Source organism: Povalibacter sp. (assembly GCF_036520495.1).
Lineage (GTDB): Bacteria > Pseudomonadota > Gammaproteobacteria > Steroidobacterales > Steroidobacteraceae > Steroidobacter.
This window is the reverse complement of the sequence record NZ_DATDJO010000022.1, coordinates 54,889-109,906: the sequence shown is the minus strand read 5'-3', so window position 1 is coordinate 109,906 and position 55,018 is coordinate 54,889. Positions and strand designations below refer to the sequence as shown.

Here is a 55,018-nt window from a genome sequence, read left to right as displayed (position 1 = left end):
CCCGTGCTCATGTCGCAGAAGCGCGTCGCCTCGCTCGAGAAGCGAATGGACTCCTTCGTCCCCAGGCAGAGAAAACCTCGCGGGCAGAGCGCTTCGGCGAACAGCCCAAGGGCGCGATCCTGCAGCTCGCGATCGAAATAGATGAGCACGTTGCGACACGAGACCAACTGGACCTCGGAGAAAATGCTGTCGGTCGCCAGGCTGTGATCCGCAAAGGTGATGCGGCGACGCAGCTGCGGCGCCATCACCGCGTGGACGGCATCCGTGTGGTAGAAATCGTTGAGCGAGCCGCGTCCGCCTGCCGCCCGGTAGTTCAGGATGAATTGCTGCAGGCGATCCAGCGAGTAGACGCCCGCCTGCGCGCGTCGCAGACTGTCATCGTTGATGTCGGTCGCATAGATCAGCGTGCGCTCCAGCAAGCCCTCCTCCGCCAGCATGATGGCGTAGGAATAGGCTTCTTCTCCGGTGCTGCAGCCGGCGATCCACAGTTTGAGTGACGGATAGGTCGCAAGAATCGGCACCACATGCTGTCGCAGGGCGAGGAAGAACTCGGGATCGCGAAACAGATCGGTGACCTGGATCGTGAGATACGCGAGCAGCTGCGGAAAGACATGCTTGTCGTGCAGGATGCGTTCCTGCAAACCCGAAATGCTGTCGCACTGCAAGCCGCTCAGCGCCTGCAGCAGGCGCCGGCGCACGGAGGCGATCGCATACTGGCGGAAATCGTAGTGGTAGCGCTGGTAGATCGCCTCCAGCAGCAACCGTATCTCCAGATCTGTGACCTCCGGTCTCAACGCGGCGCCTCCGGCGGCATCCAGATACGCAGCAGCGACAGCAGCTTTTCGATGTTGATGGGCTTGGTGATGTAATCGTTCGCGCCGGCGTCGAGGCAGCGCAGCCGGTCGTCCGGCATCGCCTTGGCCGTCAGCGCAATGATCGGCAGGTTACGCAGGGCCGCATTGCTGCGGATGTGGCGCATCGCTTCGAGTCCATCCATCTCGGGCATCATGATGTCCATCAACACCAGATCGATGTCCTTGCGGCGTTCGAGCGTGGTCAGCGCTTCATGGCCGTTGCGCGCGATTTCCAGCAACACGCCGTGCGGCTCGAGCACGCGGCTGATGGCGAAGACATTGCGCACATCGTCTTCCGCCAGCAGGATGCGCCGCTTGTCGAACACGGATTCGCGGCTGCGTGCCACACGCAGCATGCGCTGCTGCTCGGCGGGCAGCGACGCTTCGAGTCGGTGCAGGAACAGCGTCACTTCATCGAGCAGTCGCTCGGGCGACCGTGCGCCCTTGATGATGATGGACTTCGAGTAGCGGCGCAGCTGCTGCTCTTCATCGGTCGACAGCGAGCGTCCGGTATAGACGATGACGGGTGGGAACGAATACGACTCGTCCTCGGCCATCTTCTGCAGCAGCTCCAGTCCCGACGCGTCCGGCAGCGACAGGTCGAGCACCATGCAGTCGAACGTGACTTTGCGCAGCTGTTCCAGTGCGGCACCGGCGGTGGGAACCGCGATCGTGCGCACCAGGTCCGATTGCAGCAACCGCTCGATGCTGTCGCGTTGCAAGGTGTTGTCTTCGACGATCAGTACGGTGCGTTGCTCCTGCGTCGCCTTGCTCTCGAGGTTCGCGAGTGCAGTGATGAGCTGTTCGCGATCCACCGGCTTCATGAGCACACTGGCCGCACCCATCTCCAGCACCGTCTGCGAGTAGTCGAAACTCGAGATCACCTGGACCGGGATGTGGCGCGTGGCGGGGTTGTGCTTCAGGCGATCGAGCACCGACAGGCCGGTGTGATCAGGCAGGCGAATGTCCAGCACGATGGCGGTGGGGCGGTGACGCATCGCCAGTTCAATGCCTTCGTCCGCGGTGGCGGCCAGCAGGCATTCGAACTGAAAGCCTGCCGCCAGCGTCGCGATGATGCCGGCGAATGCGGGATCGTCCTCGATGATCAGCAGCACGCGTCCCGATCCTGTAGCGGATTGCGGCGCGGGCCCGCTGACAATGGGAGCCGGGTTCTTCGGGCGCGCCGGAGTGCGCAGCGAAGGAGCGGGATGCGATTGCCCGATCGCCGCCTGTGGTGCCGCAGGCTGCGGTCGCTCCGACTGCGGCAACGTCTGCGGGATCAGGAGTGTGAACGTGCTGCCCGAGCCCGGTGCGCTGCGCAGTTCGATGCGGCCCCCGAGCATCACGGCCAACTCTCGCGAAATCGACAGTCCGAGTCCCGTCCCGCCAAAGCGCCGATTGGTCGTGCCGTCGGCCTGCCGGAACGGCTCGAAGATGATCCCATGCTGTTCGGCGGCGATACCGATCCCCGTATCCTCCACGGCGAAGCCGAGCCAGTCCCGCTCTTGCGGCGCGGTGGGCACGAACACGCTCAGGCGCACATGTCCCTGCATGGTGAACTTGAGCGCATTCGACAGCAGGTTCTTGAGGATCTGCCGCAGGCGCTGCGAATCGGAATGCAGCGTCACTGGCGCGTCGGCTGCCACATCGATCTCGAAGCTCACGGACTTCTGGTCCGCCAGCGGCGTGAACGTCTGGATCATGTTGTCCAGCAGTTGCTGCACGCCGATCGATTCGCGCTTTACGTCGATCTGGCGTGCTTCGATCTTGGACAGGTCGAGGATGTCGTTGATCAGCTCCAGCAGGTCGTTGCCCGCAGAATGGATGTGGTTCGCGAACTTGATCTGTTCTTCGGTCAGGTTGCCCTGCGGATTGTCGGCGAGCAGTTTCGCCAGGATCAGCGAGCTGTTGAGCGGCGTGCGCAGCTCGTGCGACATGTTCGCCAGGAACTCGCTCTTGTACTGGTTGGCACGCTCCAGTTCGCCGGCCTTGTCCTGCAGTATCTGTTGCGTCTTCGCCAGATCGTCGCGCTGCTGCTCGAGCATCTGCGTGTACTCTTCGAGCTGCGTATTGTTCTGCGCGAGCTGGTGTTGCTGGGTTTCCAGATGGGCCTGCGATTCCCTGAGCGCCCTGGTCTGGACTTCCAGTTCCTCATTGCTGACGCGCAGCTCTTCCTGCTGCGTCTGCAGCTCTTCGCTCTGCCGCTGGGTTTCCTCCAGCAGGTCCTCGAGCCGCGTGCGGTCTTTGGAGGACCGCACGGCGCGGCCGAACGATTCGAAAGCCCGGGTCAGCAGTTGGCGTTGCGCTTCGCTGGTCGGTTGCAGAAAACCAAGCTCGACGACGGCTTGCACTTCATCGTCCGCGATGGCGGGGACGACGAGCAGCTCGCGCGGTTGCCCGTGGCCCAGGCTCGAGGCGATGGGCAGATAGTTCTCCGGGATATCCGTGACACGCAGCGTGCGACGGTCCTTGGCCGCCTGTCCCAGCAGGCCATCGCCCGGACGGATGGCAGTCTCCGCCGCTGCCGGCGCGAGTGCATAGGCAGCAAAGCGGCGAAAGGCGCCGCCGCCGTTGGCGATGTAGACCGCGCCGACCTGCGCGCCGAGCGACTGCGCGAGAAACGCGAGTGCAGTGTCGCCCAGGACGGCGAGTCGCTGTTCCCCCTGCGTTCGGGTGGAAAACTTCATCAGCATCCGCTGCAGCCAGGTCTCGGTCTCGCGGCTGCGATACTCGCGCGAGGCAGTGATCGCGGAAATGAGGATCAGCGCCAGCAGCAGCGAGGAGCCACCGACTGTGACGAATACGGAGAACTGGGAGGCCTTCAGCCACTCGTCCTCACGCTGATGCAGCAGGGTCTCCTCCGCCTCCACCATGGTGGCGATCTGCGTGCGGATCTGGGCCGTGGCGATGTGACCGCGGTCCGTGCGCACCACCGACATGGCTTCCTCGATCTTGCCGTCACGGCGCAGCTCGATGGTGCGATCGAGTTCGGCGAATTTGGCGTCGATCTGCGCGCCCAGCGAATCCAGACGTTCGCTCTGGCGCGGATTGTCAGAGAGGAAGTCCTTCAGCTTGCGGCGCTGGAGCGGGGTTTCGGTGGCTGCAGCCATGAAGGGCTGCAGGTACATCTCTTCGCCGGTGAGCAGGTACCCACGCTGCGCAGTCTCGGCATCGATGATCAGCGCTTGCAGCCGCTGCAAGGCGCTGACGACCTCCAGCGTATGCGAGACCCGGTCGCGGGATTCGGAGCGGCTCTGCAACGACGCCAGGGTGACGATGCCGATGAGCAGCATCGCGAGAAGCGCCAGAGCGAGGCCAACGAATGTGCCCCAGGGCAGCGGTAGTTTCGAATGAATGCGGGAGCTGTCAGCAGCGTCTTCGGTAGCCGTCGTTGCGGTGGCGGTCATTGTTGTAGCCCGATGGATAACAGCTCGAATAGTACGGGGAACCCTTGCATGAAGGCTCATGCGGATTTATGCGACCCCGGATTTTTTCGCCAAGAGGATTCTGAAGCCAATGCGTGCAGCTGCGCGACCGTCGCCGGTCGCGCAGGAATTGGTTTTCATGGCTCCAGAAGCCCAGCGCCTGCAACGCATGAGCATCGTGGAAGTTCCGCTGACACGGCGGTCAGCGTCAGGCAGCGGGATGGGGCAGCATCCCGTTGCCTGCGGTCAGTGTCAGATTCTTCCCATCAACAGCAGCACGACGAGGACGATCAGCACCACGCCCAGCAGGCCGCTCGGGCCATATCCCCAACCGCGACTGTGTGGCCAGGCGGGAACTGCGCCGATCAGCAACAGAATGAGAATGATCAACAGAATAGTGCCCATGCGCGAACTCCAAGCGAATTGTTATTACGTCCACTCAATTCCTGCGGAGCCCTACAAGTTTCACCGTCGCGCAAACATACGCCCCGGGTGGTCGCTCAGTTCGCATGCTCGCCCTTGCGCGAGTCGCCTTCCGTCTTCTGTTCGAGACGCAGATTGCCGATGCAGGCGGTGAACTCTGCCCCGAAGAGAAAAATCTGCGCCGTGTAGTACAGCCACAGCAGCATTGCTGCGAAAGATGCAGCAGCGCCGAAGGCGGACGGTTGCGTCGCACGGCCGAGATAGAAACCCACCAGCCAGCGACCCGCCTGAAACAGCATGGCCGTGAGCAGTGCACCGATCAGTGCCGATTTCCAGGGCAGCCGCCGTGCCGGCAGGTACCGGTAGATCACGCCGATCATTCCTGTAATGAGGACCGTGGAAACCAGCAGATCGACGGCCGTAACCGCGACCAGCAGTGCTTCGTACCGTTGCGCCAGCGCGCCGCGAATGCCGGCGAGCGCCGTCGTGATGCTCAGGGACACCAGCAGCAGGAAGCCGACCGCGAGTATGAAACCGAAGGACAGCAAGCGGGCGCGCAGAAAGCCGTAGATGCCGCGAGGCGCATGCGCGCGTGCGCCCCAGATTTGTTCCAGCGCCGTTTCGAGCGCTGCGAAGACGGTCGTGGCGCCGACCAGCAGGCTCACCAGGCTGATGACGGTGGCGAGCGGTCCGTCACTGTCCTGCGAACTGTGCATGGCATCGAGCAGGATCTGCGCCGTGCCGTTGCCGAACAGCGAGCGCAGCTGCACGGCCAGATTGGCGTAAGCCGCGTCGGTTCCGATGATCCATCCGGTGAGCGTCACCAGAATGATCAGTAGCGGTGCCAGCGAGAAGGCGCAATAGAACGCGAGCGCCGCTCCGAGCGTCGCAGCCTGGTCCTGCGACCAGTGCTTCGCGGCGCACGTGAGATGGCTCCAGATCTTGCGCACGTGTGACATCGAACGGCCTCGCTGATGCGCAGCAATGCGCTGCGCAGCGGCGCGGTTCCCCGGATCAGATCCCCGGTGGTGACTATCAGGTGGCGGCGTGCACAGCGTGCTTGCGGTCCCGCTGTTCGATCGCCAGCGTATAGGCGATGTAGTGCTTGTAGATATTGCTGACGTACTGGACGGTTTCGCGGCCTACTTTCTCGGCGACCACCCGTTCGACATTGTTGAACCACTTGTTCGGATCGAGTCCACGCTGTTCGGCCAGCTTGCGCAGGCTGCGGATGCGATTCGGTCCGGCGTTGTAGGACGCGAAGGCGAACAGGGCCTTGTCGATCTCGTCCATGGGCTCGTCCGCGTAATACTCGTCGATCATGAAGCGGACGTACTTGATGCCGGCATGAATGTTGGGTTCGAGCTGGCGGATGTCGCCCACCTTGAGATCCTTGCCGGTCGCGGGCATCACCTGCATGACGCCGATCGCTCCAACCCGGCTGCGCACTTTCTGGTCGAGCCCCGATTCCTGGTAACCCTGGGCCGCCATCAACACCCAGTCGACCCTGTACTCCTTGCTGTACTTGCGAAAGAGTTCGCCCAGGTGTGCGAACTTCTGCATTTCGGCTGCGGTCGTCGAGTTCTTCACCCAACGCGTGTTCTGGAGGTATTTCTGAATCACCACGTTGCCGAAGGTGGTGCCGCGCGAGGCTGTCTCCATGAAGACATCGAGTTCGGCCTTGAGCTGCGGGCTGTTCTTGCGGATCGCGAAGGCGATGTCGCCGCCGTCGTGAACGATCAGGTCCTCGCGGACCTTCATGTCCTTGAAAACCTGACTCCAGAACGTGCCGAGATAGCGGTCGACCACCGTGAACTTCACCAGCCCGGCGTTGACCATCTCGAGCACGTCTTCGTCTTCGAAGGTCGCGGGGGCCTCGCGCAGCACGATCGGCGGTTTGCCGCGCTGCTTCAAGCTCGCGTTCAGCGCATTGAGGCTCTCGTAGTAACTGGACGCCTTTCTGACGAAGACCTCCTGGCCGGAAAGCCCGTCGATCGTCGCGATGATCGGCGCATCCGCGGCAGTGACCAAGATCTCCTTGACGCCTTGCGCCAGCGGCGCCACGAAATCGACCTGCGCCTGGCGGCTCGGAGTGACCGTCAGGTTCGCCGCCACGACATCGCCGAGCCCGGCCCGCAGGGCCGGCAGTAACTGATCGCGAGAGGTGGGAAGGAAAATGGCGGTGACGCGCAGTTTCGTCAGCTTGTGATGTTCATTCACGGAGTTGCCGAACGACTCCATGATTTCGTAACTGAGTCCGCGCTGTGTGCCGGCGTCGATGAAGTAGAACATCTTGCTGTACGGGACGAGGACGCGAATCACGCGCCGCTCGATCATCTTGTCGAGATCGCCGTGCCAGGGCTGGTTGTCGAAGGCGATGTCCAGATGAGTATCGGCGGCGGATTCCGGCGCCGGCGTGGCGGGAACGTCCGGTGCGGCCGCAACAGGAGCCGACGGCAGTGCAGCGGGCTGGGCTGGACTCTCCTCGTGGCCACTGCCGCTGTCGCCACTACTGCAACCGACTGCCGTCAGTATGCAGGCCAGCATCGGCAATGCGATACGGATCATGCGGCGCCCTCGACGATTCGCAGAGTCTGCGAGTTCGGACGGATTATTCTCGCGTTACGTGCCTGACAGCATCCGTACTAGTGGCCGGTCAGTAACAACCTTCAGGAGCAGAAAAGGCACAATGTCAGTCGGCGGCTACTGGTGATAGCGCTGGTGAAGCCGGTTCATGCCGGCGATCCAGCAGATCGCGATCTGCAACCTTGCGCTGCCTGTACTCGATTACTTCGGGGTGCGGCAGGATCAGGAACTTCTCGTCGCTCAATCCCCGCACGACCACTGCTCACGACATCATGGCGAGGCATCGGGCGCTGGCGCCGTGAAGAAAGCGCATTTGTGCCTGAGTGTATATTCATACGCGTCAGTGACCCGGAGACCGACGACTCATGAATCACCCAGTTGCCGGTCGCGTGTCGACCCTTGCAGGTCTCGCCATCCTTGTGTTTCTCGATGGCTGTTCCGACCGCGCGCCGGTGTCATCCGCAGCGCCCCCGCAACTGTCGGAACGGACGGAGTCGGCGTCGTCGGTGGCGCTCGCCAATCCGGCATCGGCGAACTGTCTCCAGCAGGGTGGCCGGTTACACATCGAGAAAACTCCGCGAGGCGATGAGTACGGCGTGTGTCTCTTCGAGGACAACTATCAATGCGAGGAATGGGCACTGATGCGAGGTGAGTGCCGGGCCGGCGGGGTTCGCGTGACCGGTTACATCACCGCGGCCGGGCGTTTCTGCGCCATCACTGGCGGCAAATACACGGGGATCGCAGGCGTCGATGCATCGACCGAGCGCGGTATCTGCAAACTTCCTGGCGGCACGGAGTGCGATGCGGAGGCCTATTTCAGCGGTGACTGCCGCCCGTAGTCCCTGCCTTACGAGGGGAACGAACCGACTTGCGATGACGTTGCTATGGCAACGAACGGAGGAGTCAAGTCATGCAGGCAGAGAAGGCAGTGATCACGGCGCTGTTTCGCGATGCGGCAAGTACCGAACGTGCCTACGAGGCAACGCTTGCCCGAGGATATACGTCTGACGATATCAATCTGCTGATGTCCGAAGAGACCCGTCAACGGGCCTTCACGGGCGGCCGTGTTCATTCTGCGCTCGCCCACAAGGCGCGACAGAGCACGGAACATTCGACGCCTGACAAGCCGGGCGTACTCGATGCCGGTGATACGGGCGGTCCCATCGGCGGCACGGTAGGGACGATCGCTCCTGCCGCGGCAGCGGTGGGGACGGCGCTGTTGCTGCCCGGACTGATCTTCGCCGGGCCCATTGCCGTGGCGCTCGCGGCTGCCGGGGCGGTGGGTCTCGCGGGTGGCGTGATCGGCGCTCTGACCCATTGGGGCATCCCCAAGACCCGCGTCGAGGAATACGAGAGTCAGATTCGCGCTGGCGGCGTATTGATGGGTGTGAAGCCGAAGTCGACGGACGATGCGGCCTGGCTCAGGCAGGAGTGGTCGGCTGCTGGGGGAACACTGATAGTGGATAGTTGAAGATAGTTGATAGCGGATAGTTGAGAGTGGATAGCGCCGGAGGCGCGTGATCTGCAGCTATCCACTATCAACTCGCACTATCCACTAGTTAGCCGCGAGGCTTTCCCGCTCGATCACCTGTCCGCGCAGAATGATCTTGTCGATCTGGCTCCAGGCGCGCACCGACTCCAGCGGATTTGCTTTCAGCAACAGCAGGTTTGCGATCTTGCCGGCGGTGACGGTCCCGTAGTCTCTGTCGAGGCGGAACTGACGCGCGTTGTTGAGCGTCGCGGCGCGAAAGACCTCCGCAGCAGACAATCCCGAAGTCGCCATCAGTCGCATCTCCCGATACGTGTCGTAGCCAGGCTGGTTGCCGTACGTCGGCGCCGAGGGTGTGTCGCTGCCGAGCAGCAGTGGATGGCCGAGTTCGTGCAGATAGCGCGCGGCACGCATGCCGCGTTCGCCAGCCTGCAGTTCGAGCGAGGCGATCTTCGCATCGGGCAGGTCGCCATAATCGTGCTTCATGCTGCGTTTGAACCACTTGCCGGCATCGCTGCCGTACCAGTCCAGCAAGGCAGCAGGTACGACCTTCTTGTACGTCGGATCTTCGAGCGTGTCGGCACGGAAAAGATCGGCCGTGCCGGCCAGCACCCGCAGTGTCGGTTGATAGCCGGTGCCGCTGCGATGAATGCGCTGCAGATGCGCGGCGATGTCCGGCGGTACGCCGGTCTGATTGTTGGAACTGCCCCAGTTCCACAGGCCATGCGCCAGGACATCCACCTTGCCATCGAGTGCGATGCGCTGCATGTCGAGCGCATTGGCGTGCGCGATCAACAGCAGTCCGCGTTTCGTCGCAGCTGCACGCAGACGTTGCAGCGACTGCCGGCTCAGCATCGGCCAGTCGGACTGATCGCCGAAGCCGTCCTCGATGAAGACCTTGACGCAGCTTGCGCCGCTCACGGCGATGCGATCGACGATGGCTTCCGGCGTATGTGCCGCCGCATCGACGCCGGCGGGCAGCGGATGCTTCGCAGCGTTCGCCGGCTCGAAGATGAAGTCCGGCATCAGGCGGTAGCGCACCGACTTGTCCATGAGTACGGACGGATAGCCATCGAGTGGCAGCGTCGAGCCGCAGCGAAACAGATCTGGCCGCTGCGGTTGCGCTTCGAACGTGGTGACGGCGTCCGGAGAATTCGCCAGATCGAGCAGCTGCGTGACGCCGAAGTAGAGATAGCTGCGTGGCTGCTGGCGCATGTACGCGTCGACCAGCGGCTGCAGTTCCGGCGACGCACTGTCCCAGGGAAGTCCCGCAGGGGTGGAGATGTGGACGTGGGTATCGGTCAGTCCCGGCGCGAGGAATCGGCCTGAGCCGTCGATACGTCGCGCGCCAGGTGCGGTGATCGGCCTGCCCGAGATCCGGGCGATACGTTCGTCGCGGATCAGTACGTGCTGACGCGGCAGCGCCTGCGAACGCTCCGGCGAGACGAGCGTTACGTTCTCGATGAGCAGGTCGGCCGCCGCGCAGGAAAGCGCGGCCAGCAGGGCGCTCAGCGCGATCAGCAGGCGTCGCACGATCTGTGGGCCTTCAATTCATTGATGTCGCGAGACCGACCGGCGCTGGCTGGTTCTGCATGGAGCGCGCCACCGATTCGGCCTGTTCCAGCACGCGCAGGACGTTGCCGCCTGCCACGAGCTCCAGCTCACGATCGGTCCAGCCACGGCGGATCAGTTCGGCAAACAGGTTCGGATACATCGACACGTCCGACAGACCCTCGGGCCAGTCCGAATTGCCATCGAAGTCACCGCCGATGCCGATATGTTCGACGCCTGCGACCTTGCGGACGTGATCGAAATGATCGGCCACCTTGGCGATGCTGGTCCTGGGCAGCTGCAGCTTGCCGAAGATCTCGTCTCGCAGTTGTTGCTGTTCTTCGATCGACTTGCCCTGCGAGCGTCGTTTGAACTCGTCCATTGCGGGCTTCTGCACTGCGCCGATGGCGGGGTCGATGAAGCCTGCGACGAACGTGATCATGATGACGCCGCCGTTTTGCCTGAGCCGCACGAGAATGTCGTCCGGCACATTGCGTGGCACATCGCAGATGGCGCGCGAGGAGGAGTGCGAGAAAATCACCGGCGCCTTCGAGACACGCAGCGCGTCGTCCATCGTTTCGGTCGCGACGTGCGACAGGTCGACGAGCATCCCGAGGCGATTCATTTCCTGCACCACCTGCTCACCGAAGGGTGTGAGTCCGCCATGCACCGATGGGAACGCGGCCGAATCCGCCCAGTCGAGATGCACGTTGTGCGTGAGCGTCATGTACCGAACGCCCAGGTCGTAGTAAGTGCGCAGCGCGCCCAGCGAGTTCTCGATGGCATGCCCGCCCTCGATGCCCAGCAGCGAGGCCACCTTGCCGTTCTTGCGAGCCGCGCGAATGTCGGCCGCTGTGGTGGAAACCTGCAGCGCGTCGGGATAGCGCTCGATCATGCGCCGTGCGATATCGATCTGTTCGAGCTGTGTCCGCGCAAAGTGACCGGGAAGTTCGCCGGGAATGTATACCGACCAGAACTGAGCACCGACGCCCCCCTCGCGCAGCCGGGCGATGTCTGTCTGGCCGCTCACGGTGCCCCGCAGATCGTATTGCTCGACGCTGCCGGGCGTGGTCTTGTCAGTGCGAATCGTCCATGGCAGGTCGTTGTGGCCGTCGATCAGGATCGTGCTGCCAAGCAAGCGTCTGGCGTGCTCCAGTGCCGGATCCGCCTTGTCTGCCGCCTGCCCGGCGCCGGCGATGACCATCAAAGACAGAGCCAGCGTGATCCGGACGATGAGTGTCTGCATGTCGATGCGGCTGCCATGACGATAGAGTGAACCGAGCATAGACGGCTGCCGTCATTCGCGAAAGCTTAGCCTGCCCGATAGCGAACGAGCCGTCGCGAAGTATCCGCAGGCTGAGTGCAGCGACGGGTAGAATCCTGCGCCGCGCGTCTGCGCTCATCTATTCGCCGTACCGCCTCCCGATGCCATCGACTGCTTCGACTCCTCACCCGGCCTGGCCCGGTCTCGTGCTGGCCGGCGCCGGCGCCGTTGCGTTCTCCGGCAAGGCCATCATCGTGAAGCTGTCGTATCGCCATGGCGTCGATGCGGTCACGGTCATCACGTACCGGATGCTGTTCGCACTGCCGCTGTTCCTCGCATTGTCGTGGTATGCGAGTCGCGATCGGCCGCGGCTCGAGGCGCGCGATTGGCGCACACTGTTCGGATTGGGATTCACGGGCTACTACCTCGCAAGCTATCTGGACTTCGCCGGCCTGCAGTACATCAGCGCCAATCTCGAACGCCTGATCCTCTATCTCAATCCAACCATCGTCCTGCTCGTCGGCCTGCTGCTGTTTCGAATTCCGGTCAGCAAGCGTCAATGGACGGCGCTCGCAATCAGCTACGTCGGTGTGTTGCTGGTGTTCGGGCACGACATGACTCTGGGCAGCGGCAATGTCGCGCTCGGGGCGGCGCTCGTGTTCGGCAGTGCGATCAGTTACGCACTGTACCTGGCGTTCAGTGGCAACGCGGTGAAGCGTCTTGGTCCGCTACGTATTGTCGGAGTGGCGACGAGCATTGCCTGCGTGCTGTGCATCGTGCACTTCCTGGTCCTGCGGCCGGTCGCATCGCTGGATGTCGCGCCGCCGGTGATCTGGCTGGGCGTGCTGAACGCGACGTTGTGTACGTTCGTGCCGGTTCTGATGGTCATGCTCGCCGTCGAACGGGTCGGTGCAGGCGTCACTGCGCAGATCGGCATGGTCGGTCCCCTGTCGACGATCGTCCTGAGCGTGCTGGTGCTGGACGAGCCGCTGACGGCATGGATGATCGCCGGAACGGTGGTGGTGTTCATCGGTGTGTGGATGCTCACCGGCTCGAAGTCCAGAGGGAAATAGCCGCAAAAGGCGCAAAGGACGCAAAAAGATTCAGTATTGGAATTCCTGCTTTATCGCTTTTCCCTTTGCGTCCTTTGCGCCTTTTGTGGCCATTCTCTTCTGCCTATGTCGCCGCCCGCTGGGTTTGTAGTTGCGAGCGACTGCCGGCCAGTGACGAGCCCGCCAGGATCATGATGAGTCCGACGAGTGCGTTGATCCCGAAGTGCTCGTCGAGCACGAGTACGCCGAGCAGTGCGGCGACGGCCGGGTTCACATACGCGATCAGCGAGGCGCGTGCGGCGCCGGCCGCGTGTATCAGATAGAAGTAGAGCAGCAACGCCAGCGCCGTGCAGACAATGCCCAGCACGGCGACCGAGATCAGTGATGTGCTGGACGGCATCCGCACTGGAGCCGAGGCGATGGCAAACGGCAGCAGTGCCAGCGATGCCATCACGAGGCTGCCCGCCAGGGCGCCCAGTTCGTCCACGCCGGACAGATGGCGCTGCACGATCAGCGGCCCGATCGCATAGCCGGCGACGGCGATCATCATCGCCCCGACACCGAGCCACAGCATCGGCCCGTGACCTGTATCGAGCCCGAGCAGCACCACCACGCCGGAGAAGCCCAGCGCCAGGCCGGCCATCCGTCGCAGGCCCAGCCGTTCGTGGACACCGAACAGCGGCGCGATCAGTACGACAGTCAAAGGAACGGTGGCAATGAGGATGCCGCTGAACGAGGACGTCAGCCACTGTTCGCCGAACGCGATGAGAAAGAATGGAATCACCAGTTCCGCGATCGCAAAAGCGAATACCGCAGTCTTGTGGCGCATCGCCGGTCGCAGGACGCCGCGCTTCCAGGCAATCGGCACGAGGATGGCTGCCGCGAGCGTGATGCGTCCCCACGCAATACAGGCCGGCGACAGGTCAACGAGCGCCAGCTTGATGAGGAAATAGGGTACGCCCCAGATCACACACAGCACTGCAAACGTGACGGAAGCTCTCCAGCTCATCGGAACTCTCACGCTGACACTCGGGGAAAACAGGAGTAATCCGCAACGCCGGGCGAAACGCAAGCGCGGCAATGTATCCAATCGCAGGGCTGATCACGCGCCGCCCGCGGCCGTGGCAGACTTGGATGAACGAACGGGGGTGGATCGCTATGGCGATGATATGGTCTCGACGCGATGTGGTCGTGTCGACGGCGAGTGCGCTGGCGTTGGGCATGAGTACGCGCCCGGCACTGGCGGCCAATGCTCCCTGGCGCGCCTACGGCGCAGCGATCGTCATCGATGGACTCGGCGGACCCGGCAGTCTCACCGCCGAGCCGGGCGCACCTCTGACACCTGCGCATCTCGAGGACACCCGTAAGTCGGGGCTGACGTGCGCAGCAACGCGGGCACAGCGACGCACGCATCGAGAAGATTCTTGCGGTGAACCTGCTGCGCGCGTTCGGCGATACCTGGAAAGCGTGAGCCGACCATGACGCCGCCAAAACTCCATGCCCGCATCCGTTCCAGCCGGCGGCTGTCGGATGGATTCATCAAGCTCGATCGCATCGAGTTCGACACGGACATGCATGCCGGCGGCACACAGACGGTCGTCCGCGAAATTGCGCATAGAGGTCATGCCGTCGGCGTGCTCGGTTATGACCCGGTGCGCGATGCCGTCGTGCTGATCAACGAATTCCGTCCCGGCTGCCTGGTGGCGGGCGATCCGCCGTTTACGGATAACGTCGTCGCGGGCGGCATGAGTGAGGACGAATCGCCGTTGCAGGCGGCAGTGCGTGAAATGCTGGAAGAAACCGGGCTCGAACTGCGTGATCCGGTGTTGGTGCACCCCGGCGCCTACGTGAGTTCGGGCGGCAGCACGGAAAAGATGGCGCTGGTGGTCGGGGTCGTCGTCACCCGTCATGCGGGCGGCGTGCATGGGAACGCCGAAGAGTCCGAAGACATCCTGACCGTGGTCGTGCCGTGGCGGGATTTCATCCAGCGGGTGCGCAGCGCCCAGATCACCGATTTGAAAACACTCGTTGCCGGCTATTGGCTGGCAGAGCATCGCGAGCAATGGATGCGTCCATCGAAGTCCGCAGACACAACCGGAGAATCAGAATGAAAGATGTTTTGGCCTCTTGTCGGTCGCTCATTGCCGCAGGCGCAATTGTCGCGCTGGTGTTGCCGTTGGCCGTGTCAGCTGCACCGAGTACGGCGAAGAAGGCGGTGGTGCAGTCTGTCGACCGGCATGCCAGTGAGCTGACGGGGCTATCGGATCAGATCTGGGCGTTCGCTGAAACGGCATTGCGCGAGCATGAATCCGCGGCAGCGCTCGCGGACTATGCCGAGAAACAGGGATTCAGCGTCGAGCGCGGCTTGTCGGGCATGCCGACCGCGTTCGTCGCGTCGTACGGTTCAGGCCGGCCCATCATCGGCGTCATGGGCGAGTACGACGCACTGCCGGGAATTTCGCAGAAGGCGCTGTCGGAGAAGACTCCATTGGTGGAAGGCGGCGCGGGTCATGGCTGCGGCCACAATATGTTCGGCGCTGCGAGCCTCGGTGCGGCGCTGGCGATCAAGGAGCAGATCGCTGCAGGCAAGCTCAAGGGCACGATCCGTTTCTACGGCACGCCGGCTGAAGAGTCCGTGGGCGGCAAGACCTACATGGCGCGTGACGGAGTGTTCAATGACGTCGATGTGATGCTGGCGTGGCATCCCGGCGACGAAACGCAGGCGGATACCACGTCGAGTCAGGCGATGGTGGATGTGGTTGTCGAGTTTCATGGCAAGGCCGCACATGCCGCCGGTGATCCGTGGAACGGCCGCAGTGCCGTCGATGCGCTCGAACTGTTCACGCACGGCGTCAATCTGATGCGCGAGCACATCAAGCCCACGTCACGCATGCACTACACGATCGTGGCCGGCGGCGACGTGCCGAACGTAGTGCCTGAGTACGGCAAGGTGTGGCTGTGGCTGCGCGACTGGAAACGCTCGGAGGTCGAAGATCTGCTGACCCGCGCGCGCAAGCTCGCCGACGGCGCTGCCGTCATGACCGAAACGACATCCACGCTGACCGTCCAGAACGGCAGCTGGGAACTCCTCAACAACATGGCGGGTGCGCGGCTCATCAACGAGAACCTCACCTGGCTGGGTGCACCCGTGTACTCGAAGGAGGAACAGGATTTCGCGAAGGCGATCCAGCGCGCGACCAATGTGCCCGACATCGGCATGGACACGAAGATTCAGCCGCTGGAAGGTCAGGAGCAGGAAGGCGGTTCGACGGACGTGGGCGACGTCAGCTGGGTCGTACCGACGCTGCATTTCACGGTGGCGACCGCACCGAAGAAGGCGCCGTGGCATGCCTGGCCGGTGGTGGCGACCGGCGGCATGTCGATCGGTCACAAAGGATTGTTGCTGGCATCGAAGACGCTGGCGGCGACCATGGTCGATCTCTACGAGAAGCCAGCAGCGCTGAAAGCAGTGCGCGAGGAGTTCCTGGAGAAGAAGGGCGAGGTCGTGTTCCAGGCATACATTCCGGCGGGGGCGCCGCCGGTGCCGAAGGAATGACATGACGGCCTGCGGTCCGCGTGGGGTTCCCCTTGGTCACAAAGCGGCCTTCGGTCCGCGTGGGATTCCCGTTGGTCACAAGGGGGCCTTCGGCAGGGAAGAATGCGGAGTTCTTTTCTTCCCCGCTGACAACGTCAGCCCCTGACGAAGTCCACCCTGCCGACAGGCTTTCCTGTGACCGAAAGGGAATCCCGCGGGACCGACGCAGTTGGCCGCCATTAAAAAAAAGGCCCGACAGAGTCGGGCCTTTTCATCTCACCTGGAAGCAGGCTTTCTTACTTTTTATCCTTGCCGTTCTTCGTATCCGGCTTCGCGTCCGGATTCTCGATTTCTTCCAGCAGCTTCGTGTGCAGATCCGGCAGCACCGGCAGGTCCTTCGCGTCCTGAACCAGTGGCTTCAGCTGTTCGAAGATCTTGCTGGTCGATTCGTGCAGTTCCTTGTACGTCGTGACCAGGCGAGTGGTGCTGTCGGTCATCTTCGTCAGCTTCTGATCCTGCTCGGTCTTTTCCTTGCGCAGGGTGGTGAAGCTGGTTTCGATTTCGCGGCGGGCGTCCGCTTCTTCCTGACGCTGCTTCTTCAGCGTGTTCATTTTCTTCAGGACATTTTCCGGCGTGTCGGCCAGCGCAGTGTTGATGGCCTTCAGCTGCTTGTCCTTCTCCGCGACGCGATCCTTCAGCGTCTGGATTTCCTTCGCCGAGGAGGTACGCGTGGACGCAGCCTGCTGGATGGCGTTCTCTAGTTTGACGGTGAGATCCGCAACCTGGGTTTCGGCGGCGATCTGCGCCTTGTTGGCGGCGGCGAGTTTCTGCTCCATCCCGAGGATGGTCGACTTGGCCTGCTCGCGGGCGATGACGACACTGGTGTCGGACTCGGCGACCTTCTTCAGGGCTGCTTCAAGCGCCGTCTTCAGCTCATCCTGAGTGCAATTCGGGTCGATTTTCAAAGCTTCTGCGGCGGTCCGCATCAGCAGCTGCTTGCTGATCGCAAGCTCTTTCCACACTTTCAGCTGAAGTTCCAATTGCGCTTGTTCCACCATGTGTCCTGCTGCTACCAAAGGAAGGGAAATTTACGGGCGCGAATTGTAGTCCAGAACCAGCCATTTCGCGGCAGGTCATGGTGAAAAATCCGCCATCCCACTCCAGTGCAACCGCCTGCCCTGTCGTCAGGTGTCAGCCGAGGCGGATGCTGCAACTGGTTGTTCTCACTGGATTTCGTCACCCTGATTCTGGCCCGGGCGTGTTGCTGTCAACGCGTCCGAGACATTCCCTGTAATGGGGCTCAGATCGCGACCGACGGCCGCAATCGGGGGTGACGGGCTCTCCGGAGCGTGGGAATGACGCAAGGATGGCGACGATTTCCGCAAACCCAAGCGCTTTTCGCCGCAGGGCCAGCAGTCAATCTGCGATACGGGTTGACACCTTTTCGCCCTCGCGCGGTTGCGGATCGCGCTCGAATCCGAGCGTGCCGGGGATCGCTGCCCGATTCATTCGCGTCACGGGCAGGCGCAGTTCAGCGATGGAAAATTCCAGTCCGGTCGGTTGTCCCGAGGGCAGGGCCAGCGCGCTGGTAAGCGTGTCCTCGTCGATGGCGGCGGTACCGCCCACCATGCGGCCGAGCGCCCATTCCAGATCGCTATCGATCAGCAATCCCGCGCCGTGTTCGGTCTGGAACAGCAGCGAGCCTTCGTCGTCCAGGTACGCGTGCGACGGTCGTTCGACGGATAGCTGCGTATGCGTGACGAGTCCGCCGTCCGCTACATGCAGCACGAACGGTGTGGATTCCAGGGTCACGTAGCCACGTTGCGGTCCATTCTGAAAAAACCAGCGGCCGTATGCGTCGGCGGCATAGTTGCGGCCGATCGTGTCGATGATCTGCGGGCGGCTGATGGTCTCGCCCTTGATCAGCCAGCGACCCCGGCGATCCAGGCCAAGCCAGCCGAACAAGGCCGGTACTTCCGGCCAGCGCTGCATCGCTCGTAATGCCCAATCTTCCACTGCGCTACCCGTCAGAAAAACCAAGGAGAGGAGAAGCTCACATCGACGCCTCACAGCGACGCCGGGCGATGGGGTTCGTCGCAGAATCGGCATTCGAGCGGTGATCCCAGGGCCTCTTCACGACCCCGCTCGGTCGTAACCCATGTGCGCACGAACCAGGGCGGATTGTGCCTGACGTGCTGCGAGTGACCACACTCCAGGTCGGCGATCCAGTAACCTTCGTCGTCCTGACGGAATCCGGTGATGCGGCGTTGCATGCCCGGATTCTACGCGCGACCGCATTGGCGGCTCGCACCGCGCACGTCCTCGTCCGCAGCGGCAGGCGGGTGTAACGCTCTCCTATAATCGAAGAACGATGCGAACACACATGATCAGAACCCACCGGAGGGTGATGTGACGGCGACCAGCGATCCGATCATTTCCATCAGCAATCTCGTGAAGACCTATGCGTCCGGCTTTCAGGCGCTCAAAGGTGTGGATCTGGCGATCCGTCGCGGCGAAATCTTTGCGTTGCTCGGCCCGAACGGCGCCGGCAAATCGACGCTCATCAACATCACCTGCGGTGTCGTGAATCCCACCTCGGGCACCGTCACGGCGGATGGGCACGATGTCGTGCGCGATTATCGCGCGGCGCGCTCGAAGATCGGCCTGGTCCCGCAGGAACTGACGATGGAGTCGTTCGAAACCGTCTGGGCGACGTTGCGCTTCAGCCGCGGCCTGTTCGGCAAGGGGCCGAATGACGCGCACCTGGAGAAAGTGCTGCGTGACCTGTCGCTGTGGGACAAGAAAGACCAGAAGATCATGGCGCTGTCCGGCGGCATGAAGCGTCGCGTGATGATTGCCAAGGCACTGTCGCATGAGCCGCTGATCCTGTTTCTCGACGAGCCCACCGCGGGCGTAGACGTCGAGCTGCGGCGCGACATGTGGGAGATGGTGCGTTCGCTGCGGGCCAGTGGCGTGACGATCATTCTCACGACGCACTACATCGAGGAAGCCGAGGAGATGGCGGACCGCATCGGCGTCATCAACAAGGGCGAAATCGTGCTGGTCGAGGACAAGCACGTCCTGATGCGAAAGCTCGGCCGCAAACAACTGACGCTGCATTTGCAGGCGCCGCTGCGCGAAATCCCGCCGCAACTGGCGAACCGGCAGCTGGAACTGTCGGCCGATGGCAACGACCTGATCTACACGTTCGACACGCAAACCGATTCGACCGGCATCGCGAGCCTGCTGCGCCAGCTGAATGAGCTCGGCATCGACTTCAAGGATCTGCGTACCGAGGAAAGTTCGCTCGAGGAGATTTTCGTGAATCTGGTGAGGTCGTCCCGATGAACACGCATGCCATTCGGGCGATCTATCGTTTCGAGCTGTCGCGCTGGTTCCGTACGCTGATACAGAGCATCGCCTCGCCGGTGATTTCCACCTCGCTCTACTTCGTGGTGTTCGGCGCGGCGATCGGCTCGCGCATCGCGACGGTCGATGGCGTGAGCTACGGCGCCTTCATCGTGCCCGGCCTCATCATGCTGTCCGTGCTAACGGAGAGCATTTCGAATGCGTCGTTCGGCATCTATATGCCGCGCTATGCCGGCACCATCTACGAAATTCTCTCTGCGCCGGTGTCGTTCGTCGAAGTGGTGACGGGTTATGTCGGTGCGGCCGCCACCAAGTCGGTGTTGCTGGGACTGATCATCCTCGCGACCGCGCGGCTGTTCGTGCCCTTCCACATAGAACATCCGCTGTGGATGATCGGTTTTCTCGTGCTGACATCCATCACGTTCAGTCTGTTCGGCTTCATCATCGGTCTGTGGGCCAGTGGCTGGGAGAAGCTGCAGGTGGTGCCGATTCTCGTGATCACGCCGCTGGCCTTTCTCGGCGGCAGCTTCTATTCGATCAGCATGCTGCCGCCGCTGTGGCAGAAGATCACGCTGTTCAATCCCGTCGTATACCTGATCAGCGGTTTCCGCTGGAGCTTCTACGGCATCTCGGATGTCGGTGTCGGCATCAGTCTCACGGCCACCGTCGGTTTCATGGTGCTGTGCCTGATCGCCATCGCGTGGATATTCAAGACCGGGTATCGCCTGAAGAACTGAAGCAGGCGCGGGCGTGTACCGCCAGTCCCCATGATCGTCGTGGCCAGACCAATCTGAACGGAAATGGTATTGGCATCGCAGCAATCGGCATGACGGCTGCTGCGTATGCGGACCGAAGCCCTTAGAGCCCGTGTCGGCGGCGGTGCCCGGACTTCTCAAGGGTTACCTCGCCAGCGATGCGCAGAAGCTCGCAATGGCCCGATGCGGGCGTCGTATGCTCATCCGCACGATCGTGTGAACCGGTGGGTCGGAGGGCCGCATGAGGCATTGCCAGGCACTCGTTTTGTCATTGCTCGCCGCGGTCCTGTTCTCGCAGCCTGCAGGCGCAGTGCCATTCTGGGGTGCGAAGCAGTCGCTGCCCGCGGATACCCCTCCTGCGCAGTTGAAGCACGGCGAGTGGATCTGGCTCGGCGATGCCATTCAGACCGGACCGATGGTGATGGTCGTGGATCTCAGCGAACAGCGCGCGTACGTGTATCGCAATGGCCTTCTCATTGGCGTGACGAGCGTCAGCACCGGACGTCCAGGTCACGAAACGCCCTCAGGTGTATTCACGATCCTGCAGAAGGATAGAGACCATCGTTCGACGATCTACGACAGTGCTCCCATGCCGTATATGCAGCGGCTCACGTGGGGCGGTGTCGCCTTGCACGCCGGGGGATTGCCGGGGTACCCGGAATCCCATGGCTGCGTGCATCTGCCGAGCGAATTCGCACGCCTGTTGTTCGGCATTACCTCGACGGGCATGACGGTCGTGATCGAGAATCGGGCAGGCAAGCCGCAGGACGTGCCAAGCCCCGGATTTCTGGCACCGGTAACCGCACGGGGCGAGGCGCTCAGCGTCCAACCGCTGCGTCAGACCGAACAACTGCGCTGGAATCCGCAGGCGTCCGTCGACGGGCCCGTGAGTATCGTCATCAGCCGCGGCAGCGGCCGCGTGGTGGTGTATCGCAACGGGATCGAGATCGGTCGCGCCAGGGCTATCTTCACCGGCTCCGAACCTGTCGGCACTCACGCTCTGATTCTTGCGTCCGGCCCCGCGCAGGTGGCCCTCTACGTTCCCGATCCGGCGACGCAGCACTGGCTGCATGTCGGCCTCGCCGGTGAGAACGACGAAGGCGGCACCGAGCCCAATCCGCAGATCGCATCGAGACTCGAAATACCGCCCGAATTCGTGCGCGAGGTCTACGGCATCCTGACGATCGGCTCGACGGTACTGGTGACTGACGAGGCGATCACGCCCGCTACCACCGGCAAATCGCTCGATGTGGTGAACGCCGATCCACCGACGAACTGACGATCGCTCTGCGAGCTTCAGTCTGCGTGCGGGGCCTGCTGCGTGCCATTCACGGGCTGGATCGCGATGACGCGCGGCTCGAAGCTGCTGCATTTTTCGTCGGCGCAAATCCCATTGATCCACACCTCGCCGTTGCCGAACATGATGCCCCATTGATTGACCAGCAAGTCCGCATGCGGCGTGTTCACTACCGCGGCAGCGATGGCGGCCGTCACGATCTGATCGTAGTTCAGCGCGAAGGTCGCGGCGTCCGCGATGGTGGTCGGCTTGCCATCGACCGTAACTTTCAGGGGAAACTGCACCATGGCTGCGACAGCGGTGACGTCGTGCGCAGCAACAGCTCGCTGGAGTTCCACGATGGCGGTGGTGTAGCGGGCAGGATCGCCCAGCACCTGTTCGATCCTGCTGCTGACAGCTTCGGGGAAGGGTGCTGCTACTGTCGCTGGAGGAACCGCAATCCCCGCAACTGGTGTGCCCTCGGAAGACGGTGTGTCTTGCGCCTGTTCCCGCTGACAGCCGCAGAGACAAAGCAGAGAGATGAAGACGGTCAGGGTGCGTGCAACTCGCGGCATCGGGATTCCTGTGACGGTAAGCCGATACTGTAGCAGTGAGCCGGATTGCAGTGCCTTGCGAGTCGCTGCACGGATCCGCGATTAGTCGTGATCGATGAGGCGGGTCACTTCATCCACCAAGGTACGACCGGCGAACGGCTTGGCCAGAAAAGCCGCGGCGCCCGCGTTCTGTGCCTGGCGTCGACTGGTGGCGTCGTCATGCGCCGTAATGATGATTGTCGGCCGCACGTCGCCGGACTCGTCCAGTCGCCTCTTCAATTCGTAGCCCGTCATGTCGGGCAGATGGACATCGATCACGAGGCAATCGGCCTGCTGCGACGCATTGCTGGCAAGGGTCGAGGCGGCGGAATCGAAACTCGTGACCTGAAACCCGGCAGCCAGCAACAGGCGCGAGAGGGCCTGATTCAGGCCGATGTCATCCTCCACGAGAACAATGTTGCCCCGGTAAGTAGCCACGGCGCGCCCTGATTGCTGGCCGACACGGACACACGGTCGCGAGTCCTTGCTCTGTGCAAGCCTGACAGGCGCGCGTCTGGGGCTGTATCAGTAGTTGGGGCGAGAGGGGCTGCCCGATCGCGCTCTGAGAAGTGCCGGATTCTGTGCCCGCGGCGCAGCAACGTTTGCAGCAAGCCGTGGCGAATCGATGCCGGCGTCGTTGTCGATGCCGAGCAGCCGTGCCGCGCGCACCAATTCGGCAAGCGAGTGCAGATGCAGCTTGTCGAGCATGCGTGCCCGATGAGTCTTGATGGTTCGCTCGCAGGTATGAAGTTCGACAGCGAGCTGCTTGTTGAGTGCGCCGCGGGCGACGCCGAAGAACACGGCGCGCTCGCGATCCGACAACGACATGTAGCGTTGCTGCAGCTGTTTGATCTCGCATCGGGTTTGGCGACGTTGCGTATCGATCATGAGCGCATGGCGGACGGATTCGAGCAGCACATCGCTCCGCACGGGCTTGGTCAGAAAGCTGACGGCGCCGGATTTCATTGCGTGCACGCTGGTGGACACATCGTTGCAACCGGTGATGAAGATGACCGGCGGCGCCGATTCGCGCGCGGCCAGCGCATCGAGGAGTTCGAGGCCGCTCGGCCCGGGCATGCAGATATCCAGCACGACGCAGCCGGGCCGCGTTGCCGCATCCGACAGAAGAAACTCGCCGGCGCAGCGGTAGCCGATCGCCTGCATGCCGGCGGCGTTCAGAACGCGAGTCAGGCCTGTGCGAAAACCGTCATCGTCGTCGACGACATGAACCCGGCATCCTTCGCTCGTTTCGCTGTCCATTTCCGTCCTCTGTTGTCAGAACATCCCTGAGTCAGGCCGCCAGTGGAATGGTGAACCGGAAGCTTGCACCTGGGCCGGTCTCGTTGTTCTCGGCCCAGATCGTGCCGCCATGGGTCTGCACGATGGCTCGCGCGATCGACAAACCCAGCCCCATGCCATCGTGCTTGGTGGAGTAGAACGACTCGAAGATGCGGGTCGCGTGGCCGGACGGAATTCCCACGCCCGTGTCTCTCACCGAGACTTCCAACGAGTTCGTGCCGTGCAGGCCCGTCTGCACTTTGATGTGCCGCTCATCGAGCGGTGCATCCTTCAATGCGTCCATGGCGTTGATGATCAGATTCAGCATGACCTGTTGCAGATGGACCGGATCGCCCGCTGCGGTTGGCAGCCCATCGTCGAGCGTCGTGTGTATGACGACGCCGCGGCGCATGGCGTCGGGCCGGGATAACATCAGAGCCGTCCGGGCGATCTCGTTGATGTCGATGCGCTCCATGCGCAGCTCGCGTTTGGACAGCAGCTTGCGCAGGTTCTGCACGATCCCGTGAGCGCGCAGGTCGTCGCGGCGTATGTCTTCGAGAATGCGGCGTATCTCGTCGAGCGGCAGGGGATTTTTTTGCAACAGCATTTCTGCAGCGTCGGCATTGCTCAGAATCGCGCCCAGCGGCTGACTCACTTCATGCGCGATAGAAGCGGTCATCTCGCCTACCATCGCCAGTCGGGCAGCGTGCATGACTTCCGTCTGCTGACGCAGCGCTGCGTCCTGGGTACGCCGGCGTCGATGGTTCTGCAGCATGAGTGCAACGATCAACGCAGTCTGCAGCAGCAGAAGAACAGCGATGCCAGTTTGAAAATTCCTTGGCGTCATTGCAGCCTGCGTCGGCGCGGACAACATCAATCCCAGTGCGAGGGGATATATCCGCGACCAACGAATGAGTTCGATGCTCACGCGACGAATCATCAAGGCGCTGTGTGACGTTTGAAATAGCGCGCGCCGAATCTAGTCTCGTCAGATCAGTAACAGCTGTGATGATTCGGCAACAAATGCGTATCGTCATAAGTAGAAGTTGGCGTTAGTGTTCGCCGAACTGGCCAAAGGGAATGGAAAAAATATGGAACGGCAGGCCTACACGGATTTCGACGAATTCGCCGACTCGCTCAGCGGTGTCGCGGGTCGGTTTGTACCTACGGCGCGCTCGTCCGGTGAATGGTGGATCGAACGCGCACATGCAGGTCGCATCGATCTGCAGCATGTACAGGTGGGTGGCGCGACGACCTTTGCCGGCGACGGAGTGCCTGACCATCTGATGATCGCTATCCCGATCGCCGACAGCGAATCGATCCGCATCGACGGCCAGCCGTTGGCAGTCGATATCTATGCGCTGGTGATCAACAACCAACCATTCACCTGTTCCAGCCGTCAACTGACCCGTTGGGCCACGATGACGATCCCGCTCGAACGCTTGAATGGCAATGCCCCGCAGCTGCTCTCGCCCGTTGCGGGAGGGACGCGCAACCAGGCGAAGCAAGCGGTGCTGGAGCAACTTCGCTCACTGACTCTGCGTCTGTGCAGTGATCAGCAGACGATCAACATCGTGGAGTCAGCTGCGTCCGCTGCCGTCGAAGAAGAAATATTTCACGCCGTGATCGCAGCACTCGATGCCAGCTCCCGCGCCACCGATCGTCACATCGGCAGGCCGCAGGTATCGCGCACGCGCGTCATCGCCCGATGCCTCGAACTGATCGATGCCTCCGAAGGCCAGCCGCTGTTCATCGACGATCTGTGTTCGGCGACGCAGGTAAGCGAGCGCACGCTGCGGAATATCTTTCAGGAATACTTCGGGGTCGGTCCGATGCGCCTGCTCAAAGTGCGTCAGTTGCGCGAGATCCGCAGCGCGCTGCTGAAAGGCGATGCGGTCGCCGACACGGTCACGAAGATCGCGGCGCGCTTCGGCGTCTGGGATTTCAGTCTGTTCGCGCGCAACTACCGTGCACTCTATGGTGAGGCGCCATCGCAGACGCTGCGTCGGCCGCGCAGCAGTCCCGCAGAACGGCGCGATGACGAGACACTGTCGCCGACGTGGATCGGGTATGCGTCGCGCCGCTTTACCTTCGGCCCGCCGCTGCAGACAACGGAAGGGGCCGAAGCCGATGCGGAGCCAGGAACTACCGGGCTTTAGGCGCTAGGCCCTAGGCTCATGAGAAGAAGAGCAGGTCGCTTGTCCGACCTAGTGCCTAGCACCGAGTGCCTAGTACCATCAAAGGCTCGCGCGGATGAACAGCAGCGGTCCGTCGAAACTCATGTTCACCATGCCGGGGTCGGTTTCGTCGCGCGAATCGATGTCGATCGTGAAGGTGCGATAGCCGAGGCCGAACACCAGGTAAGGATTCATTCGCCAGGTGACTGCCAGTCGGGCATCCAGGATGGAGCCATCGACCTCTTCGATGTTGGCGGTCAGGTATTGCAGCCGACCTTCGGCTGACCAGCGCTCCGTGAAGTCATAGCGTCCTTCCACGCCCAGCAGCGGCAGCGGTGCAACACCGGATTCGGAGTCACGCACTACGCGGCTGCGCACGAGTGCATTGACGTCGACGCTCGTGATCTGGATACCGAGGGTTGCCGTCAGTTCGGCGTGATCGCGCACCAGGAAGCGATAGCCGTAGGTGAGGCCGAACATGGTGAGATTGAGTTCGCTGTCGACGCGCTCGCCTGGTTCGTAGACCTCATCATCGAAAAAAATCTCCTCCTCGATGATGGTCGAGGCCGAGCGTCGCGAGCTGAAGCCGCTCAGGCGGATCAGGTGGCGCTTGCCAGGCAGCAGCGTGATCTCTGCTTGCGGCATCAATGCGAAAGCGTCGAGGCCGAGATCGTCTTCGGCGTTGATCTCGGTGCCAGGCAGCGTGAGCGATTGGTCGACGCGCAGTCGTGTGTCGATACTGGCGCCGAGCAGCGTCACCTCGACACGGAACCGGTCTTCGATGACGCGAGGCCGTGGCTCTGGCGACAGTGAAGGTGTTTGCGCCACCGCATTGCTGCCGGCCAGGAGTCCTGCGGCGCCGAGTACCAGCGCGTGCATCCGGTTCGCGAACATCACTGAGCAGCTCTCCTCTTGTTAAGTGAGCCGCCCGGATTATGCATTGCGGGTCAGGTGACGGCGACCCAGTGATCGTCCCAGCGCAAGGGAAAGTCACTGGCGAATTGCAGGAAGTGTGAACGCGGTGGTGTTTTGTCGATTTCGTAAGCGCTGCCGTCGCGTTGCGAAGCGATGATCGAACCGTCGGCGAGTCGCGACAGACCGTAGTTCTCGGCGGCGGCGATGAATCCCAGGTAGCGATCGTCGGTCGACGACCAGCAGGCGACACCCTGGCCGTAGGGACACGCGGCTGCAATCAACTGCTGTGGTTCGCTGATGGCGATGCTCGCCACGTAACCGTGGAATCGTGTGCGTTCCGCGACAGGTGAGGGTAGTAAGCGCAGCCCGGAGCCGGGCTGGTAGATGGCAGCGATGCCCGGTGCATCCGCTGGCTCGCCTTCGTACTGCAGACCGATCGCAGTGACACCGCTCGAGGTCACGGACAGATGACGGATGCTGAGCAAATGATCGGGCAGACGCCACTGTTCGCGACACTCTCCGTTGCTCGCATCGATCACGCACAACGATGGATCCATCGTGGCGATGTTGAGTTTGCGTCGGAAAGTCCGCGGGTGGGTCATGATGCCGCCATTAGCGACGAGCAATGAGCGTCCGTCCGGCAGCCACGCGACCTCGTGTGGATCGATGCCGTGCGTGTCGATCTCCGCCACGATGCTGAAGTCCGATGTCCTGCGCACCGCCAGCACGCCGCGCACATTCTCGTAGTCGTGTTCTGGCGTGTAGAGCAGGCTGCCGTCCGGCGAGAACACACCGTGTCCCGCGAGATGCCGGCCCGCCGGCGTCTCGAACAGCATGCGAACCTGCAGCGTATCGCGCCGTAGTTCGAACGCGGCCGTGCCGGGGCGGCGCGCAAAAAAGTACACGCGCTGCGGATCGGCAGGATCGATCGCACAGCCATGGGCACGCAGCGGAATGTGGGCACCGAATACCTGCTTCGACTCCAGCGACAAGCCGCCCACGTACTGATCGCCGCGCGCATCTTCGAAAGCCGACAACAGCGTGCCATGCAGCTGCGAACGCAGCCGGTAGCCGACACCGGCCGTGACCGCGCCAAGGGCAACGGCAGATCCGATCAGGAAATTGCGTCTGTTCATGTGCATCGGAACAGGAGGTACACAAAGGAGCGGCCGGCGCAAAAGAATCGAAGGAGCACAAAGCTCTGAACGGCAATCCAGAAGCATTATTGTGTGCTCTCTCGAGTGCTTTTTTTGTGCTCCTTTGCGTACCTGTCTTATCTCCTACAGAGAATTGATAAAGGCGAGGAGAGCCTCACGATCCGCCTTCGACATCTTCAGAAACGCCTGCTGCGATTTCGCCGCTTCGCCGTCATGCCAGAGGATCGCCTCGCTCACATTGCGGGCGCGGCCGTCATGCAGCAGCAAGGTGTGACCGTTGACGATCTCCTGCAAGCCGATTCCCCACAGCGGCGCCGTGCGCCATTCGGAGCCGCTCGCTTCGAAGTCGGCGCGGCCGTCGGCGAGGCCGGGACCCATGTCGTGCAGCAGCAGGTCGGTGAAGGGGTGGATCGTCTGCTTGCTCAGCCAGGGTTTGTCGCTGGATTCGGCCGTTGTCGACGTGGCGCGATGACATGACTCGCAGCCGGCATCCAGAAACAGGCGTGCGCCAGTTTTGACCTCCGGTGTATCGAGGTTGCGGCGCGCCGGTACACCCAGCATCTGCTGATAGTCCACGATGTGCGTGAAGATCTCGTCGCTGATCTCGGGTGAGCCGCCCGTGGGCGCTGCGCGGCAGGCAGTCTGCACGTTCGTGCAATTCTCGTCCGGTCGCAGCGACGTGGTCATGCCGATCTCGGAGGAGAAGGCTCCGGCCGTCTGGTGTGCGATGTCCGGTTGATTTGATTTCCAGCCGAGTCGTCCGATCACGGCGCGTTCGAGCAGGTGATTCCAGACGTGATTGGGACGACCGGAAATGCCATCGCCATTCTTGTCGTCCGGATCGGCGCGCTCGAGGATCTGGCTTTCCGGGATCGCTTCGAGCAGGCCCATGCCGATCACGGGTGGCGCCACTCGCGGCGAGAACTGATTGTCGTGCGCCAGTTCGCCGTAGGCGAGTTCCGCGAATTCGTACACGGGCGCGAGCAGGGTGTAGTGCTCGCCGTCGGAAAACGTGCCGTGAATGTCGCGATGCCGGATGCGTACGGTGCCTTCGGCCGGCACGCCGCCGATGGCGAAAGGATTCAGGTTGCCGCCGTAGCGCGGATCGGCGCCGGGCTCGTTGTTGTCACCGGGAACGGGCGTGGCGAATTGAATGACCAGCGACACCGGGCGTTCGTCGAGCCTCTGCGGTGGCCGACCGCGTCCGTCGTTGTTGTGGCAGGCGTCGCAGCTGCGGGCGTTGAACAGCGGCCCCAGTCCATCGCGAGCGCCCGCCGTGGCGGGCGCCACCACCCACGGGCTGTTGAAGAACGCATTGCCGATGAAGAATCGCCCGCGCTGCTGCACGTCGAGATTGGCGGCAGGCTGTGCGAACGCCCGATGGGTGGCGTTGCGCACGGTGGCTGCTCCGCCCGAATCCGGATCGAGCAGTGCCTGAGTGTCCAGTCCGCTGCGCGCACAGGCCGCGAGCCCGAGCGCCAGTGCCAGCAGTGCGGACGTCTTCGCGTTCGGCTTCATCAATCGCCCAGGCCTTCCATATCGGACATGAAAATCTGCAGCGACTGCGCAGCGCGGCCGATGGAGAGCGCTTCTGCACGCAATGCGTCGATAGCGGTCTGAACGCGTGTGCGCCCCTCGGCATTGTCGGGCTGGATCTCGCGATCGAACGGATTGCGGATGGCTCCGAGTGCGTCGCTCGTCCGCGCAAGTCGCTCGTCCACCTCCTCGGCGACGCGCGGGTCGGCCTTTTTCACCAGATCCGCGAGACTCGGTCCGCTGACCGTCTCGCCGTTGGTTCGCTGGTAACGGGCGAAATAGACGTGCGTGATGCCGGCGCCGTTGTTGCGCAGATCATCGGCCGTCGTGTCGCTGAAACAGGATTGCTCTTCTTCCTGATCGCCCGACAGCAACGGCACGCTCATGCGCTCGCCGGCCATCTCGACTTCGGCGAGTGCTGCCATGCCGGTCAGCATGTGCTTGAGGCCGGTGTAGATGTCGCCGCTGACGAGCTTCGCGCGATAGTTGGGAGCATCGGCCGGCGATGTGGGATCCCAGGCCGCGACCAGCATTTCCAGATCGCTGATGAGCAGCGTAGTGGCGGCCTTCAGGTATTGGCCGCGACGTGCCGCTACATCAGTGGCGGGATCGCCGGTCGGCACGAAGTCCGTGTGTGAACGCTGTCCAGCCGATTCCGGCGGATCATTGCGGTCCTGACCCCACAGCAGGAATTCGATCGCGTGCCAGCCGCTCGCGATGTTCTTTTCACCGCCGGCCTCGTTCTGTGCCGCGATGAGTTCGGGCGTGATTTCCGGGAAGGCCTTGGCGTTGCCGATGATGTCCAGGCCTGGCGCAGCGTTGTAGACGTCCTTCTGGACCGCATCGATGTGATTTTCATCGAGCGGCCAGCCATTCATCTGCGGCTCGGGTCCGCCCTCGGCGTCGATGGGGCCTGCATAAAAGCGAAAGGCTTCGGAGTAGCTGTACGGAACGCGGGCTTCGCGCCAGCGCTGGCGTGCGGCGTCAAGGGTCTCGGGACTGGGCTGGGCAAGCAGCCGATCCACGGCCTGGTCCAGCGCGCGCGTGGCCAGCAGAGTGTCCTCATACGTGGCGTGAGCGATCGAGGCATACGTCGCGATGACCGGTCGGCGCGGATCGTCCGGGGGAGTACGGCTGCAGCCCGAGCACATATATATGAGCGCCAGCATCGCTGCCGCCGCGACTCGCGTGGATGGAAACATGTCACTCCGGACGATCGATCTGTTGGTATGCCGCGCCGCAGGAAGCAGCAGGGCGGACGGTCGGCCGCGGCATCCGTTGCGCCGCGGGGAGCCGATTCTATTCTTAATCGAGAATCACTCGCAATTAGGGGTACGGATACTTAAGGAATCTCTGATTGATCCGTCGTTCCCGTGACCAACGCGAATGACGAATCTGGAATCAATCAGACCTGCCTTAATGCCGGGCAAGGACCACGACCTCGGAGTCGGACTGCTCGCGGGCAGGCTCGTCGCCATGCTCGTCAATGAGCCGCAGCGACTGGCGACGATGCAGGATGTCGTGCAGGTCGGCCCCGGCGACGCCAAGTTGCTCGGCCGCCTTGTCGATCGGCAGTCCCTCGCACACGATGAGGCTGACCGCGGACCAGTAGAGAGCCGCTTCCATGCGAGTCTGCTTTTCCATACGACCACCTGCGTCGGGGGGTACGGCATCGATGGTGCGGCGGTTCTGCCCGTCCTGGGCAGTCACAGAAATACCTAGCGAAGTACGTTGATCGAGCAGCCAGGATTGATCGAAACAGACCGGAGGGACTGCAACTACTGGCCGCTCTCGACCAGGCGTTTACTGACGAACTGCCAGTTGGCCAGGTTCTCGATCACCGCCTTCACGAACCGCGCGCGTTCCTGCTGGTAGTCGAGGTAGTACGCGTGTTCCCAGACATCGCAGGTCCAGACGGCGTGGTTTCCGGAGATCAGCGGATTGTCGGCGTCATGGGTGGTTGCGATCTCCAGCCGTCCGTCCTTCGCAATCAGCCATGCCCAGCCGCTGCCGAACTGGCCCACGGCGGCGTCGATGAATCTGTCGCGGAAGTTCTCGAGGGATGAAAAGTCGCGCTCGATACCTTTCAGCACGCTTTCGGGTGGCGTACCGCCCCCATTGGGGGCGATGGACTCCCAGAAGAAGTCGTGATTCCAGGTCTGGGCGGCATTGTTGAAGATGTTGCGATCCAGCCCATCGCGATTCGCGGTGTCCCTGATGAGGGTTTCCAGGTCCCGGTCTTCCCGCGGTGTGCCACCCGTCAATTCGTTCAGCTTCCTGACGTAGTTCGCATGATGCTTGTCATGGTGATGCTCGACAGTCCGTGCAGACATGACAGGGCCGAGGGAATCCCTGGCAAACGGCAGGGGTTTGAGCGTGAAAGCCATGGCGGCATCCTCGTCGGCAGATGCAGGTGCAACGCCGGATGGCAGCGACGGTTCCGGCTCGGCGGGTGTTCGTTGACGAGTCATTTATCGGCACGCAGGCCGCAAACCGTGGAATGCGTCGAGATTTTTGCCCTTCAGTCCCGCCCAATCGGTGCGGCCCGGCGCCAGAGCGTCTATATTTCCTCATGGAGCGTTGACCCTTCCATTCCAGAGAGGGGCAACCAGATCTGTATCGCGTTGGGCGCTCGGGGGGAGACGATGAGTTTGGCCAGAACGACCTGGATCACAGCAATCGCGGTGACGTCGACTGCATTGACCGCATTCCCGGCCCGGCCCCAGACAGCCGATGCTCCGGCGCCCTCGTTCGTGTCGCTGAAGTTCGAGGGTTCCTGCGATGCACAGAACAACCGACTCTGGCTGGCCAGCACCCACACCTTCAAAACCATCGGCGTGAAGATCCGTTGGCGCGCTGCGGGGGGCAAGGACCTGATCGAAGACTTCTTTCCCGGCCCGAATTCCGTGCGTGAGATCGGCTGCGCCGCCGAAGCGGAGATCCTCGAAGCGAACTTCGCCGACTTCTAGGGCTCGCGGTATTCTGCCGTGCAGCCATGCCGGTATCCAGCCGTGCCGTTGATACATCAATAGTAGCGGTCCGCTGGGTCAGTTCTTCGGCGCAGTAGACGCCGTTGCCGCGAATCTCGATGGCAGCGAACTGGCGCCGCAGCTGTCGTTCAAGATCGGCGCGCAGTACGCCTTCAACGTCGGTAATGGAATGCGCCTGACGCCTCGCGTCGACTACTGGCGATGACTTCTCGGACGCATCTACAACAAGCCGATCGACAGGATCGAATCCTGGGACCTGTTGAGTGCCCAGATCGATCTCACCTCGCCGAACGACTCATGGCATGTGCGCGCCTTCATCAACAACATCATGGATGACAACAGCATCACAGACATGTACGCGACCGATGCCTCATCCGGCTTGTTCACGAATGTGTTCGCGCTGGAACCGCAGACGTACGGGGAAGTTCACACGGAGGTCACAGAGTTCACAGAGCTGAGAAAGGACTTTTCTCTCTGTGTTCTCTGTGATCTCTGTGTGAAATTCCGGTTCTTGAAGGTCAGAATCCTCGCAACGTCGCAAACTCCTCGAGCGGCGCTCGATCAGTCCGCAGCGTATTGATCGGCGCCGTCTCGTCCCGGTAGCCGAGCGCCATGCCGCAGAAGAGCATGTGCTGCTCTGGAATGGGCAGATACTCTCCCAGCGTCTTGTGCCAGACGGCCCAGGCTTCTTGCGGGCAGGTGTGCAGGCCCTGTTCGCGCGCCAGCAGCATGATGCTCTGCATGAACATGCCGACGTCGGCCCACTGGTCCTGGCCCATGCGGCGATCGATCGAGAAGAACAGCGCTACCGGCGCGCCGAAAAATTCGTAGTTGCGCGCGAACTGTCGCAGTCGCCCGGGTTTGTTGTCGCGCGCGATACCGATCGTTGCGTAGAGATCCTCGCCGCACTTGAAGCGGCGCGAGCGATACGGCTCATGAAGGTCGGGTGGATACACGTGGTATTCCGAGCCTTCGCCGTTGGGTTGTGTCGGCAGCTTGCTGCGAATGAGTTCCACGAACTCGGCCAGTGGTTTGCCCGTGAGGACATGGACCAGCCAGGGCTGCAGATTGCCTCCGGACGGCGAGCGTTTTGCGGCCTCGAGGATCTGCACGATGGTCTGGCGCGGCACCGGCGTAGCGAGAAATGCGCGGCAGCTCATGCGGGTTTCGATGGCAGTAGAGACGTTCATGCTGTGCCTGCGGTGGCTGAAACTGGACGCGATGATAGGCCATCATCCCATCGACGACGCATGAGTCTGTTTCTCGGTAGGTGACATTGCGCTGCTGTCCCTGGTCAGTTGCCGGGCGCACTGGCGGCCACCTACAGTGCGGCCAGGACAGACACCCGGTGTTTACGATGACCATGTCACGGCACACGCTCACCGCCAGCAATGGAGCGACCTTCGTCCTGCGAACCTTCGATCCGCAGGTGGCGCCTGCCGCGGTCGTGATCGTTCCGTCGGCGATGGGTGTCGCGCAGGCCTACTACCAGCGCTTCGCCGAGTGGCTGTCGGCGCAGGGATTTGCCGTCATCACATTCGACTACCGCGGTATCGGCCTCTCGGCGCCGCCGAGCCTGCGCGGATACGACGCAACGATCTTCGACTGGGCCCGCGATTGCGAAGCCGCCATCGATTTCGCGGACCAACGGCATCGTGATATCCCGCTGCACTGGATCGGCCACAGCCTGGGCGGTCAATTGTTGGGGCTGATCCGCAACCGTGATCGCATCCAGCGCGTAATGACCGTCGCCACGGGAAATGGGTACTGGCTGGAGAACAGCTGGCCGACGAAGCGCGCCGTCTGGTGGCTGTGGTTCGTCGCGGTGCCGCTGGCGACGCGCATCGCGGGCTATTTTCCCGGCAAACGCTTACGCAAGGTCGGCAACCTGCCGCTCGGAGTCATTCGCCAATGGCGGCGCTGGTGCCTGAATCCCGAATACGTCGTCGGCGTCGAGGGCAGGGAAGTACGCGAACAGTATTCCTCGGTGCGACAGCCCATGATGTCGGTGTCGTTCACCGACGATGAAATGATGTCGGAGCGCAGTATCCGTTCGTTGCATCGCCTGTACAGCAATGCATCCGTCGAGTTCCAGCGCATCGCGCCGCGCGATATCGGCGTCAGCCGTATCGGTCACTTCGGATTCTTCAGGCCGCAGTTCGAATCGACCCTGTGGCCGCTGGTGTCGCAGTGGCTGGCGGACCGCTAGGGAGAACCCCGCGGCCACAGGCTAACCGCGAGCCGCGACCGTCCTCCTGCGAGAGGCGTACCGCTTTGAAAGATGTCGATGACGGGGCGGCGTGGCAGCCGGGTTTAAAAAGAAGCGTGCGTAACATTCGTGGTGTTACGCACGCCCTGCATCCGAGATGGCTCAGGGGGATAGTCAACCACCGTCGTAAGCATGTTTAAAAGTTACCGGAGAAACCGGGTTCATAACGATGGCCTCACCATCCGCTACGAACCCACTCACAACCACCCGAGGGTGTTGATCTTGGTAATGCATGAGGTGTGCCAGGATTCGCCGCGGCCGCGATTGGCGTAGATCCAGCGTTCTGCCGCCGCGAGACGGCCAGGCATGCACCCGTGATGTGCATGGCACCGCGCACCCCGCGCCACGGGTGCGCATGATTTGATCAGGCGATGAATATCCGGATGAGAATACCCGGTTACACGCTGGTGGCCTTCCACGGATCGTAGGTTGCAAACGTCCAGACGTGGCCTTCGAGGTCCGCGCAGGTAAATCCACGACTGCCGTAGTGCTCGTCGCGCAAGCCGATCAGTATCTTCGCGCCCGCGGCCACCGCGCGGCGATGGATCTCATCCGGGTCGGTGGTGACGACACAGATGCTCTGTGTGACCCGGCCCGCCGTCTCATCCGGCTGGCGCAATAACCGGCCGAACTCCGAATCCTTCACGCTGCCGAGCATGATCATGCCGTTGCCGAACGTCAGCTCGGCATGCATGACATCGCCGCGCTCGTCGATGTACGCAGCGCGCTTGCTGAAGCCGAACGTACCGCACAACCAGTCGATCGCGGCGCTGGCATTGCGATAGGTGAGGCAGGGAGTGATGGTTGCAGTCGTATTGCCGGCCAGTGACGTCATGTGTGACCTCCAGGAGCGTGAGGGCGGGTCCTCATGGTGGGTTGCCGATCAGGTTGGGGTGAAGAGGAATCAGATACACAACGGTGCACAAAGGACACAAAGCAGGAAACGGCGATTGGTCCGATATTGTCCGGCCCGTCTGTTTTGCGCTCCTTTGTGTTCCGCCTTGTCCCGCGGGATTTCCGTTGGTCATGCTCGTTTGTGTACCTCTTCAACTCTGCTTCTGATTCTCCAGTGCCTTGATCGTCTTCTGCCAATCGTCCTGCAGCAGCCGCGACAGCGCGCGCTCGGGACCGGTTACTGCTTCCACAACCACCTGAGTATGTCTGGCAGCAGCGCACCGCCATGCGCATCGGAATGCGCGCCGTCGCCCCACACATGATTCACAGCGTATCGGGCGCCAGGCGTGTCTGCCTTGTCTGCATTGGCATTTGCCCATTCGAGGGCCGACAGCATCTGCTGGTTCGCCAGAAACCAGTTGCCATGCTCGTTGTTCAGATCGTTCGATCCATCCTGCAGGAAGATCCGCAGCGGGCGAATGGCGCTCTTGCGGATCATGCCCGGATACAGATCGCCGCCCGGCGTTACGAGCCAACCCTGCTGCGCGGGCTTGTAACCGATCGACGTGTAGCTGCCGATGATGCTGATGACTTTGCGGAAGACGTCAGGCCGGTGCCAGGCGACGGTGAATGCGCAGATCGCACCGCTGCTCGTTCCACCGATCGCCCGCTGCTCGGGATCGTCGGTCAGACGGTAGCGCTTGCTCACTTCGGGCAATAACTCGTCGATGAGAAATCGTGCGTACGTGTCGTCGAGTGCATCGTATTCCGGTGCGCGGTGATCGGGATTCTTCATGCCCAGGTCGTCGGGATAAGTCTCGCTCGTATTGCCGGGCGTGATGAAGACGCCGATCGTCACCGGAATGTCGCCCTTGTGAATCAGATTCTCGAGCACGGCAGGCACTCGCAACGATCCTTCCGGGTTCGTTGCACGCTGGCCATCCTGGAAGACGAGCAGGCTCGCGCCCTGCGCCGGCGGTTTCTTTGTCGAATACTGAGCTGGAACGAAGATCCAGTATCTGCGAACCGTGCCCGGAATCACCTTGCTGTGAAATTCGAACGGGCCTTCCAGTTTGCCTTTCGGGACATCCGGCTGGTTCAGCGAATCGGCAGTGAGCGGGTACTCGCCGGGTTTGCGAGCGACATCACGCGATGCTTCGGCCCCGTGCGCGCAGATCGCGACGAGCGACAGCAGACACGCGGTCAACGACATTACGCTTCGGCTCACGGTGATCCTCCGGGTGGGCAGGTCTGGTCTTCCTCGAATACTCGAGAGAACACGCTTCCCGGACGGCCCCAATCGTGCCGCCTGAAAAGACGGATGCGCTGCAGCTTTTCGTTATCAACTATCAATTGCTCCTACAGCTCCCTCAATCCCGTCGTGATCGGCAGCTTCGCCGCGCGCAAGCTGGGGAGGAGTCCGCCGAGCAAGCCGAGTAACAAGGCATAGATGAGTGCCTGGATCAGCAGTGCCGGCGTCACGGTAAAGGCGAAGGTGATCTGGCTGAACGTGGCGAAGTTCATGGTGGACGCCTGCATGCCATTGAAGGCGAAGTAGGAGATGAGCATGCCGGCCACGCCGCCGACGAGGCCGAGCAGCAGTGCTTCAGCCAGTACTGAAATCACCACGGGAACAGCGCCGAAACCCAACGCTCGCAGCGTGGCGATTTCGCGTGTCCGCGCCGAGACCGCCGAGTACATCGTATTCAACGCGGCAAACATGGCGCCGAGGCCCATCAACACCGCAATGGCTGTGCCCAGAGTGCGAACCAGCGTCGTCAGCGTTCGCGATTGTTCCTCGTAGTACTGCTTCTCGGAGAAGACCTTTACATTCAGCCGTGGATCGGCCGTGAGCGCGTCTTTGAAGGAACGCATCGTATCGGCACTGTCGAGTCGGACGCGCATCGATTGATACGACGAGCCGCGGTGGTACGCACCCTGCAGGACCGTGGCATCGGTCCACATTTCCGATTCGGCCACGCTGCCGCGATCGGCAAAGAGGCCGGTGACGACCCACTCGGTCGTTCCCCAGCGAAGCCGGCTGCCGACGGTTAGTCCCTTGAACTGTTTCACCGCGCCGCGCCCGACGATCACTTCGAATTTACCCGGCGTGAAGTTTCGCCCTTCGACGATGCGGAACTGGTCGCGCAACTTGCCGGCGTTGGGGGAGACGCCGCGCAACGGAACGTTTGCAGCCGTACCTGTGGTGCGCAATGGCACATCGACAACCACATACAGTTCAGGCGATGCGATGGCGCCGTTCGCATCGCGCTTGACGCCGGGTGCGTCGGCGATCAGACGCGTCTGCTCGAGCGTCAGGCCGCTGCCCATCTCATCGGTGGCGCCGCCGCGCAATACGATGGCGACGTCCGCTGCGCCCGACTGATCGAGTACGGCACGAAAGCCTTCGGCGATCGATAACACACCGATGAGCACGGTGACGACGCCGGTGATACCGATGAGGGCGACGATCGACGAGCCCACCCGCTGGCGAAGGTTGCTCAGGTTCAGCGCCGTTACCGCGACGATCTGGGATGCAGTGCTTGCCATTTATGCCTTCCTCAATGCATCGACGATCTTCAGTTGCCAGGCCTGTGCACACGGCAGGGCGCCTGCGATCGCTCCGAGTCCGATGGCAAGCACCGCTCCAATGATGTACGTGTTCGCGGGCATGCCCAGCGTCGGGAAGAACTGCTGGATGGCCTGCCCAAGGCTCATGGCTGCCATTGCAGCGACGCCCAGTCCGATGGCAGCGCCCAGCACCGTCAGCAGCAGGGCCTCCGCAAGCACCATTGCCGTAACCTGGAAACTCGAAAAGCCCAGGGTCTTCATCACCGCGAGCTCATTGGTGCGTTCGCGAACCGATTGGCCCATCGTGTTGGCGATGACCAGCAGCATCGTGAAAAAGACGGCGGAGGAGACTGCAGTGACGATGGTGCCGATGCTGCCCATCTGATTGGCGAAGCCCTGCACGAAGGCTTTTTCCGTCGACGTCTTGGTCTCGGTCGATGAGTTAGCGAATTGCTCGTCCACCTTGCGGGCGATGTCTGCCGAGCGGGACGGATCTGCGATGCGCATCACAATCATGCCGATGTTATTGCGGCCGAAGGAGCGTGCCTCATTCAGATAGTCGTACTGGAAGTAGAGGCTGGAGTTGTCGCCATTGCTGGTGCTGTAGATGCCGATGATCTTGAGATCCCAGGTACTGCTGCCGTCGCTCTTGGTCCAGATATTCGAGCGCAGCGGAATGGTGTCGCCGGCCTTCCAGCCGAAGCGTTCGGCTACCGCACTGCCCACGATGGCGCCAGCGCGATCGGCCTGCCATTCGGCGCGCTGTGCCTCGGGCAGGGAGTATTCCGGGTAGACCTCGAAGAATATTTTTGGATCCACCGTCAAAGCAGCGATCTGATTGCGATCGTCCTGAAAGATCCCGCCGAACCAGTCCTGCGACATCGCAATGCGGACGCCCTCCACGCTGCGTACCCGGTTCAGGTAGCTCTGCGGCAGCGGCTGGATGATCGATACTTTATTGATGGTGACCAGTCGATCGACGCCCGCGAGATCAGCGCCGCCCGTCAATGCGGCGCGCATCGTCTGCAGGATGCCGAACAGCAGGAATGCCACGACGATCGACGCCAACGTCAGCCACGTCCGCAGTCGCTTGCGTTGCAGGTTGGACCAGAGCAGGGGCAGGAATTTCATGAGGGAGACCCCAGGCGCTAGGTGCCAGGCGCTAACCGGAAGGAATCAGGCGGCGTGATCCTCGATGCTGGAATCGAAGGTCGAGTTTTCATCTTTGTCTCCTTGCAGAGTCCGGGCCAGGTGCCTGCATTTCTCTCACGCTGCCGCGCGAATCAGCTGGCCCTTCTCCAGATGCAGTGTCCGTTTCGCGCACGCCGCCGCGTGTGGATCGTGCGTGACCATGATGATGGTCTTGCCGTGGCGTTCGTTCAGCGCCTTGAGCAAGTCGAGGATTTCGTCGCCGGATTTCCGGTCGAGATCGCCCGTTGGTTCGTCGCACAGCAACAGAGTGGGATCCGAGACGATGGCGCGCGCGATGCCGACACGCTGTTCCTGGCCACCGGACAGCTCGCGGGGCTTGTGCCCGGCCCGTTCGCTGAGACCCACGAGGCTCAAGGCAGCAGCGGCGCGCTTGCGGCGTTCAGCGGCGGAGAGTTTCGTGAGCAGGAGCGGCAACTCGACATTGCGCGCGGCGGACAGCACCGGCAGCAGGTTGTACATCTGGAAAATGAAGCCGACATGATTGGCGCGCCAGCGCCCCAGGGCGCCATCGCTCATCGTGTCGGTGCGTTGACCGGCGATCTCGATCGAACCGGCGCTTGGCCGGTCGAGACCGCCGATCAGATTGAGAAGCGTGGATTTGCCCGAGCCCGACGGCCCCATGAGCGCGAGGAAATCCCCCTTGGGGATATCCAGATCGAGCGCATGCAGCACATGCACGGTTTCGGCGCCGCGCTTGTAGTCCTTGGCGAGGCCGCGAATCTTTACCAGAGTCTCGTCAGTCACGTTGTCTCCCTCGATCAACGTTGCCAGCGGATGCCATTGTTGCGGTCAACGATGACAGATGTTGTCAGCAATAACTGGTGACGGAATTTCAGCCGGATTTCTGCCGAACACTCGCGCCTTCCTGCAAGCCTTCGACGGGTGCCGCCACGACGGTTTCACCGGCATTGATTCCGGACAGCACGTCGATCTGTCCATTCCGTTCGCTGCCGGTGCGGACCGCTACCCGCTCGATGGTGTCGCCCTGTATCCGCCATACATAGGCGGTGTCACCTTCGCGTATGACCGCGCTCGTCGGCAATCGCACGGATGCCCTGGCGGTGGCGTTCGGCAATTCGTTGCGATCGTCCAGGAAGCTCACCTTCACACCCATGTCGGGCAGGATGCGCGGATCGAGCGCATCGAAACCGATACGCACCCGCACAGTGGCCTTCTGGCGATCTGCAGTCGGCACGATATTGATGACGTGGGAGGGGATGGTCCAGTCCGGATAGGCATCCAGCACCGCTTCGGTCCGCTGTTCGTCGCGCACGCGATTGATGAAGGCCTCGTTGACGTCGACCTCGATCTCGCGCGAGTCCATGTCGACGATGGTGGCGATGCCGGTGCGCGTGAAGCCGCCGCCCGCCGAGATCGGCGACACCATTTCGCCAGGCTGTGCATCCTTCGAGACGACCACGCCATCGAATGGTGCGCGCACCAGCAGATCCTCCAGGGCCTGAGCCCGCACGCGCAACGTGCTCTGCGCGACTTCCACTTCGCTGCGCAGCGATTCGAGGCGCGCGCGTGTCGCCGCGACTTCCGATTGCGACGCATCGAGCACCGATTCGCTGACCAGTTTGTCGGCACGCAGCTGTTCATTGCGGCGCAGGGCGCGCTCGGACTCCGCCAGGCGGACATTCACTTCATCGAGCTTGGCCCGCGCAGAGTCGAGCTGTCGCTGCGAGAGCGTGTAGGTTCGTTGTTCCGAGCTGTCGTCGAGCCGGGCGATGAGCTGGCCCTCCTTGACGGTCATGCCTTCCTCGATCAGTACCTCGGCGACCTTGCCGGTCACCTTCGAGGAGACCGTCGCCTGCCGACGTGCGACGACGTAACCGGAAGCATTCAGCACGGCGGGGCCGGTGCCCGTCGAACCGGAGGCGGCGACAGCCGTTGCGATCTCAACCTCGACTGCCTTATCCCGGAACACGACCCAGGCTGCCGCGGCCAGGGCAATGGCCAGCACGATGATCAGGAACCACTTGTAGGGTTTGCCAGATTGCGGGTCTGGTTCTTCGCTGCGTTCGATACGCAGACTGTCGAGTGCGTTTTGATCGAGTGACATGCGGATTGTCGTTGTTCGAGCCGGCCGGGAGGTGCCGCGGCATTCTACGGGGTGCTCTCGATGGCGGTAAGGCAGGATCGGTGAAATACGCCGGAACGCCGGTCAGACGGCGCAGGAGTGCGGCCGATCCTGCGCACGATGTGCCTTCATACGAATTGCTCCAGCCAATACCGGACAGGCAATCGTCACATCCGCGCCGCGTCGCGCGCATCGCTGAGCGGCCGCGTGGGCAGGGTGAAGCAGAACCGCGCACCTTGATTTGGCTTGGCGTCGGCCCAGATGCGACCGCCGTGACGCTCGATGATGCGCTGGACAGTCGCCAGCCCGATGCCCGAGCCTTCGAACTCGTTGGTTCCATGCAGCCGCTGGAACGGTTTGAAGAGCTTCTGCTCGTACGCCATGTCGAATCCGGCGCCGTTGTCGCGCACGAAGAAGGTCGCCAGGTTGCCCGGCGTCTGCTCGCCGATCTCGATTCGTGCATCCGCGGTCTTCGAGGTGAATTTCCAGGCATTGTCGATCAGGTTCGTCAGCATGTCGCTTATCAGGCGCTGGTCGCCATGGGCGGTCATGCCCGGTTGTATCGTGACGTCGACGGACCGCTGCGGACTGGCATGACGCAGCTCCCCGACGATCTCCTGCGCCAGCGCGCTGACGTCGAGGATTTCCCGCTGCAGCGTGTGGCGCGAGATGCGCGACAGCGCCAGCAGCGCCTCGATCAGTTCCGACATTTTCTTTACGCTGGCCTGGATACGTGTCAGGCGCGAACGCTGATCCTCAGTGACGCTGTTGGCCAGGGACAGCTCCAGCATGCCCGCCTGTCCCGCGATCGTGGACAGGGGTGAGCGCAGGTCATGGGAAACCGACGCGGTGAATGCCTCCATTTCGCGATTGGCGCGCGCCAGCGAATCGTTGGCTTCCCGCAGCTGATTCTGACTCGGCAGCTGCATGATGTGGGGCCAGGCACGCCACAGCAGAATGGCCGTCGGCACGGAGGCCGCCGCCGTGATCAGCTTGATCAGCCCTTCGAGCCAGTACTCGACGTTCCAGACGTTCCATACGTCCATCACATGCGTGAGTCCACAGGACACGATGAAGATGCCGAAGCAGATGAACAGCGAATTGAACGGCAGGTCGCGGCGGCGACGCGCGATGCGAATCAGGATGAACGGTATCGTGAAATAGGCCAGCGCGATCAGGAGGTCGGGCAGGACGTTGAGCCATAGCACTGCCGGCGACCACAGGTAGCAGTGCCCCTGGGGCATGAAGTACTGCGTACTGAAGAAGGGAACGTCTGGTTCCATCATCGAACTCCTGATCATGCATCGGGTGCAGCCGCTGGGTGGTCTGCCGCCGATTTTCTTGGATTCGCTCAGGCAATCGGCTTCCAACCGAAGCCGTGGCCCTGCCGCTGCGGTCACACCGGCGATCCAGCCAGTACTGCGCGGACGTCCTGCGGTGAGCGGGTAAAGTAACCGTAGCCATGACGGTTCGGAAGCCGTCGATGGCCGGCACGCAGAGTGTCGTAACGACGCAGTCGAGTCGAGCCAGAGATGCCGCAGCGTCGGGGGCGGGATTCCCCGGACGAGGGTGTGTCAGCGGGATGGTGCAGTGGCGCGTCCCGATGCGCCTCTGGATGGTTACTCCAGCGCCTGATACACCAGATTGCGCATGACCGAGCGGTAGTACGTACGCCGTTCGATGTTGAGTTCCTGCAGCATCATGATGGCGATCAGGCGTTCCTGCGGGTCGACCCAGAAGTAAGGACCGGTCGCTCCGCCCCAGAAGAAATCGCCGGTGGAGCCGGGCACCGATGCGCGACCGCTCTCCAGACGCACGCCAACGCCGAGGCCATAACCCTGTCCCAGTTGCGGCAGTGGCGCCGTCAATCCAAGTTCCTGCACGAAGCCGCCGTAGCCGACTCCGGGCGGAAGGTGATTGCTGGTCATGAGCGCGACCGACTTGCGCGACAGCAGGCGGATGCCATCGAGTTCGCCGCCGTTGAGCAGCATGAGGCTGAAGCGTGCGTAGTCGCTGGCCGTGGAGAGCAGTCCGCCGCCACCGGAAAACCATTTCGGTGGCTTCACCGGGTTGTAACCGACGACGATCGCGGGGCTTCCGGGGGCACGCTGAGGCTCCGCCAGGCGTGCTGCCTGTGCATCGCTCAGCAGAAAAGCGGTGTCGGGCATCCCGAGGGGCTTCGCGATGCGCTGCTTCACGAATTGATTCAGGTCCAGACCCGAGATGACTTCGACGATGCGGCCGAGTACATCGGTCGACATGCCGTACTCGAAAGTCGTGCCCGGCTGGTAGGCGAGCGGCAGCTGCGCCAGCTTGTCGATGAGTTCGGCGTTGGTCTGCTGATCGTCCATGGTGTTGGCGTCGCGGTTGGCGCGCTGGACCAGCGAGTCGCCAAAAATTCCATACGTGAAGCCGGACGTATGCCGCATCAGATCCTGCACGGTCATTTCACGCCGCGATGGCTCGATCGCGAGCGTGCGTTCGCCGCCAGCGATTTTCTCCACGCCGACCTTGAGCTGCTTCAGCTGCGGCAGGTATTTCGAGACCGGATCGCCGAGCTGCAGCTTGCCTTCTTCCATGAGCATGAGCGCAGCGACGGAGGTGACCGGCTTGGTGAGGGACGCCAGCCGGAAAATCGAATCCGGCTGCATGGCCGCGTTGCTCGACTTGTCGCGAGCACCGAAATGCTTCGCATAGACGGTCTTGTCGTTGCGGACGATCAGGATGACTGCGCCGGGAATCGCGCCATCGCGCACGTCGCCGGTGAATTTTTCGGTCAGCCGGTTCAGTCGGTCGACCGAGATGCCGTCGGGCGAGTCCGATAAGACGGAAGTGGCAGTCATGAACAGCACCGTGGCGCAAAGAGAGTGAATCAGCTTCATCGCAGGCTCCGATTACACGAGACCCGTCAGGTAGTAAATGGCGATGACCACGAAGACCGCGAGCGTCTTGATGCAGGTGATCGCGAAAATGTCCTTGTAAGCCTGCCGGTGAGTCAGTCCGGTGACCGCGAGCAGGGTGATGACAGCGCCATTGTGCGGCAGCGAGTCCATGCCGCCGCTGGCCATGGCCGCGACGCGATGCAGGACCTCGGGCGGAATACCCGCGGCCTGCGCCGCTGTCAGGAACTGTTCCGACATCGCCGCGAGCGCGATGCTCAGTCCGCCGGACGCCGATCCGGTAATGCCGGCGAGCGTCGTGACGGTGATGGCTTCGTTCACCAGCGGATCGGGGATCGCCATGAGGGCGTCCCGGATCAGCAGGAATCCCGGCAGCGCCGCGATGACTGCACCGAACCCATATTCCGAGGCCGTGTTCATCGAGGCCAGCAACGCGCCGCCGACCGCCGTCTTCGTGCCTTCCGCGAATTTATGCATGATGGGGCGGAACGCAAACAGCAGTACGGTGACGATGCCGGCCAGCAGCGCACCCAGCACTGCCCAGATCGCCGTGACCGATGACAGTTGCGTGACCAGCGGCTGCGCGAGGCCGGCGAGCTGCGTTTCGATCCGCGCTTCGTGAACATTCGGAATCCAGCGCGTCAGGATCAGGTTCACGACGCCCACCACCAGCAGCGGCAGGACTGCGATCAGCGGATTCACGACCTGTGTCACTGCGATCGTATCCGGCTCGTTGATGTGCCCTTCGCCATAGCCTTCGCCCTTGCGCAGTGCCACGCGCCGCCGCCAGTCGAGATAGGCCATGCCGGCGATCAGCACGATAACCGCACCACACAGCCCGAGCATCGGGGCGGCCCAGGCGGTCGTGCCGAAGAACGTCGTCGGAATGATGTTCTGGATCTGTGGCGAACCTGGGAGCGCGTCCATGGTGAAGGTGAACGCGCCGAGCGCGATCGTGCCGGGGATCAGGCGCTTCGGAATATTGCTGCGCCGGAACATCTCCGCGGCGAACGGATAGGCGGCGAACACGACGACGAACAGCGATACGCCGCCATACGTCAGCAGCGCGCAGAGGATCACGATGGCGAGCATCGTGCGCTGCTGGCCCAGCGCGCGGGTCACGGCGGCCGCGATGGACTGCGCAAAGCCCGACATCTCGATCAGCTTGCCGAACACCGCGCCGAGCAGGAACACGGGAAAGTAGAGCTTGAGAAACCCGACCATGCGTTCCATGAACAGGCCGGTGAACACCGGGGCGACCGCCGATGGATCGGTCAACAGCACCGCGAGCAGGGCAGCGAGCGGAGCAAACAGAATGACGCTGTAGCCGCGGTAGGCGGCCAGCATCAGCAACGCCAGCGCTCCCGTCACGATGACGAAGCTCATGGAATCCCCCCGCTACGCCCGATGGAATTAATTCATCAGTTGATGAGTTTTGCCGGAGATTGCCCCGCCAGGCCGCCGGCTGTCAAATGTGCGACCGCAGTTTCTCAGCGGTCGAGCAGCAGCTGTTGTGTATCGACAGCGGCAAAGGCTTTCTGCCCGGCGCTGTAGTCCCATCGTTCGACGGCGTAGGTCAGGGGTTGCTGCGACAGGCGGCGCACGATGTTGACGGAGTTGGGTGAGCCGTGGCGGACTCGATGCGATAAGGCGGTGCCGGCCTGTACCGCCCAGGCGCGTCGCCTCAGTCCGGAAAATTTCTGTGACAGAGGCCGCACGTACGGCAGATGGATGTGACCTCCCATCACCACATCGGCGCCCGCAGCCGTCCAGGCGCGAACGGCGGCAGCGTGGCCGTGAACCAGGTTGGTTTCGTCCTCCGCACGAATGACGTGGACGGGTTGGTGAGTGACCACGATGCGAATCCGATCGTGCGGCGCCGCTGCCAGTCGCTGTGTGACTGCGTCGATCTGCGCGGCGGAAATTTCCCCATCGATGTGTCGATGTCGACGCGTCGTATTGATGGCAGTGACGTTGAACGCGTCATCGTCGTAGTTCGTCTCGAGCGCCGGTCCGAAGGCACGGATGTAGTTGGCGTACGGAAACAGTACGCGTGCGAGCAGATTGAACAGTGGAATATCGTGATTGCCGGGAATAGTGATCACCGGTCGCGTGCCGAGTCGCTGCCGGAACCGCTGCGCTGCCTGGAACTGACCGCGGCGTGCACGCTGCGTGATATCGCCCGACCAGACGATCACCTGCGGATGCGTAGCCTCAACGAGGTGCAGCAGCGCATCGACGACCGGGGGTTGCTCCGTGCCAAAGTGCGTGTCGGAGATCTGCAGCAACACGCTCATGACGTCACCCCGTGGGGGTCATCAGGTACAGCGTCTGCGGTGCGACCCGGAAGTGCAGCGGCAGATCGGCCTGCCAGATCTCGCCATCAGTGGCTACCTTGAGACTGCGTTGCCGGCCGCTCATCGTTTGCACCGTCATGTGTCGGAACGCGAAATTGCGGACATTCTCCGCCTCACCCACGCGGCCGAGCAGACCACGGATCGCCAGTCCCAGCAACGCTGCCGTGCCGATCGGTTTGAGAATCAGTGCCGCGAGACGGCGCTGCCCGACGTCCTGAGCCTCCGGCAGGCCGATCTGCTCGAGCTGCAGCGCGTTGTTGCCGACGAACAGCGTCGGTGTGCGCACGAGTTCGACGCGATCATCGTGCTCTATCTCGAGCGACAGCTGCCGATGCTGTCTCAGCAGCGTCCGCAGTCCCGCCCACATCGCCACCGCGCGATTGCGTCCGTACTGTTGCTTGAAGGCTTCGCGATCCTGCAGCAGCTGCGGATACAGGCCGACGCTGGCATTCACGAAGAAGACCCGATCGTTCACCAGTCCGACCTGTACGGGCTTCAGTGTCGAACCCAGCAATGCTCGCGTGGCCTCCGCGGCATCGAGTGGAATGCCGTGCGCGCGACCGGAATAGTTGAATGTTCCCTGCGGTACGATGCCAAAAGGTCGTCCCGTCGGCAGAGCGGCCTGCAGAACTGCGTTGATCGTGCCGTCGCCTCCGGCAGCGACGATAGCGCCGGCATGGCGTTGTGCTTCGTCCGCCGCGCGGCGTGCGATCGTCGGTAGTTCTTTGGGATTCTCCACCGCGAACACGGCATATCGCTGTCCGGCTTCGCGCAGCGTCGACTCGATGCGCTCGCGCTCGGTCTGCGCGTCGGATGATCCGGACGCTGCGTTGAGGACGATGAAGAGAGGTGTATCGCGGCCAGGTGTGTCGGGGTGCATGCTGACAGCACAATGCCCCACGTCTCGCGCGGTTCCTGTCCGACAGCGCATGCATCGGGTCCTGGATGCAAAAAAACTCCCCGTGGAGAGTCTTCATCTTTCGGATCCCAGTCCCGTCAGTCGCCAGGCAAGAGCCATGGGCTGGGGTCAGTCGTTGCAGAATTCGGGCGGGGCGCGATCTACTCGTAACGCCTGCCTTCATGTTCCAGCCAGCCGCCGGGATGGTGCCCCTGCGGGTCGTGGTGCGTCCAGTGAATGACGCCGCCTTTGTTGTTCCATTCGTACTCGCCATTGAAAGCGACCGTGTCGCCTTCGCGCAGCGAGTCGATGCGTGGTGCGAGATCGATGTTGTGTGCGATGAGCAGGCTCTGACCGGAACTCAGCTCGATCAGGAACCGTTGATGCCGCGAACCCTTGTGGTCGTCGGGCAGTATTTTTCTGACGACTCCCCGTGCCTGAATCCGGATGTCGCTGCGTTGATTGGCGAAGGCGTTGGCCAGCACCGCATCCGCATCATCCGTCGGAGCGGAGACAGATGTGGGCGGCGCGGGCGCATCCATCGGCGCCTGACGGGTTGCAATCAACCAGGCTCCGCCCGCCAGCAGAAGGGCAACGAGTATTCTTTTCAAGAGGCCACCGAGGTCTGGAGACGCTGTGACTATCGCAGAAAACTGGATCGAGGAAGTCATGCGCTTCTGGTTCGACGAGCTGTCACCGCAGGATTGGTTCCTGCGTAACGAGGTCGTCGATCAACAATGCAGAAAACGTTTTCTGGCGCTGTATGAAGTGTTGAGTGCGCGAGCATCGTCTGCGCCACCGTCGACGGCGCGACATGCGCTTGCCACGGTCATCGTGCTCGATCAGTTCCCGCGTAATCTGTTTCGCGGTTCGCCGCGTGCCTTCGCCACTGATGCGATCGCGTTGTCGCTTGCAGAGCAGGCGATTGCGGCGGGGTTCGACAAGGCGTTGAGTGCCGAACAGCGGCTCTTTCTCTACATGCCGTTCCAGCATGCCGAGGATCGCAGCATTCAGGCGCAATCAATCGCGCTGTTCGAGTCAGTGGGCAATGTGCAGTCGCTGGGCTATGCCATGCGGCACAAGGAGGTCATTGACCGGTTCGGGAGATTTCCGCACCGCAATACAGCCCTCGGGCGTGACTCGACCGCCGAAGAGCTGGAATTCATGAAGCACCACGGGGGCTTCTGAAACGACCGTGGGCCGGTTTTAAGGCCGGCCCACAGTTTGGGGATCAACTGCTAATGCAGTGATTACCAGCGGCCGCCGCCACCGCCACCACCACCGTAGCCGCCACCGCCGCCGCCACCACCGCCGTAGCCGCCGCGACCACCGCCGCCGCCACCGCCGTAGCCGCCACGGCCGCCGCCGCCACCACCACCGCCGCGGGGCTTGTCCTGCGCTTCATTGACCTTCAGCGGACGTCCGCCCATGTCCTGACCGTTCAGGGCCTGGATGGCGCGAGCCGCGTCGGCGCGCGGCATTTCCACGAAGCCGAAGCCACGAGGACGACCGGTTTCACGATCGTTGATCAAGCTGACCGAGTCCACGGTGCCGTGCTGTTCGAACAGCGAGCGCACAGTAGCTTCATCAGCCGAAAAGGGCAGGTTGCCCACGTAAATCTTGCTCATTACAAAAGACCTTTGAGAAAGCCTACAGCGCTTCTTGCTTGAAGTCGGAAGCAGGCGGGAACTTTAAAACGACCGTCCTGCCTTCCATGCAAGGCGCGGAACGAGTCTCCTGGATCGGGAACAACCGGTTGGAAACCTTGGACGGACAGGGGTCCCGATCAAGGAAGGCAAAGGGCAGGGTCACGAACCGGGCGCGACTATACCTCTTTGTGAGGCTTTGTAAGATGCATTTTGTGGGGGGTTGGTCACAAAGAGGGGCAGGATTTCCCTGATTTCAGCCATTGTTCGTTGCTGTAACAACGCCTTATCGGCGTAATGGCCCGGAAAATGACAGTCTGAGGCCTCCCCTTAAGCCAAGGGGAGGCACTGCAGGGCATCACGACGTCGCGCCGGCGGAGTCCCGCTTGTTGCGGTCCCTGATCTTCTCGCGGCGCTGTTCCCAGCGGGCTTTGCGCTCGGCCAGCAACTGCGGAATCCGGGCCTTCTGTTCCGCCGTCAATACCGCATAGAGCTGTGTCTGGGTATCACTGAGCTGCTGGATGGCATCCGCGGCGAGTTGTTTTTGCACTGCAACTAAAGCCGGATACTTTGCATCGTCCGGCATGGTGGTCGCCAATGCGGCCCGATTGCTGCGTTGTTGACTGCGCAAAGCCCGACGCTGCTCCTTGCCGCCCGCAAAGATGGATTGAACGCTCTGCTTCTGCGCGTCCGTGAGATCGAGCTGCTTCAGCGTGCCCATCAGCGACGCACCGCCGTGGCGATGCATATGCCCTTGGCGTTGCCCCATCTCCTTGGCGTCGGTGCTGTCGCCCGCGTAGGCCATGCTGCCGACGATCGTCAGCGCGGCGCAGGCTGCAAGCAGCGAAGTGCGGAATCGGTTCGGGTTCATTGGCGTTCTCCTCGACGACAGTAAGTCATCGTTCGTGATGATGCCGAGTTCGCCAGCTCCCGGAGCGGCATGCTCCTGGAAGACCGGCGGACCTCTGTAAGCAGACGAAAGCATCGCGGTCGGCTCTCAATAGAAGAGACCATTGACTACCTGCATCACCACGCCCGTCGTGATGGCCGCAAGCACGACGTCATTGTCCACGCGCACCCAGTGGTGACCGCGCGGTGGCGGGCGGAGGCGATACGTGTCGTAGTTGTGGATCACGTAGCGCGGTGCGTAGTACGCAGCGGGCAGGCGCGCGCCACGATGCCAGGTGTTGTGACGGTGGCCCTTGGGCGGGGCATAACGCACCACCTGGTAACGGCCGTCGCCACGACCCTCGTGACGATCATGGTGGTGGCCGTGTCGACCGCGGTCGTTCGCCTGGCGACGATCGTCGTGACGATCACTCCGAGCGTGCCCGTGATGCGCGCGATCACGGCCGTGAGAGTCGGCCATGGCGACGGTTCCCATCAGCGTCGAAGCGGCAAGGGCGGCAACCAGAAGGCGTTTCATCGTGTTCTCCTCGGGCCGGACGATCCGGCGCGGGGACACTATCGCGCAGCGTCACTGATGTGAGGCTGAACGATTTCGATCAGTGTCGGTTCATCTTCGCCACCGCGAATCTGATGCGTTTAGTAAAACGCAGCGTCAGAATGCGCTGGCCGGCACGCGGCGCTCACGGTAATTTACCGACAGGGGCGGGGAGGGGCAGGAGATGGTGGCCGAACTCAGCAATCATCGCTCGTTACCATTGCACGACGCGGCCATGCCGCCGGTGCCGATACGTCTGTCGTCGGATCCGTTCGAGATCTTTCTCGAGGCCATGCTGCAGGTCCGGCTCGAGTGCCATCTGTGGAAGGCGCATTTCATTCACCTCTCCGGCCACACGCTGCCTGAAGCGACTTCTGCGGAGTATCGCGATGTCTGGGATCTGATGCTCGCCAGGTGGATCCCCGACTATTCGCCCGAGAACTATCGCCTTTACGCACCGCTCTTCGAGAATGCGCTGCGCGACATGCGCTCGCGCTTCGATCGACTCACGGTGGTGTTCAGTCGGGTGTTGCCGCGCGATGTGCGCAGGCGGCTCGACAAGGCCATCCGGCAGCTGGACTTTGCCGCGGCGAGCTATCAATGGATTCCCGCCCGCGTCCACATCGAAGATCCCGCCGTGCTGTTCGCCGCGCGCTTCAAAGGTGTGATTCGCGTACTGCGATTGATCGCACGCGATGCGGACGAACGGCTGCTGTTGATGGTGGACTGATTCCCAGGAACAGTTGTTCGCCGTCAGGGCTTCCACTCCCGGTAACGAAGGAGAGAAGCCATGACCGATATCAGCAAGGCAAAGGTAGCGATTCTCGCTACACACGGATTCGAGCAATCCGAATTGCAGGTTCCCCGACAGAAGCTGCGCGACGCGGGAGCGACGGTGGTGGTCGTTTCACCGCAGGGCGGAGAAATTCGCGGCTGGAAGCACAAGGACTGGGGCGACAGCGTCAAAGTCGATCTCATGCTCGATGAGGCGGCGCCCGAGGACTTCGATGCGTTGATCCTGCCCGGCGGTCAGATCAATCCCGACCTGCTGCGTGTCGATGCGAAGGCACTGAAATTCGTGCGCGCCTTCCTCGATGCGGGGAAGGTGGTTGCTGCGGTGTGTCACGGTCCCTGGCTGCTGGTCGAACTCGATGCCGTGCGCGGACGCAAAGTGACTTCGTACAAGTCGATCAGGACCGACATGCTGAATGCCGGCGGTAAATGGGTCGACGAACCGGTCGTCGTCGACGGCGGCATAATCACCAGCCGCAATCCCGACGATCTCGACGCCTTTTCCGCAAAGATCATCGAAGAGATTGGCGAGGGCAGGCACTCGCCGCACGAACAGCGCAAGGCAGGTTGATCCCATGTACGAATTGCACTACTGGCCAGGTATTCAGGGGCGTGGCGAATTCGTTCGCCTGGCCCTCGAGTACGCCGGTGTGGACTACATCGACGTTGCGCGCGCAGATGAATCGCATGACGGCGGTGAAGAGGCGCTGATGAAGCGCATGCAGGGGGCGGATCTGCAGCATCCGCCCTTTGCGCCACCCTGGTTGAAGGTAGGGGATCAGTTGATCGGCCAGACAGCCAATATCCTGCTCTTTCTCGGTCGCCGGCATGGTCTTGCCCCGAAGGAGGAGGCCGGCGAGTTGTGGACCCACCAGCTGCAGCTCACGATTGCGGACTTCATCGTCGAGATCCACGACGTGCATCATCCGATCGGGTCGGGCCTTTACTACGAGGATCAGCGCGATGAGGCGCGACGTCGCGCCAGGGACTTTCGTGACAACCGTGTGCCGAAGTTCCTCAAGTACTTTGCGACCGTCCTGCAGCGAAACCCCGCGGGCGATCTGCATCTCGTCGGCAGCAAGGTTACCTACGCGGATCTGTCACTCTTCCAGGTGATCGCCGGCTTGCGTTATGCGTTCCCGAACCTGATGCGATCCACAGCGAAGCAGTATCGCCAGGTCATGACCTTGCACGATCGGACCGCTGCCGAGCCGCGCCTGGCCAGCTACTTCGCTTCGGCCCGCCGCATTGCGTTCAACCAGGAAGGAATTTTCCGCCACTATCCTGAGCTGGATAGCGCAGCGACCTAGAGAAGTTCGCGCGCAATTTGACGTCGAACCCCGGATCGCTAAGCTGTCAGCCGGCGAAACTCCTGGCCGGAATGATTCCATGGAAGACATGCTCTACGACGGGACCGTTCTGAACTGGACGGGCAAGGGAAAATTCAAAGCGACTTCGGGAATGCCCGGTCATCAGGACCCCGCCGATCAATGTCTGCCCGAGGCCGGGCCCGTGCCAGAGGGGGTTTATCGAGTGCCCTTGATCAACGGCACGGCAGCGCGTGATGACGGTGCAGGGATCTGCCGCCTCGAACCGTCGTGGCGAGTCGAGTCGATTCCTCGCGGCGCAGCAGCAGCACAGTGCGAGCCCTACTGGGCGAACTGGGGACACAACCGTGTGCGTATCGAGCCCGCTGACGCCGCGACCCGCACGAAGTGCAGTCCGGCGCGCAGCGGCTTCTATCTGCACGATTCGACCAAGGGGTTCAGTCACGGTTGTATCGAAGTCGAAACGACGTTCTTCGGTGTGCTGCGCGCGGCGATGAAGCAGGGAACGCAGCGTCTGACGCTCAGGATCAAATACACCGGCGGTACGACCAATGGCGGTACGAAAACGTGACCCTGCGTGCCCTCGTTCTGGCTGCGGTTGGACTGACGACCGCCTGTAGCGGCGCGAACGCCGACGTCGCGATCGAGAACACACTGCATGCGTGTGTGACGCTGACCCCCGCAAAAATTTCGCAGATGGGAAGTTCACTCTTCCTGCCGACGGCCTGGGCCGTGCACAAGAGCACCGGTGAATGCGGCTGCAAGTCAGCGCTGATTTCCTATCGTGTGACCGCCGGGCCGCGTGATGAAGTGATCGCGACCGGCGTGTTGTCGTCCATGAACAAGACGAACTATGCCTTCCTGATCAATCCCGATGCGGGGATTGCGTACGACGCGAAATACACATTGTTCGTCGGCTGCGCCGGTTGAACGCCGTTCATTGTTTTTTCTTGTCCAGCCACACACCCACGCCCTGCGCATTCAGTTCCACATCGGTCGCCAGTAGCGCGTGAAGATTCTCATCGCTGTCGCTGGAACCGCAGCGACGCAATTCCGACATGTAAATATCCTGGAACGCAGCTTTGAGTCGCGTGTGGCGATCGGGTGCCGTCGCCAGTTCGCGTCCGACCTTCACCATCGCATCGATCTGCGTCAGCAACTGCGCCGCAATGTTCTCGGGTTCGCCGACCGCCCCGTAGTGCGTGAGGTACAGCAGTTTCGGTTGTGATTGCAGGATTCGCTCGACCGATGCGTGCAACGCCTGCCAGTCGAACTGCACCGGCGCGGTGGCGGGGATGACATGTGTGCCAAGCGGCGTCGTGAGCGCAGGGTAGGCGATGCCCAGGGTGTCACCGGTGAACCAGCCCCGGCTCGCTTCGTCCCAGATGCAGTGATGATGCAATGCATGTCCTGGCGTGTCGGCGAAGCGCAGCGGTCGACCGCCGAGTTCGATCACCAGATCGTCATGGGTTTCGAGCACGCGATCGGCCGCCACCGGCACGAGCTCGCCATAGTCGCGTGCGGTGACGTCAGCGCCATAAACCGCACGCACGCCTGCCATCAGCTTCGCCGGATCGATCATGTGACGCGCGCCGCGCGGATGCACGACCAGTGTTGCGTTGGGCAGATGCTGCATGAGCAATCCCGCGCCGCCGGCATGATCGAGATGCACGTGCGTGAGGATGACGTAGTCCACCGCATCGCGATCGAGCCCGTGGAATGCAAGGGCGGCGAGCAGTCGCGGCACGGAGTTGTTGGTGCCGGTGTCGACATACGCGGCGCGACCGTTGGCGACGATGAGATGGCTGGCATCGAACAGTTCGCGGACGAAGCCGGTGTCGATCACGCTGATGCCGTGATCCAGTGGTTGCACGAACTGCCGTGGGTCGGGGGGTGAGTCAATCGACATGGGGCGGTGGCTCGAGTGGGGGTTGAGGGATTCTGCCATCATCCCGATCAGTCGCGGCTACTGCGGTTGTGCCAGTGAAGACCGTCGTTGAGCCCAGGTGGCTGCGCTCTGCGGCTTGATGAACAAACCCGTTACTTCCGGGTGGCTTGCCCGGACCTGCGACTCTATGTCGATCACGCAGGCTTCGATCTCGTCCGCGGTGAGTCGATCCACGAATTCAGCGCTGAGCAGTGCGACGACCTGCTCCGGGCCCAGCTGTGTCGCGATGACGCCATTGGCTGCCGCCACTCCGGGGTGCCGGCCGGCGATTGCGAGAATCGAGCGGGCCAGTTCGGGATAGACCTGCTCGCCGAGCAGAAGCTCCTTGGTGCGGCGGGCGAGGGCGATGCCGGTGATGGCGAGGACCAGCGCGATTCCCAGCGAGGCCACGCCATCGAGTACGGGCATCGCGAAAATCTGTGCGCACGCAATGCCGGCCAGCGCGATAAGC

At 62.4% G+C, this 55,018-nt stretch carries 58 protein-coding genes (2 of these 58 running past the window's edge); 18 read left to right on the top strand and 40 right to left on the bottom strand.

From position 1 onward, the window contains the following. From VIZ63_RS07865 to VIZ63_RS07845, 5 genes are all read right to left on the bottom strand, one after another. On the bottom strand, positions 1–794 hold the 5' portion of the coding sequence (locus VIZ63_RS07865; protein ID WP_331609001.1) for a CheR family methyltransferase. 28 nt of this gene lie to the left of the window's left edge; only the first 794 of its 822 coding nucleotides appear in the window; the start codon lies at positions 792–794; its stop codon lies beyond the left edge, outside the window. Further along, on the bottom strand, positions 791–4,261 hold the full coding sequence (locus VIZ63_RS07860) for a response regulator (protein WP_331609000.1): 3,471 nt from the start codon (positions 4,259–4,261) through the stop codon (positions 791–793). Before VIZ63_RS07860 ends, VIZ63_RS07865 begins: the two co-directional genes overlap by 4 nt. A 270-nt stretch (positions 4,262–4,531) precedes the next feature. Next, entirely contained in the window at positions 4,532–4,684 is a 153-nt protein-coding gene (locus VIZ63_RS07855) for a DUF3309 family protein (RefSeq protein ID WP_331608999.1), read from the bottom strand. Positions 4,685–4,779: 95 nt separating this feature from the next. Continuing rightward, a complete protein-coding gene (locus VIZ63_RS07850) occupies positions 4,780–5,661 on the bottom strand; it encodes a YihY/virulence factor BrkB family protein (RefSeq protein WP_331608998.1) in 882 nt (293 codons plus the stop codon). A gap of 76 nt (positions 5,662–5,737) precedes the next feature. Then, positions 5,738–7,270 carry a transglycosylase SLT domain-containing protein gene (locus tag VIZ63_RS07845; RefSeq protein WP_331608997.1) on the bottom strand — a complete coding sequence of 511 codons (1,533 nt, stop codon included), beginning with the start codon at positions 7,268–7,270 and terminating at the stop codon, positions 5,738–5,740. A gap of 383 nt (positions 7,271–7,653) precedes the next feature. On the opposite strand from VIZ63_RS07845, the gene VIZ63_RS07840 reads away from it, so the two are divergent. Together VIZ63_RS07840 and VIZ63_RS07835 are read left to right on the top strand one after the other, a co-directional pair. Next, positions 7,654–8,127, top strand: coding sequence for a DUF333 domain-containing protein (locus tag VIZ63_RS07840; RefSeq protein ID WP_331608995.1), 474 nt, complete (start codon positions 7,654–7,656; stop codon positions 8,125–8,127). A 71-nt stretch (positions 8,128–8,198) separates the two neighbouring features. Next, the gene (locus tag VIZ63_RS07835) at positions 8,199–8,759 is read left to right on the top strand and encodes a hypothetical protein (protein ID WP_331608994.1); all 561 of its coding nucleotides are present in this window, start codon (positions 8,199–8,201) and stop codon (positions 8,757–8,759) included. Positions 8,760–8,843: 84 nt separating this feature from the next. Here VIZ63_RS07835 and VIZ63_RS07830 read toward each other — a convergent pair whose 3' ends face one another. Both VIZ63_RS07830 and VIZ63_RS07825 read right to left on the bottom strand, forming a co-directional pair. Then, positions 8,844–10,310, bottom strand: a complete 1,467-nt coding sequence (locus VIZ63_RS07830) for an amidohydrolase family protein (protein WP_331608993.1) — start codon at positions 10,308–10,310, stop codon at positions 8,844–8,846. A gap of 13 nt (positions 10,311–10,323) precedes the next feature. Further along, entirely contained in the window at positions 10,324–11,613 is a 1,290-nt protein-coding gene (locus VIZ63_RS07825) for a dipeptidase (protein WP_331608992.1), read from the bottom strand. A gap of 140 nt (positions 11,614–11,753) precedes the next feature. Here VIZ63_RS07825 and VIZ63_RS07820 point away from each other — a divergent pair, with 140 nt between their 5' ends. Continuing rightward, positions 11,754–12,665 (top strand): DMT family transporter, encoded by a 912-nt coding sequence (locus VIZ63_RS07820; RefSeq protein ID WP_331608991.1) that lies wholly within the window; start codon positions 11,754–11,756, stop codon positions 12,663–12,665. Between the two features lie 103 nt (positions 12,666–12,768). On the opposite strand, the gene VIZ63_RS07815 is transcribed toward VIZ63_RS07820, so the two are convergent. Further along, entirely contained in the window at positions 12,769–13,653 is an 885-nt protein-coding gene (locus VIZ63_RS07815) for a DMT family transporter (protein ID WP_331608989.1), read from the bottom strand. Positions 13,654–13,808: 155 nt separating this feature from the next. Between VIZ63_RS07815 and VIZ63_RS07810 the strand changes: the two genes are divergently transcribed. Genes VIZ63_RS07810 through VIZ63_RS07800 form a run of 3 tightly spaced genes read left to right on the top strand, consistent with a single transcriptional unit; the run spans position 13,809 to position 16,200 of the window. Then, complete coding sequence (locus VIZ63_RS07810) at positions 13,809–14,126, top strand: hypothetical protein (protein WP_331608988.1); 318 nt, start codon at positions 13,809–13,811, stop codon at positions 14,124–14,126. Continuing rightward, positions 14,123–14,755, top strand: a complete 633-nt coding sequence (locus tag VIZ63_RS07805; protein WP_331608987.1) for an NUDIX domain-containing protein — start codon at positions 14,123–14,125, stop codon at positions 14,753–14,755. The genes VIZ63_RS07810 and VIZ63_RS07805 overlap by 4 nt, the downstream gene beginning before the upstream one ends. Beyond that, complete coding sequence (locus VIZ63_RS07800; protein WP_331608986.1) at positions 14,752–16,200, top strand: amidohydrolase; 1,449 nt, start codon at positions 14,752–14,754, stop codon at positions 16,198–16,200. Before VIZ63_RS07805 ends, VIZ63_RS07800 begins: the two co-directional genes overlap by 4 nt. A 275-nt stretch (positions 16,201–16,475) precedes the next feature. Here the strand turns inward: VIZ63_RS07800 and VIZ63_RS07795 are convergent, their stop codons facing one another. The 3 genes from VIZ63_RS07795 to VIZ63_RS07785 form a co-directional block, all read right to left on the bottom strand. Then, on the bottom strand, positions 16,476–17,219 hold the full coding sequence (locus VIZ63_RS07795; RefSeq protein ID WP_331608985.1) for a hypothetical protein: 744 nt from the start codon (positions 17,217–17,219) through the stop codon (positions 16,476–16,478). Positions 17,220–17,595: 376 nt separating this feature from the next. Further along, positions 17,596–18,195, bottom strand: a complete 600-nt coding sequence (locus tag VIZ63_RS07790; RefSeq protein ID WP_331608984.1) for a DUF2946 family protein — start codon at positions 18,193–18,195, stop codon at positions 17,596–17,598. A gap of 50 nt (positions 18,196–18,245) precedes the next feature. Further along, complete coding sequence (locus VIZ63_RS07785) at positions 18,246–18,452, bottom strand: DUF3565 domain-containing protein (RefSeq protein ID WP_331608983.1); 207 nt, start codon at positions 18,450–18,452, stop codon at positions 18,246–18,248. Positions 18,453–18,588: 136 nt separating this feature from the next. Between VIZ63_RS07785 and VIZ63_RS07780 the strand changes: the two genes are divergently transcribed. From VIZ63_RS07780 to VIZ63_RS07770, 3 genes are all read left to right on the top strand, one after another. Then, positions 18,589–19,527, top strand: coding sequence for an ABC transporter ATP-binding protein (locus VIZ63_RS07780; protein ID WP_331608982.1), 939 nt, complete (start codon positions 18,589–18,591; stop codon positions 19,525–19,527). After that, positions 19,524–20,285 carry an ABC transporter permease gene (locus VIZ63_RS07775; RefSeq protein WP_331608981.1) on the top strand — a complete coding sequence of 254 codons (762 nt, stop codon included), beginning with the start codon at positions 19,524–19,526 and terminating at the stop codon, positions 20,283–20,285. The genes VIZ63_RS07780 and VIZ63_RS07775 overlap by 4 nt, the downstream gene beginning before the upstream one ends. Before the next feature lie 259 nt (positions 20,286–20,544). Beyond that, positions 20,545–21,582, top strand: coding sequence for a L,D-transpeptidase (locus VIZ63_RS07770; protein ID WP_331608980.1), 1,038 nt, complete (start codon positions 20,545–20,547; stop codon positions 21,580–21,582). Positions 21,583–21,599: 17 nt separating this feature from the next. Here VIZ63_RS07770 and VIZ63_RS07765 read toward each other — a convergent pair whose 3' ends face one another. From VIZ63_RS07765 to VIZ63_RS07750, 4 genes are all read right to left on the bottom strand, one after another. Then, a complete protein-coding gene (locus VIZ63_RS07765; protein ID WP_331608979.1) occupies positions 21,600–22,154 on the bottom strand; it encodes a hypothetical protein in 555 nt (184 codons plus the stop codon). Positions 22,155–22,235: 81 nt separating this feature from the next. Next, complete coding sequence (locus VIZ63_RS07760) at positions 22,236–22,610, bottom strand: response regulator (protein ID WP_331608978.1); 375 nt, start codon at positions 22,608–22,610, stop codon at positions 22,236–22,238. Positions 22,611–22,697: 87 nt separating this feature from the next. Beyond that, on the bottom strand, positions 22,698–23,432 hold the full coding sequence (locus VIZ63_RS07755; protein WP_331608977.1) for a response regulator transcription factor: 735 nt from the start codon (positions 23,430–23,432) through the stop codon (positions 22,698–22,700). 31 nt (positions 23,433–23,463) lie between these two features. Then, a complete protein-coding gene (locus VIZ63_RS07750) occupies positions 23,464–24,378 on the bottom strand; it encodes a sensor histidine kinase (protein WP_331608976.1) in 915 nt (304 codons plus the stop codon). Between the two features lie 163 nt (positions 24,379–24,541). Here VIZ63_RS07750 and VIZ63_RS07745 point away from each other — a divergent pair, with 163 nt between their 5' ends. After that, entirely contained in the window at positions 24,542–25,609 is a 1,068-nt protein-coding gene (locus VIZ63_RS07745) for a helix-turn-helix domain-containing protein (protein WP_331608975.1), read from the top strand. 78 nt (positions 25,610–25,687) lie between these two features. Here the strand turns inward: VIZ63_RS07745 and VIZ63_RS07740 are convergent, their stop codons facing one another. From VIZ63_RS07740 to VIZ63_RS07715, 6 genes are all read right to left on the bottom strand, one after another. Beyond that, positions 25,688–26,524, bottom strand: a complete 837-nt coding sequence (locus VIZ63_RS07740; RefSeq protein ID WP_331608974.1) for a hypothetical protein — start codon at positions 26,522–26,524, stop codon at positions 25,688–25,690. Positions 26,525–26,574: 50 nt separating this feature from the next. Beyond that, a complete protein-coding gene (locus VIZ63_RS07735; protein ID WP_331608973.1) occupies positions 26,575–27,678 on the bottom strand; it encodes a DUF1513 domain-containing protein in 1,104 nt (367 codons plus the stop codon). 144 nt (positions 27,679–27,822) lie between these two features. After that, on the bottom strand, positions 27,823–29,217 hold the full coding sequence (locus VIZ63_RS07730) for a di-heme oxidoredictase family protein (protein WP_331608972.1): 1,395 nt from the start codon (positions 29,215–29,217) through the stop codon (positions 27,823–27,825). Then, positions 29,217–30,437 (bottom strand): imelysin family protein, encoded by a 1,221-nt coding sequence (locus tag VIZ63_RS07725; RefSeq protein WP_331608971.1) that lies wholly within the window; start codon positions 30,435–30,437, stop codon positions 29,217–29,219. The genes VIZ63_RS07730 and VIZ63_RS07725 overlap by 1 nt, the downstream gene beginning before the upstream one ends. 214 nt (positions 30,438–30,651) lie before the next feature. Further along, positions 30,652–30,879 (bottom strand): hypothetical protein, encoded by a 228-nt coding sequence (locus tag VIZ63_RS07720; protein ID WP_331608970.1) that lies wholly within the window; start codon positions 30,877–30,879, stop codon positions 30,652–30,654. Positions 30,880–31,013: 134 nt separating this feature from the next. After that, on the bottom strand, positions 31,014–31,622 hold the full coding sequence (locus VIZ63_RS07715) for a superoxide dismutase (RefSeq protein WP_349261153.1): 609 nt from the start codon (positions 31,620–31,622) through the stop codon (positions 31,014–31,016). 258 nt (positions 31,623–31,880) lie between these two features. On the opposite strand from VIZ63_RS07715, the gene VIZ63_RS07710 reads away from it, so the two are divergent. Then, positions 31,881–32,204 (top strand): hypothetical protein, encoded by a 324-nt coding sequence (locus VIZ63_RS07710; protein WP_331608968.1) that lies wholly within the window; start codon positions 31,881–31,883, stop codon positions 32,202–32,204. A 240-nt stretch (positions 32,205–32,444) separates the two neighbouring features. Here VIZ63_RS07710 and VIZ63_RS07705 read toward each other — a convergent pair whose 3' ends face one another. Beyond that, the gene (locus VIZ63_RS07705; protein WP_331608967.1) at positions 32,445–32,612 is read right to left on the bottom strand and encodes a hypothetical protein; all 168 of its coding nucleotides are present in this window, start codon (positions 32,610–32,612) and stop codon (positions 32,445–32,447) included. Positions 32,613–32,743: 131 nt separating this feature from the next. Then, on the bottom strand, positions 32,744–33,415 hold the full coding sequence (locus VIZ63_RS07700; RefSeq protein ID WP_331608966.1) for a nitroreductase: 672 nt from the start codon (positions 33,413–33,415) through the stop codon (positions 32,744–32,746). A 167-nt stretch (positions 33,416–33,582) separates the two neighbouring features. Between VIZ63_RS07700 and VIZ63_RS07695 the strand changes: the two genes are divergently transcribed. Beyond that, the gene (locus VIZ63_RS07695; protein WP_331608965.1) at positions 33,583–34,434 is read left to right on the top strand and encodes an alpha/beta fold hydrolase; all 852 of its coding nucleotides are present in this window, start codon (positions 33,583–33,585) and stop codon (positions 34,432–34,434) included. Positions 34,435–34,891: 457 nt separating this feature from the next. Here the strand turns inward: VIZ63_RS07695 and VIZ63_RS07690 are convergent, their stop codons facing one another. From VIZ63_RS07690 to VIZ63_RS07635, 12 genes are all read right to left on the bottom strand, one after another. Beyond that, positions 34,892–35,329: a VOC family protein gene (locus tag VIZ63_RS07690; RefSeq protein ID WP_331608964.1), complete on the bottom strand. Its 438-nt coding sequence runs from the start codon at positions 35,327–35,329 to the stop codon at positions 34,892–34,894. A gap of 297 nt (positions 35,330–35,626) precedes the next feature. Next, positions 35,627–36,601, bottom strand: coding sequence for an alpha/beta hydrolase (locus VIZ63_RS07685; RefSeq protein WP_414703779.1), 975 nt, complete (start codon positions 36,599–36,601; stop codon positions 35,627–35,629). 146 nt (positions 36,602–36,747) lie between these two features. Beyond that, entirely contained in the window at positions 36,748–37,938 is a 1,191-nt protein-coding gene (locus tag VIZ63_RS07680) for an ABC transporter permease (protein WP_331608962.1), read from the bottom strand. Next, the gene (locus VIZ63_RS07675; protein WP_331608961.1) at positions 37,939–39,090 is read right to left on the bottom strand and encodes an ABC transporter permease; all 1,152 of its coding nucleotides are present in this window, start codon (positions 39,088–39,090) and stop codon (positions 37,939–37,941) included. Between the two features lie 135 nt (positions 39,091–39,225). After that, positions 39,226–39,915 carry an ABC transporter ATP-binding protein gene (locus VIZ63_RS07670; RefSeq protein WP_331608960.1) on the bottom strand — a complete coding sequence of 230 codons (690 nt, stop codon included), beginning with the start codon at positions 39,913–39,915 and terminating at the stop codon, positions 39,226–39,228. Positions 39,916–40,003: 88 nt separating this feature from the next. After that, positions 40,004–41,236 carry an efflux RND transporter periplasmic adaptor subunit gene (locus VIZ63_RS07665; RefSeq protein ID WP_331608959.1) on the bottom strand — a complete coding sequence of 411 codons (1,233 nt, stop codon included), beginning with the start codon at positions 41,234–41,236 and terminating at the stop codon, positions 40,004–40,006. 185 nt (positions 41,237–41,421) lie between these two features. Next, positions 41,422–42,537 carry a sensor histidine kinase gene (locus VIZ63_RS07660; RefSeq protein WP_331608958.1) on the bottom strand — a complete coding sequence of 372 codons (1,116 nt, stop codon included), beginning with the start codon at positions 42,535–42,537 and terminating at the stop codon, positions 41,422–41,424. A gap of 336 nt (positions 42,538–42,873) precedes the next feature. Next, positions 42,874–44,136 (bottom strand): serine hydrolase domain-containing protein, encoded by a 1,263-nt coding sequence (locus VIZ63_RS07655; protein ID WP_331608957.1) that lies wholly within the window; start codon positions 44,134–44,136, stop codon positions 42,874–42,876. A 12-nt stretch (positions 44,137–44,148) separates the two neighbouring features. Further along, complete coding sequence (locus tag VIZ63_RS07650) at positions 44,149–45,540, bottom strand: GntP family permease (protein WP_331608956.1); 1,392 nt, start codon at positions 45,538–45,540, stop codon at positions 44,149–44,151. A 104-nt stretch (positions 45,541–45,644) separates the two neighbouring features. Next, the gene (locus VIZ63_RS07645) at positions 45,645–46,451 is read right to left on the bottom strand and encodes a metallophosphoesterase (protein ID WP_331608955.1); all 807 of its coding nucleotides are present in this window, start codon (positions 46,449–46,451) and stop codon (positions 45,645–45,647) included. Between the two features lie 4 nt (positions 46,452–46,455). Continuing rightward, positions 46,456–47,391: a diacylglycerol/lipid kinase family protein gene (locus VIZ63_RS07640; protein ID WP_331608954.1), complete on the bottom strand. Its 936-nt coding sequence runs from the start codon at positions 47,389–47,391 to the stop codon at positions 46,456–46,458. A 179-nt stretch (positions 47,392–47,570) separates the two neighbouring features. Further along, complete coding sequence (locus VIZ63_RS07635; protein WP_331608953.1) at positions 47,571–48,020, bottom strand: DUF3465 domain-containing protein; 450 nt, start codon at positions 48,018–48,020, stop codon at positions 47,571–47,573. A gap of 25 nt (positions 48,021–48,045) precedes the next feature. On the opposite strand from VIZ63_RS07635, the gene VIZ63_RS07630 reads away from it, so the two are divergent. Further along, entirely contained in the window at positions 48,046–48,597 is a 552-nt protein-coding gene (locus tag VIZ63_RS07630; protein ID WP_331608952.1) for a DUF924 family protein, read from the top strand. Positions 48,598–48,659: 62 nt separating this feature from the next. On the opposite strand, the gene VIZ63_RS07625 is transcribed toward VIZ63_RS07630, so the two are convergent. From VIZ63_RS07625 to VIZ63_RS07615, 3 genes are all read right to left on the bottom strand, one after another. After that, positions 48,660–49,037: an RNA-binding protein gene (locus VIZ63_RS07625; RefSeq protein WP_331608951.1), complete on the bottom strand. Its 378-nt coding sequence runs from the start codon at positions 49,035–49,037 to the stop codon at positions 48,660–48,662. A 376-nt stretch (positions 49,038–49,413) separates the two neighbouring features. Then, positions 49,414–49,926 (bottom strand): Spy/CpxP family protein refolding chaperone, encoded by a 513-nt coding sequence (locus VIZ63_RS07620; protein WP_331608950.1) that lies wholly within the window; start codon positions 49,924–49,926, stop codon positions 49,414–49,416. Positions 49,927–50,052: 126 nt separating this feature from the next. Next, entirely contained in the window at positions 50,053–50,481 is a 429-nt protein-coding gene (locus VIZ63_RS07615) for an RcnB family protein (RefSeq protein ID WP_331608949.1), read from the bottom strand. A 202-nt stretch (positions 50,482–50,683) separates the two neighbouring features. On the opposite strand from VIZ63_RS07615, the gene VIZ63_RS07610 reads away from it, so the two are divergent. The 5 genes from VIZ63_RS07610 (at position 50,684) to VIZ63_RS07590 (ending at position 53,549) form a co-directional block, all read left to right on the top strand. Beyond that, entirely contained in the window at positions 50,684–51,229 is a 546-nt protein-coding gene (locus VIZ63_RS07610; protein ID WP_331608948.1) for a hypothetical protein, read from the top strand. A 60-nt stretch (positions 51,230–51,289) separates the two neighbouring features. Then, positions 51,290–51,862 (top strand): type 1 glutamine amidotransferase domain-containing protein, encoded by a 573-nt coding sequence (locus VIZ63_RS07605; RefSeq protein WP_331608947.1) that lies wholly within the window; start codon positions 51,290–51,292, stop codon positions 51,860–51,862. Positions 51,863–51,866: 4 nt separating this feature from the next. Next, positions 51,867–52,601 (top strand): glutathione S-transferase, encoded by a 735-nt coding sequence (locus VIZ63_RS07600; RefSeq protein ID WP_331608946.1) that lies wholly within the window; start codon positions 51,867–51,869, stop codon positions 52,599–52,601. A gap of 79 nt (positions 52,602–52,680) precedes the next feature. Next, positions 52,681–53,190, top strand: a complete 510-nt coding sequence (locus VIZ63_RS07595; protein ID WP_331608945.1) for a hypothetical protein — start codon at positions 52,681–52,683, stop codon at positions 53,188–53,190. Beyond that, on the top strand, positions 53,187–53,549 hold the full coding sequence (locus tag VIZ63_RS07590; RefSeq protein ID WP_331608944.1) for a DUF2195 family protein: 363 nt from the start codon (positions 53,187–53,189) through the stop codon (positions 53,547–53,549). Before VIZ63_RS07595 ends, VIZ63_RS07590 begins: the two co-directional genes overlap by 4 nt. Positions 53,550–53,556: 7 nt before the next feature. Here VIZ63_RS07590 and VIZ63_RS07585 read toward each other — a convergent pair whose 3' ends face one another. Together VIZ63_RS07585 and VIZ63_RS07580 are read right to left on the bottom strand one after the other, a co-directional pair. Beyond that, positions 53,557–54,528 (bottom strand): MBL fold metallo-hydrolase, encoded by a 972-nt coding sequence (locus VIZ63_RS07585; RefSeq protein ID WP_331608942.1) that lies wholly within the window; start codon positions 54,526–54,528, stop codon positions 53,557–53,559. A 57-nt stretch (positions 54,529–54,585) separates the two neighbouring features. Then, positions 54,586–55,018: the 3' end of a cation diffusion facilitator family transporter gene (locus VIZ63_RS07580; protein WP_331608941.1), read on the bottom strand. Its footprint extends 515 nt past the window's final position; 433 of the gene's 948 nt are visible here — the last part of the coding sequence; the start codon falls outside the window, past its right edge — the gene reads right to left on this strand; the stop codon is at positions 54,586–54,588.

What these genes read in the sequence shown, in the direction of transcription:
- VIZ63_RS07695 (WP_331608965.1), top strand. Translation starts at nt 33,583, where the DNA reads ATGACCATGTCACGGCACACGCTCACCGCCAGCAATGGAGCGACCTTC.
- VIZ63_RS07720 (WP_331608970.1), bottom strand. Translation starts at nt 30,879, where the DNA reads ATGGAAAAGCAGACTCGCATGGAAGCGGCTCTCTACTGGTCCGCGGTC.
- VIZ63_RS07675 (WP_331608961.1), bottom strand. Translation starts at nt 39,090, where the DNA reads ATGAAATTCCTGCCCCTGCTCTGGTCCAACCTGCAACGCAAGCGACTG.
- VIZ63_RS07810 (WP_331608988.1), top strand. Translation starts at nt 13,809, where the DNA reads ATGATATGGTCTCGACGCGATGTGGTCGTGTCGACGGCGAGTGCGCTG.
- VIZ63_RS07815 (WP_331608989.1), bottom strand. Translation starts at nt 13,653, where the DNA reads ATGAGCTGGAGAGCTTCCGTCACGTTTGCAGTGCTGTGTGTGATCTGG.
- VIZ63_RS07690 (WP_331608964.1), bottom strand. Translation starts at nt 35,329, where the DNA reads ATGACGTCACTGGCCGGCAATACGACTGCAACCATCACTCCCTGCCTC.
- VIZ63_RS07855 (WP_331608999.1), bottom strand. Translation starts at nt 4,684, where the DNA reads ATGGGCACTATTCTGTTGATCATTCTCATTCTGTTGCTGATCGGCGCA.
- VIZ63_RS07745 (WP_331608975.1), top strand. Translation starts at nt 24,542, where the DNA reads ATGGAACGGCAGGCCTACACGGATTTCGACGAATTCGCCGACTCGCTC.
- VIZ63_RS07620 (WP_331608950.1), bottom strand. Translation starts at nt 49,926, where the DNA reads ATGAACCCGAACCGATTCCGCACTTCGCTGCTTGCAGCCTGCGCCGCG.
- VIZ63_RS07660 (WP_331608958.1), bottom strand. Translation starts at nt 42,537, where the DNA reads ATGGAACCAGACGTTCCCTTCTTCAGTACGCAGTACTTCATGCCCCAG.
- VIZ63_RS07680 (WP_331608962.1), bottom strand. Translation starts at nt 37,938, where the DNA reads ATGGCAAGCACTGCATCCCAGATCGTCGCGGTAACGGCGCTGAACCTG.
- VIZ63_RS07805 (WP_331608987.1), top strand. Translation starts at nt 14,123, where the DNA reads ATGACGCCGCCAAAACTCCATGCCCGCATCCGTTCCAGCCGGCGGCTG.
- VIZ63_RS07785 (WP_331608983.1), bottom strand. Translation starts at nt 18,452, where the DNA reads ATGCAACGCCGCATCACCGGATTCCGTCAGGACGACGAAGGTTACTGG.
- VIZ63_RS07755 (WP_331608977.1), bottom strand. Translation starts at nt 23,432, where the DNA reads ATGGACAGCGAAACGAGCGAAGGATGCCGGGTTCATGTCGTCGACGAC.
- VIZ63_RS07710 (WP_331608968.1), top strand. Translation starts at nt 31,881, where the DNA reads ATGAGTTTGGCCAGAACGACCTGGATCACAGCAATCGCGGTGACGTCG.
- VIZ63_RS07835 (WP_331608994.1), top strand. Translation starts at nt 8,199, where the DNA reads ATGCAGGCAGAGAAGGCAGTGATCACGGCGCTGTTTCGCGATGCGGCA.
- VIZ63_RS07650 (WP_331608956.1), bottom strand. Translation starts at nt 45,540, where the DNA reads ATGAGCTTCGTCATCGTGACGGGAGCGCTGGCGTTGCTGATGCTGGCC.
- VIZ63_RS07605 (WP_331608947.1), top strand. Translation starts at nt 51,290, where the DNA reads ATGACCGATATCAGCAAGGCAAAGGTAGCGATTCTCGCTACACACGGA.
- VIZ63_RS07715 (WP_349261153.1), bottom strand. Translation starts at nt 31,622, where the DNA reads ATGGCTTTCACGCTCAAACCCCTGCCGTTTGCCAGGGATTCCCTCGGC.
- VIZ63_RS07730 (WP_331608972.1), bottom strand. Translation starts at nt 29,217, where the DNA reads ATGAAGCCGAACGCGAAGACGTCCGCACTGCTGGCACTGGCGCTCGGG.
- VIZ63_RS07595 (WP_331608945.1), top strand. Translation starts at nt 52,681, where the DNA reads ATGGAAGACATGCTCTACGACGGGACCGTTCTGAACTGGACGGGCAAG.
- VIZ63_RS07770 (WP_331608980.1), top strand. Translation starts at nt 20,545, where the DNA reads ATGAGGCATTGCCAGGCACTCGTTTTGTCATTGCTCGCCGCGGTCCTG.
- VIZ63_RS07800 (WP_331608986.1), top strand. Translation starts at nt 14,752, where the DNA reads ATGAAAGATGTTTTGGCCTCTTGTCGGTCGCTCATTGCCGCAGGCGCA.
- VIZ63_RS07845 (WP_331608997.1), bottom strand. Translation starts at nt 7,270, where the DNA reads ATGATCCGTATCGCATTGCCGATGCTGGCCTGCATACTGACGGCAGTC.
- VIZ63_RS07820 (WP_331608991.1), top strand. Translation starts at nt 11,754, where the DNA reads ATGCCATCGACTGCTTCGACTCCTCACCCGGCCTGGCCCGGTCTCGTG.
- VIZ63_RS07850 (WP_331608998.1), bottom strand. Translation starts at nt 5,661, where the DNA reads ATGTCACACGTGCGCAAGATCTGGAGCCATCTCACGTGCGCCGCGAAG.
- VIZ63_RS07840 (WP_331608995.1), top strand. Translation starts at nt 7,654, where the DNA reads ATGAATCACCCAGTTGCCGGTCGCGTGTCGACCCTTGCAGGTCTCGCC.
- VIZ63_RS07615 (WP_331608949.1), bottom strand. Translation starts at nt 50,481, where the DNA reads ATGAAACGCCTTCTGGTTGCCGCCCTTGCCGCTTCGACGCTGATGGGA.
- VIZ63_RS07700 (WP_331608966.1), bottom strand. Translation starts at nt 33,415, where the DNA reads ATGAACGTCTCTACTGCCATCGAAACCCGCATGAGCTGCCGCGCATTT.
- VIZ63_RS07685 (WP_414703779.1), bottom strand. Translation starts at nt 36,601, where the DNA reads ATGTCGTTGACCGCGTGTCTGCTGTCGCTCGTCGCGATCTGCGCGCAC.
- VIZ63_RS07625 (WP_331608951.1), bottom strand. Translation starts at nt 49,037, where the DNA reads ATGAGCAAGATTTACGTGGGCAACCTGCCCTTTTCGGCTGATGAAGCT.
- VIZ63_RS07645 (WP_331608955.1), bottom strand. Translation starts at nt 46,451, where the DNA reads ATGAGCGTGTTGCTGCAGATCTCCGACACGCACTTTGGCACGGAGCAA.
- VIZ63_RS07640 (WP_331608954.1), bottom strand. Translation starts at nt 47,391, where the DNA reads ATGCACCCCGACACACCTGGCCGCGATACACCTCTCTTCATCGTCCTC.
- VIZ63_RS07775 (WP_331608981.1), top strand. Translation starts at nt 19,524, where the DNA reads ATGAACACGCATGCCATTCGGGCGATCTATCGTTTCGAGCTGTCGCGC.
- VIZ63_RS07735 (WP_331608973.1), bottom strand. Translation starts at nt 27,678, where the DNA reads ATGAACAGACGCAATTTCCTGATCGGATCTGCCGTTGCCCTTGGCGCG.
- VIZ63_RS07765 (WP_331608979.1), bottom strand. Translation starts at nt 22,154, where the DNA reads ATGCCGCGAGTTGCACGCACCCTGACCGTCTTCATCTCTCTGCTTTGT.
- VIZ63_RS07665 (WP_331608959.1), bottom strand. Translation starts at nt 41,236, where the DNA reads ATGTCACTCGATCAAAACGCACTCGACAGTCTGCGTATCGAACGCAGC.
- VIZ63_RS07600 (WP_331608946.1), top strand. Translation starts at nt 51,867, where the DNA reads ATGTACGAATTGCACTACTGGCCAGGTATTCAGGGGCGTGGCGAATTC.
- VIZ63_RS07655 (WP_331608957.1), bottom strand. Translation starts at nt 44,136, where the DNA reads ATGAAGCTGATTCACTCTCTTTGCGCCACGGTGCTGTTCATGACTGCC.
- VIZ63_RS07585 (WP_331608942.1), bottom strand. Translation starts at nt 54,528, where the DNA reads ATGTCGATTGACTCACCCCCCGACCCACGGCAGTTCGTGCAACCACTG.
- VIZ63_RS07610 (WP_331608948.1), top strand. Translation starts at nt 50,684, where the DNA reads ATGGTGGCCGAACTCAGCAATCATCGCTCGTTACCATTGCACGACGCG.
- VIZ63_RS07725 (WP_331608971.1), bottom strand. Translation starts at nt 30,437, where the DNA reads ATGTTTCCATCCACGCGAGTCGCGGCGGCAGCGATGCTGGCGCTCATA.
- VIZ63_RS07860 (WP_331609000.1), bottom strand. Translation starts at nt 4,261, where the DNA reads ATGACCGCCACCGCAACGACGGCTACCGAAGACGCTGCTGACAGCTCC.
- VIZ63_RS07825 (WP_331608992.1), bottom strand. Translation starts at nt 11,613, where the DNA reads ATGCTCGGTTCACTCTATCGTCATGGCAGCCGCATCGACATGCAGACA.